Here is a 46,259-nt window from a genome sequence, read left to right on the forward strand (position 1 = left end):
GGGGGGAGGGTTACTTCGCCTTCAAGCCGAACATCCATGCCCAGTCCATCCACTTCCGAATCGATCCGGAAGTTACGCCCCGGGATATCCATGTCGGACCCGGGTACGCGTCACCGGCCGCGAATGAATTCTCGATGGATATGCGCGACCGCCATGGCATGGCCTGGGCCGATTACAACGGCGACGGTCAAACCGATGTCTTCGTCACGCGCGGTGGACAGAGCGGCATGATGTGGATAATGCCGGGGGATTACTGGGACGAATTGCTGATCCGCGGGCGGACGGGTTTCGAGGATCGGGGAAAGTCGCTGGGCCTGGTAAAGCATGGCTGTTCGGGCAGACAGGCGGCATGGGTCGATTTCGACAATGACAACCGCCTGGATCTCTACATTGTCTGTGGGAGGGGCTTTCAGCGTCAGCTCAATCAGCTTTACCGCCAGAAAGAGGATGGCGCCTTTGTCGATGTCGCTCGGGAAACGGGGCTCGACATCGCCGATGACGGCATCTTCGAGTGGGTGGATGCCGACGGCGATGGAGACATGGATCTCGTCTGGGCCAGTCGCGACAAGTTTCTATTGTACGTCAACGACGGGGGCCGGTTCTCGGCGCGTGAAATCGGGGCCAATCCGGCGCGGCGTATTCCCACCGAGTTGGCGCCCTCGGATTTCGACAGTGATGGGGATATCGATATCTTTGCGGCCGCCCGGGGTGGGAATGCGCTCCTGATTAACCAGGGTGGAACGTACGTGGTGACCGATCTGAAGCCGCTGGGTTTGCCGCGGAAAAGCATGGCCGCCAACTGGGTGGATGTCGACAATGACGGGCGTGATGAGCTGCATCTCATGCCGGGCGGACTGTATCGCCGGGTGGATGGGGTGTTCCGCCATGTCGGGGGGCCGGATCTCCGGATCAGGGAGCGCTTGTCGCCGGTCAATCTGACCGATGCCCGCGTTTCATGGTTCGATGCCGATGACGACGGGACCCGCGACGTCATCGTGGCCGTGAATTATGTGGTCAAAAAGCAGAAATGGGCGAATTGGTATGCCGGTGTATCCGGTATTGAGGACCGCCTTGGCGGACTCAAGGATTATTGGGACGTCGGTTATTTCCATGTTGACCCGCCGGCTGCAAATCACTGGCTGCAGGTACGGCTTGTCGGTCCGGCCGGTAACCGCCCGGCCATCGGCGCGAGCGTGACGGTTACGACGTCGCGGTCCACGCAGATGAGGCAGGTCGGTTCCGCGGAAGGGTCGCGGTATTCACAGGGGCATTACCGCCTCTATTTCGGGCTGGGCGACGCGGACCGGGCCGAAAAAGTGGAAGTGCGCTGGCCTGACGGTCGCAGACAGGAAATCCGTGATCCGCGAGTCGATCGCCTCCTGGTGGCCGACTGGGACGCCGCGCGCTAGATTCGCGTGGTTCGCGCGCGAACTCTCAGGATGTGGCGGTTCGGATTCTGACCACCCTGGCGGGATTGCCGACCGCGATGGCCATGGCCGGGATGTCACGTGACACCACGCTTCCGGCGCCCACGATGGCCCCTTCACCGATGGTTACGCCGTCGAGCACGATGGTGCCAACTCCCAGCCAGACATCATCACCGATGACAATACCGCCTTTCGTCTGTACCGGCTGTTGTCTCAGTGGCTGATCAGATGACATCCCGTGGTTATATGGGTAGAACGAACAGTTCGGTGCGATTTCCACCCGGCGGCCGATCCGAATCGAACCCACGTACGCCGACAACTGGCAGCGCGGCTGGATATGGCTTTCATCCCCGATGATGATCTTTCCGTCTGTGCCGGTTTGCAGGAAACAGTCCCGGTGGATATGTACCCCGGCGCCGAGTTCGATCTGTCCTCCGCCGTGATCCTCATAGATGAGCGCCTGTTCACCAATGAAGACCCGTGCATTCAGTCTGAGGTTCGAGTGGTGCAGGGTCGCGCAGGGGGATATGTAGCCATTTTTGCCCATGGCTGCCAGCGGTAGACGGCCGTAGAAAGGAGGCCAGCCGAGTCCCGCAAGCCCGCATGCCGCGCGTCCCAGCGGTCCCTGTCCGGAGAATTTCATCCAGAACCGCGTCCAGCGGTTTCTGATGCGGGTCTTTATCGACATGGATGTGTGTCTTTTATCGGTTCGGATAAACGGAAACCGCATTATATCGCAGTTCAAGCAGGGTGCCCGGTTTCGCGGCTTGACTGGGCTCCTCGGTTGGGCATACTGGCGGGAAAGGCCGGAAGAGCCGAATCAGACGTGCCAGGGAGGCGTGATGGTATCCGCTATCGCGAAGGCGGGCAGGAGAATCCGATCCAGGTTCAGCGGAGGCCGCTTCGGGGCAGTGTCCCTCCGCGCGCAGCCCCCACCGTTCAAAATCCTCGTCGGAACGCATCACAAGACGGGATCGTCCTGGATGCGCGGGATCTTCTCGAAGTTGTGCGAGACTTTCCAGTGGACCTTCTATGCCGGTGAACAGGAATTCCTTCCGCGGCAATTCGAGGTGTTCTTCAATAACCACAGTCGATTCGCGCCGGCGGACATTCACGAACCCTGCAGGGGAGTGCATGTGATCCGTGATCCGCGCGACCGCATCGTTTCGGGTTGTTTTTACCATCAAAAGTCTTCGGAAGGATGGCTGCACGTCAAGCGGCCCGAGTTCGGAGGGCTGACGTACCAGGAAAAGATCAACAGCTATGCAACCCTCGACGAGCAGCTTCTGTTCGAGATGGAGCATGCCGGTCGCAGGGGTATTGAGGAGATGCTGTCCTGGGAATACCATCAGCCGGGGTTCTATGAGGCCAGGTACGAGGATCTCATACAGGACTACGACCTCCGAAAATTCCACGACATCTTCGCCTTTCTGGGTATCCCGGGCGAGATTCTTCCGGAATCCCTCCGGATCGCCTACGACAACAGCCTGTTTTCGGGGAACCACCGACGATCCGTCCATATCAGGTCAGGGCAGCCGGGGCAATGGGTTTCATACTTCAAATCGCGCCACCGGGAGAGATTCCGGGAACTGTTCGGGGACGCGCTGACGATTCTCGGTTATGAGCCCGATCATGCATGGGTGTCCGATGAGCGGGCCGGGGGTATGTCCTGACGTTCAGTGAAATAGCTCCCCCTAGTGGCCAACCCGCAGGGGATGTAGGAATCGATCGGCTTTCTTTATACACTACGTCTATGTGCCGATTGATCGAGATGCGTCAGGTTTATGGAGCCAAGCGGTAGTAAAAAGAAGATACTGGTTATATCTCCCACACCGACCCACCCTCACAGCGCCGGCAACCGGGCGAGAATACATACCCTGATGACCAGCATGCTTTCTTTGGGGCATGAGGTCCACTTCCTGCACATCGAGAAAGAGGCGGGTGATCGTCAAGCAATGCTGGCCTGTTGGGGGGGAAGATTTCATTCCCTGTCTTTCCGTATGCCGGAGAATCGTTTCTCGAGACTGCGACGCAGGGTCCGCAAATGGCTGGGTTTGGAGACACAATATATTTACGGTGTCGATGAATGGTACGATCCGGCCGCGGATGCCTTCATTCGCGATCTGGCCGCGAGGATCGGTTTTGATGCCGTGATCGTGGAATACGTGTTCTTTTCCAGGGCGCTGCGTTGTTTCGGCGGCGACGTATTAAAGCTTGTGGATACACACGATGTTTTTGCGGATCGCCACCGGCGCTATCTGGCCGAGGGAAAAAAACCGCAATGGTTTTCCACCTCCAGGCGTGAAGAGGCGCGTGGCCTGGCGCGCGCGGATGTCGTTATCGCGATCCAGGAGAACGAGGCGCGCTTCTTTCGCGAAACAACGCCCCAACGGGTGATCACCGTTGGTCATATCGTGCCCGTGGATGAGGCGTCCGAAGACGAGGCGCGAACCTCCGGGATGTTGTACGTGGGGTCGGGTAATGAAATCAATGTGCATGCCGCTAAATATTTCATTGACGGCATATTGCCCGCCATCCGGCAACACATCCCCTCGGCGATATTGACAGTGGCCGGTGGTGTCTGCGACAGGCTCGCCGACACCCCGGGCGTCCGCCTGCTGGGGCAGGTCGAGGATCTCGCGCCTTTGTACCGGTCCGCCGCGGTCGTGGTCAATCCGATCCTGTTCGGGACCGGATTGAAGATCAAAACGGTGGAGGCCCTCGGGTTCGGCCGCCCACTGGTGACCACGCCAGCGGGCGCGGAAGGGCTGGAGGAGATGGCGGGCAAGGCGTTTGTGATAGCCGACTCGGAGTCCGCCTTTTCCAGCGCCGTGATCGACCTGCTCTCGGATCACCACGCCAGACAGGCGCTAGGGCAAAATGCCCGCGAGTGCGCCACGGATTGGAATCGGCATTGTCTGTCTGAGCTGGCGGCGGTGCTGAGCGGCCGATTGCCCGGTGCGCGCGATCGAATGGTGTAAGATCGGAACCTACGGCGAAGATAGCGCATGCATCCCCAGTCCTGGCCCCCGGCAACGCGGATCGTCCCGGCCCATGTCAAGGCCATCCCCCCGGCCACGCTGATCACGCTGCGCATGAGCGGTCATGCCGGCGCCTCCGGATATGATCGTCTGCAGGAATTCACGGGTGGGGGACTGATCAGGCTGAATGATCATTGGACGCTGGGCCGGCGCGCCGTGGCCCGCTCGCTGCGCTTCATGATCCGGGGCTCGGGATCGCTCTGGTACCAGCGAGCGAACCTGGTCAGCGAACTGCAGGCGGCCCGGCAGTGGCTGGCGCGAAAAGGACAGGTGTTTCATTATCTGTACGGCGAGAATTCGTATCGTTACCTGGGAGGGATGAAATCAGTGCGTCCCGGCAACGCCATCGTATGCACATATCATACCCCTCCCGACAGATTCAGGCAGGTGGTTACCGATCATAAGCACATCGCCCGTCTGGATGCCGTGATCGTCATGTCGACCGTTCAGTTGGAGCTCTTTACGGATCTGCTGGGCGGTGAGCGGGCATTTTTTATCCCGCACGGCATCGATGTCGATTGCTATGCGCCGGGCGCGGCGCCGCGGACGCGAGGCGGGATATTCCGCTGTCTCTTCGTCGGATCCCACCTGCGCGATATCGATACCCTGGTGGCCACGGCGAGGGCGCTGCGACCGCGCGGAGATATCCGATTCACGGTGGTTACCCGGCCGGCCAATCTGCCGAAGCTTGAAGGCCTCGACAATATCGATATCCGTTCAAATCTCGATGACCGCCAATTATTGTCCCTGTATCAGGAATCGGATCTCTTTGTGATGCCTCTGCTCGACAGCACGGCCAACAACAGCCTGCTGGAAGCCATGGCCTGCGGCATGCCGATGGTCACCACTGATCTTCAGGGGGTCCGGGATTACACTGACCCGGAGTGTGCCGTGCTCACGAAAAAAGGCGATGCGCGCGCAGTATCGGAGGCAATCGAATGGCTGGAGCGGGATGATGCCGCCCGCGAGCGAATGGGCCGGGCGAGCCGCGATCGTGCCCTGGCATTCCGCTGGGAAACGATCGCCGAACATACCCGCGATGTGTACTGCTTCGCGGGATTGAATCTTGCATCGGGATAAGGGGCCATGAACATCATTCTCTATGTGAACAGTTTTCTTCCCACGTTGGGTGGGCGCGAGTTCGTCGTCCACTATCTGGCAGACGCTCTGTGCAAGCTGGGCCATCAGGCGCGGGTCGTGGGGCCGGCTGGCTTCTGGCGGCATCGCCACGAGCGATTCAGTTATCCCGTGCACCGTTGGCCAACCTTGCGGGGGTTGATGAGTGATCAGGTCTCGCTGGCCAAAATCGCGCTGGATACCGCATTGTGGGGCGCTGATGTTATTCATGCCCACAACACCTGGCCGACCGGCTATCATGCGATCCGGTTGCGCAAGCTGCGGCGCTATCCGCTGGTGATCACACCACACGGCGCGGATATCCAGTCCATCCCTGAGATCGGCCACGGTCTGCGCCTTGATCCGGTAGTAAATCAGAAAATCATGTATGCGGTGAAGAACGCCGACATCGTCACCGCGATCAGTGACAACATCAAGTCAGCCCTGCTCGATGCCGGGGCGGTGCCGGAGCGCATCCGCATGATCCCCAACGGGGTCGATCTCATGCGTTATCAGCGACCATCCACGACGGACATACGGAGCTGGCTTGGCGTAGAGCCAGATTCCCGCCTGATCGTTACCATCGGCCGCTACAATCCCCGCAAGGGCCAGGATTATCTCATCCGCGCCATGCCAAAGATTCTGGCGCGCGAGCCGCGGGCGCGGCTGGTTATTGTGGGCAACAAGACTGAAGCGCTGGCTCCGCTGATCATAGAGCTTGGCTTGGAGAAAAAGGTCGTGCTGACTGGTGGCATCAGTCCATCACGCGCCATCCTGGAGGCGGGCAGCGGGCCAACAGTTGAACCAGACTATCTGGCCGAATTGCTGCGTGCTGGCGAGCTGTATGTGTCCGCCGGTATTCAGAACAACGCTGAGGGGTTGTCACTCGCCGTATTGGAGGCGATGGCGTCCGGCCTTCCCATCGTGGCGACGGCCATCTCCGGCAATACCGATGTCGTTGCTCATGGGGTCAACGGTTTCCTGGTCGAACCCGCCAATGAGTCCATCCTGGCGGATGCGATCGTGGATGTGTTGCGGCAGCCCGGAGTTCAGAGCGAGATGCGGGAAAAAGCGCGCGAGACCGCGGCGAAATACGCCTGGGTCAATATCGCCCGCCAGTACCTGGATGTTTACCAGGAGGCGGTCGCGCTGGCGCGCAAATAAAAAAACGGGGACAGATTCAAATCCGTCCCCATGCCCATGTGCAATAAAAAAGGGGACAGATTTTTCAATCTGTCCCCGTGTATGCCAGAAAGAGCTGGCGCGGCTTACTGCGTCACACTGATCCAGTTGATGTTGACGCTGCCGCTCTCGATCTGCAGGCGCAGCACCTGCTGGCCGGCGCTGAGATTCACGGCCTTGCTGATCGTCTGCCAGTTCGTCCAGCCGCCGGTATTCGGCACCGCGACCGCGCCGGAGACGTCGGCGCCGTTCATCAGGACGCGCAGGCGCTTGTTATTAGCCGCGGTGGCGACCCTGAAATTCAGGGTATAAGCGCCCGCTTGCGCCACGTTGACCGTGTACTCCAGCCATTCGCCCGAGGTCGTGGCGCCCACCATGTACGCGCCGTTCACATCCGACGCGCTCCAGATATCCACGTCATCATCGCGGTAGATATTGCCCGCGTTGCCGCTCGTGGCGTCCGCGTAGGCGATGCCGCCGCCGCCGGTGTCGTAATCCTCGGCCTGAATGACGCCGGGCAAGGCCCAGGCGCTGCCGCCGAACGGCGCCTGACCGCTTGGCGGCGGGGTCGAGGTTCCCTGCAGCTCCAGATAGTCGATATTGAAGCTGCCGCTATCGACCTGCAGGCGCAAGACCTGCTGGCCGGCGCTGAGATTCACGGCTTTGCTGATCGTCTGCCAGGTCGTCCAGCCGCCGGTGTTCGGCACCGCGACCGCGCCGGTAAGATCGACTCCGTTCGACAGTACGCGCAGCTGCTTGCCATTGGCCGCGGTGGCGACCCGGAGATTCAGGGTGTAAGCGCCCGCTTGCGCCACGTTGACCGTGTACTCCAGCCATTCGCCGTTGGACATGGCGCCGACCATGTAGTTGCTGTCGCCCGTGATGGACCACATATCCACGTCGTCATTGCGGTAGATGTTGCCCGCATTGCCATTGGTGCTGTCGGAGTAGGCGACGTCGCTCCCGCCCGTGTCGTAATTTTCCGCCTGGATGATGCCGGGCACGGCCCACGGCGTACCGCCAAACGGCGCCTGTCCACCGCTGGGCGGCGGCGTGGAGCTGCTCTGGAATTGCATGTAGTCGATGTTGAAGCTGCCGTTGTCCACCTGCAGGCGCAGAACCTGCGGGCCGGCATTCAGGGTGACCGGCATGCTCACCGTCGTCCAGTTTTCCCAGTTGCCGGTATTGGGTACCGATATCGTGCCGGTGATGTCGGCGCCATTCATCAGAAGGCGGAACTGCTTGCCGTTGGCTGCCGTCACGACGGGCATGGTCAGGGTATACTGGCCCGACTGCGCGACATTGACGCTGTATTCCAGCCATTCCCCCGTCTTGGTCGTGCCGACGTAGAGGGCGCCGTCCGCGGCCCGGGTCCAGATATCCACGTTGTCGCTGCGATAGACGCCGCCGGCGTTGCCGTTGGTGGTGTCGTTGAACGCCACGCCGGATCCGCCCAGATCATAGTTCTCGGCCTCGATCTTGCCCGGGATCTGCCACACCGAGCCACCGTACGGCGACTGCTGAGCCCCGCCACCGCCGGTATCGATCGTAAAGGTCCGGGAAACCACCGAGCTGTCGTTATATCCGTCCAGTTTGGCGATGGCCCTGACCGTGGTGGTCGAGGTCAAAGTGAACGGGCCGCCGTAGGGCGTGGAGCTTCCGGTCGGGGTACTGCCGTTGGTGGTGTAATAGATCGTCGCGCCCGGTGTCGAGCTTGTGAGCTGCACGGTGACGGAATCCTGGTGCGTGCCGCCATTGGGGTTGAAGCTGGGGTCGCTGACCGTAGGGGTCTCGCCGCCGCCCGAACCGGCCCTGGAGTAGACATCGATCTTGTCGAACAGGGGGCCGGCTGTGTATTCCACCGCGCGCAGGCGCACGGTATTGTTGCCGGGGTTCAGGTTTACCAACCAGTCATGGCTGGCCCAGCTCGAAACGCGCCCGGTAGCGGCCGGCTTCACCAGGCCCTGGCTGACCCCGTTTACCAGAAGTTCGACGTTCTTAACGTTACCCTCGTGAGCGTAACGCATGGAGATAACGCGTTGGCCACCGGAAGTTCCGCCGCTGACATTGGTCCACTGGACATAGCCGTTGTTATTCGGCTTGAAGAACCCACTGCCGGTATAGTCGGGTTCATTGGTCTGGATGGCGCCATTTGAAATCGTGCCGTTTTCCGCCTGGTAGGAGGCGAGCAGACTGCCGCGATTGGGGAATTCGCGCAGCGTCAGGGAGGCGTCGTCCCAGTAGCTGACACCGCCTGTTACATCCCACCAGATTCTGAACCCGGCGTCGACCTTCGAGGCCGTGGAGGGCGCCTGGAGGTGGATGGTCGAAGGGAACCAGTCATAGGTTCCATACGGCCCCCACATATACATCTCTTTTGCCAGCGCGGCATTGGAGGCATCCCTCCAGCGCACCACCGCGAGTGGTTTCCCACCCGCGCCATTGCCCGCGACGTTATCGCCTTTGACATATACGGTGTAGACATACTCGGCGCCGGGGGTGATCCCGGGAATGCGCGCCTGAGTGATGTTCGTCTGGGTCTGCGAGGGGTTGCTGTTACCATTGTGGGTCAGCTTTATCGAGCGGTTCCCGCTGTGCGCGACTCCGTTGACCACGGCCCCGTTGGCGGTATTGGAAACCCACGCTGTACCGGTTTCCATTGAAGCATCGGGGATGATGTTGGCCGGGGCCGCGCCATGGGCGGGAAGCGCGATCAGCCCTAGGAGAATAGCGGTGGTCCCCAACCCCATCAGAGGACGGGAGAGATCCTTCCGCAGGCTCCGGATATATTTCAACATGATTGTTATCCTCACTATATTGATAGCAAATAACTTTCCGGATCGTCTGATGGCGCAGAGAAGATATGCTTGTCAGCCGTTTCTTGAGACGGGCAAATGAAGGATTCAGTTCCTCACTTTTTGCACGATTGCGACGAGAAAGCCCGATACTTCCACCTCAGGACCCAAAATTGCCAGCCAAAGATACCATGCGTCGAATTCGTGTGACAACATTCTGACGCCGGATTTTTATGACGATTTTATGGCGATGAATCGGTAAATACGAGGGTTTGCGAGATGGTCTCACGAGTTTTCGGCAACTGAGTGGAGATCGGGGTTGGATATTCCTTATAGATTTATAGAGGGTGGAGAGCATAAGTTATTATGATTACAGGGAAATGCTTGCATCGATCCCGGATTCGGGGAGAATATAATCGGCTCCAGGGCCTTTGAGTTTTCTGGATGCCAGTCTTTACAAGAACAATAAGCAATTAATTATTCAGGGGCTTTTCGAGATGTCCTTTTTCAACAGAATCAAACGGATTCTCAAGCATGGGCTTGAGGGTGTTCGTGGGGAACAACACCCATTTCTTATCGCATCAGAGCCGATAAAGGTATCCAGAGAGGCCATCGAGGTAGCGCGGACCATTCGGGGAGAGCGCCCGCCGGCGCTGATCATCCACGGCGTGATGCCAAGGTCCGGAACGGTATATACCGGCGAGCTACTGCGTCTGCATCCGGATCTGCACGCCTATCCCAATGAATTATGGGAAGTTCCCTTTCTGGAGCTGACCGGCGATATCCTCAGGACCCAAGAGCATTTTTTCCGGGCCTACCGGCAGAACATCAGCCGAATGGGTAACAAGGATTTTCTACCCCTGTTCGGTGCCGCGTTCATTGCCTATCTATACAGCTTCGTCCCCCCCGGCAAGCGCATGCTGCTCAAGATTCCGGATGTGCAGTATTTGAATCATTTCTATACGGTATTTCCCCATGAAACCCCGCTGTTGTTGCTGCGGGATGGGCGGGATCTGGTGGCCTCGACAATAAACTCCTGGCCGGGTAGACGTTTCGATGAGGTATGTCAATTGTGGGCAAACAGCGCCAGGATGATGCTGGCGTTTCAGCGTCAGTATCCGCGGGAGGAATACGAGTACCTGACGATGAAGTACGAAGACGTCGTATTGGCTCCGGAGGCGTTTGTGACCGCCGCTTGCAAAACTTATGGGCTCGATCAGTCGATATATCCCTATGGCCAGATCAAGGATCTACCGGTCAGGGGATCATCCACGGTAAAGGAATTGCAGAGGGGGGGCGTGTCCTGGGATCCGATGGATAAGCCGGATAACTTTAAGTCCGTCGGGCATTGGAGCGAGTGGCCGTCAAGCCGGAAGCGTATCTTCAAGGGGATCTCAGGGCAGGTTCTATTGGAGACGGGTTATTGTAAGGATCTGGACTGGTAATTGATATATAAATGGTGCCGAACAGGCCATGGACAATTTTATCTGCTGGCTAAAGTTGAGCGGTTTGATATTGATCCAATACTCAGAATCTTTCTCTGTTGAGTTTATAACAAAATAACGCCACGCGTGGTTTCATGTGTTCTATTATCGCTTTACAACTAATTGATTCCTTTGGCATGTAGTCGGATGCATTAAAGGTTGCCACTGACTAAACGATAGAGGCGGCGTATATGCTATTTGTCGATTATCCATCCCTCCCAGCACAGCTACATGCTGCGTAACGCATTGGGCTATATAACGTCAGCCTTGTCTTGGGGGGGGGCACTTATGTTATGAAAAATGCTCGATTGATCTGGACACTCTTTGAGGGGAAGGCCACCAGATCATCGGCAAACAGCCAAGTCGTTTTAATGAGTTGAACGCAAGGCATACTTTAAATAGAAGAGTTTTTCTAAAAGCTTGTGACGAAATTTTCGGAATATGAGACGCTCCAATGCCTTCCAGTGCTAGAAAATTAAAGCTCTGCTTCGTTATTCCCAGCCACTGGGCGGGAAGTTACGGTGGCGCCGAGCAGCAGGTGCGTCTATTGATCGACGCGCTTATTCAACAAAAGAGGTTCGAGTTAACCTATATCACCAGAAAGGCCAGCGAGAGCTACAAGCCAGAAGGATACGTCATAGAAAAGGTCAAGTCGGGCTTGCTTGCCGAGAAGCTAGGACTATTTCTCGATGCGCGCGCGCTATTGGCGGCACTGAACAAGATTAGGCCAGATGTAATATATCAGCGCATGGGGTGTTCATATACAGGAATCGCCGCTTTTTATGCTAAAAAGAACAGCTGCCGAATGATTTGGCACATCGCGAACGATGTGAACGTATTGCCATTCCATCTGGATAAAAACAAATCCTATAACATCGTTTCCAGATATCTGGAGAAAAAGATTTTGGAGTATGGCATAAGGAATAGCGGTGGCATCATCGCGCAAACGAATCAGCAGGCTGAGATGCTCAGGACCTATTATGGTTGTACTGCCGAGCAGGTGATCCCGAATTTCCAGCCTATCAGTGTGGCTTCGAGGAAGCGAAATGATTTGATCAAGGTTGTGTGGGTGGCAAATCTCAAGCCTGCAAAACGGCCAGAGCTATTCGTAAATCTTGCCAATGAATTGCATTCTAATTCCGGGATTGAATTCATAATGATTGGCCGCTCAGGCCATTCGGCCTGGCACAAAGATCTGATGGGCAGGATAAAGAGCGCCGCCCATCTCAGGTATCTGGGTGAGCTTCCGCAGGATGAGGTCAATGCCATCTTATCGGAGGCACATATTTTCGTGAATACCAGTGAATACGAAGGCTTCCCCAATACCTTTATTCAGGCATGGATGCGGGAGGTGCCCGTAGTAAGTCTAGAGATAAATCCTGATGGCATTTTTAACGATCGCAGGGTCGGTTTTTTCTCTGGAAACTATAAGCAGATGTGTGCGGATGTTTTAACGATTGCATCTGATGAGAGGCTGAGATCCGATATGGGGTCGCATGCCAGGAGGCATGCCATGAAAAATCATTCTTTGGATAATATTTCCAGAATCATGGAAGTTATCGAGTCTGGATGAATATTATGGTGATGCCAAAAAGTCTACTGATTCGACTCTGCCGGTCCGATATCAAGCCCATTACTGGGAATAATCAGAGCACTTAGGGCAAGCACTTTCTAATCGGTCTAGGAAAATGATCGTGGCGGAGTTATTGAAGTGAAGGCAATCTTAAAAAAGATAATATGGATGGACCCAGATCGGTTTGATTTGAAGCCAAATAAAAGTCCGATGATAGAAATGTCGCGGGCTTTGACGCAGGAGGGATTTGACGTAGTAATCGTGACTGGATACGGAAAGAACCCATATCAGATCAGGGACTCGAGCATTGCTATCGTCAGTCTTTCGTCCATCAATTTATCCTTTCTGTTCAGATATAGTCTCATGATGAACATGCTGATATGGACGGCTTTCAACGCTAAAAGAGACGATATCTTCATTTTGAACCAGACGACTCTACTGCTTTCGCCAGTTTTGCGTCTTCTCGGATTCTCCAATCTTCATCTGGACATTCGCACACTTCCCCTGAGGGCAAATAAATCCTGGAAGAAAAGGATAGATCGATTCTTGTTCTGGACTTTTCCTCTCATGATGTTTGTTCGATTGGTCAGAAGTTATTCATTTATAACCAACCGATTGAGGCTGGCGATCCAGGAAGAGTTTAGCATCACATTTGATGATTACGTTATCTGGCAGTCCGGCGTTAATACGAGGGTTTTCAAGCCGATTGAAAATAATAAGGTACGTGCGGCAGATAACAGATATACGATTTTTTACCATGGAAGCATCTACGGAAATCGTGGCGTGGATAATCTTATTGATGCGATGTCAATTTTAAGGCCTGCATATAAAGATAATGTGCGTCTGGTAATTGTCGGGCCAGTGTTGGATAAGATTGGCTTGGAGGGGCTTATCAATAAGCAAGGATTGAGTGGCACTGTGTTTCTGGAGGGTATGGTTCCGTATGAAGAAATACCAGAAAGAATAGCGCAGGCGGATTGTTGTGTCTGTCCTTTGCCGGATCTAATCGAATGGAATGTCTCAAGTCCGTTGAAGGTTTTTGAATACATGGCGTGCGGCAGGCCCATTATATTGACGCCTATCCCCGCGCATAAGGACGTTGCTGATGGCTTGGACTATATCGTATGGGCAAAGGGATCTCAGGCCGAGGATCTCAGTAATGCAATAGAGTACGCGTTTGATCACAAGGATGAATTGTCGCAGACGGCTATAAAAGCGTACGACCATGTAAAATCAGAATATGACTGGGAAGTTCAGGGTAGAAAGTTATCAGAATATCTGCTGAAGCGGCAGCAATTAGATGATTAACAGGCTAGTTAATTTGATAATTTGCACTGTATTCTTCTCCAGTTTCCTAGCGTCAAATGTACAGAGAGAGCTTACGCTGCTTCCCGAAGTATTATCCTTCCTTATATTTGTGGTGGTGATTGTTAGGTTCGCTGCGCACAAGTCGATGTCGCTGAGCCCGAAGTATGTGATACTTGGCATATTGGTTTTTCTACATGTATTGACGGGATTAGTTGTGAACTCGGTTGCGCCGGGTACCTTGCTAACGGGTCTTCGCCCTTATGTAAAATGGCTGCCAGTGTTTCTTCTGCCAATGGTGTATCCATTTTCAGAAAAGGAAATCAGAAATCAGCTGAGACTAGTGTTAGTTCTGTCGATAATTCAGTGCCCCATTGCTCTTTATCAGAGATTCGTCCAGTACAGGGGGATGGCTACTGGCGACGTGGTCACTGGAACGCTAGGCTTGGGCGCCTCAGGTGTGCTTTCTATTCTTATGCTTTCGGCGATAGCTGTGCTGTTAGCATATTTCATCAGAGAAAAGATACGTGCCGGGGCATTCGTTATTATATTGTGCATCCTGTTCTTGCCAACGATGATCAATGAAACAAAAGCTACGCTGGTACTTTTGCCTATCGTATTGATTATTCCATATCTATATGCATCCAGAAAAAAACTGTCAGCACTGCAGCTAGTAAGTATATCCGCAATATCCTTGTCACTATTGATTGGGTTCGTATATGTCTATGACCAGATTTCGGGTCAATTGGGGCGTGGAGCCAGCATTCTAGAATTTATAACCTCAGATCGCAGCACTTCTTATCTTTATAGTCAAAAAGAACTCTACAAAGAGAAGGACTTGTTGGAGCGTATTCAGATTGGCAGTATGGAACTCCCTAGAGATGTAATAGGTAGCAAAGAAGGTGGTGGTAGGATCGACAAAATACTTCTCCCGATTAATGTATTTTCTGATCGACCGTTAAAATTGTGGCTCGGACTTGGGGTGGGAAATGTATCGACCTCGATCCTAAATGTATTTTCCGGAGAGTATGCCGTACGTCTGGGCGCGGTTAGCGGCGAAATGCTGTTAACATTATTGTTGTGGGAAACAGGTGTTGGTGGCGTAATCCTCTTCGTTTTGTTTCTAATTTTCCTAATCGTTGATGCACATAAATTGTCGAGGTCGGGTGACTCTAGTGCAATTTTGGCATCTGGATGGCTGGGAGTATTGGCAGTTATTCTCATAGCTATGACTTATATCAACATGTTTTATTTTAATACGTTGATATTCATGTTTTCTTATTTTTCTGGTTATGTGGCAGCAAAATCCGCATCCTTGAGATACAATTTTCACAAAGAGAGCAGATGAGCGCGTCATGAAAAAATATGCGTTCATCAAGATCAGGTCGAACCATGCCATTATTGACCAGATCATTAAAATCTTGGCGCATACATTTCCTGACTATCAATTGGATGTTATCGATATAAAAGACATTTTAAGGAATAAAATATTTTATGTATTTATTAATTTATTTCACGTTATAAAAATCTATGGTTTCTCGACAATATTTGAAAGTAAGAGCGTTATTTATAACCGATTCTTTGGTACTCCCTATATGTATCATGTGATCAGTCGCCTGCTGGATTCTCATATAGCGAAGGGTTATGCATTTACTATTCAAGATTGCTCGTTGTTCAACGGGAAGCAGCGTGATATCCCAAATTTCGTATATACAGATCATACGGTTCTAGCCAATAAAAACTACCCTTCCTATGATGAAAAAAGAGATTTGCTGGCGGAATCGTGGATAAACCTTGAGCGTAATATCTACAGCGAAGCAAGTATGGTGTTTACGCGTTCTGAGGCGATCCGTAATTCGGTGATAAATGATTATTCTTGCGACCCTAGTAATGTTGAATGCGTTTATTTTGCGCCATTCATTACAACTAGGAGCGGGGTTGTAAATGCTGAAAAATACAAGAGAAAGAAGATATTATTTGTCGGCATTGAGTGGGAGAGGAAGGGTGGGCCTCAGTTGGTTGAGGCGTTCAAGCAGGTGCTGGAGGTCATTCCTGATGCCAGCCTAGTTGTCGTTGGTTGTGCTCCCACCATTTTGTTACCTAACGTGGAAGTGATTGGTCTTGTCGATAAAGAATACTTACCGCTCTATTATGAAAATGCCTCGGTATTTTGTTTGCCTACCCAACGCGAGCCATTCGGAATAGTCTTTATCGAAGCTATGAGCTACTCATTGCCAGTTATAGGAACCAATATCGGTGCTCTTCCAGAGTTCATCCATGATGGCATCAATGGATATAAGGTCAATACTGGCGATGTAGACAGGTTGTCAGCTCTGCTCATAGAGCTGTTATCTGACCCGATCAAATGCGAACAATTAGGGAAAATGGGCTATGGTATCTACCATGAGAAATTTACGTTGGAAGGAGTTTCATCTCTGCTCAACCACCATATAAGTCGGTTTATTGTATGATTTCTAAGTGTTTAAATAAGTAAATGTGCGTGTCTCTATTATAATGGCTGAACTTTGAAATAAGAATATTTCTAATCCATTGTCGAATCTACTATCAATCAATAATTATTATTACTTCCGCGGCGGTGCGGAAGCGGTATTTCTGAGGCAAAATGCCTTGTTTGAAAGTATGGGTTGGCGCGTGGCGCCATTCTCTATGCGCCATTCGAATAATATTGATTCTCCTTGGTCGGACTACTTTGTCGAGGAAATTGAGTTCGGATCAGAATATTCCCTATGGGGGAAAATTCGGCGTGTTCCGAAGGTGGTTTATTCTCTTGAGGCGCGGAGAAGGGTGCGCAGGCTGCTTGATGTATTTCCTGCTGATATATGCCATGCCCATAATATTTATCACCATATCTCTCCATCGATATTGCATCTGATCAAGCAGCGTGGCATTCCGATCGTCATGACACTTCATGACCTGAAGCTCGCCTGCCCTGCATATAACATGCTTGCCAATGACGGTATTTGCGAGCGCTGTAAGGATGGCCGGATATATAACGTCCTACGTCACAGTTGCATAAAAGGTTCAGTGACTCTGAGCGCGGTAGTCATGGCCGAAACCCTACTCCACCGAGCATTGAAAACATTCGAGCGGCACATAGACAGGTTTATTGTTCCCAGTCATTTTTATATGGCTAAGCTGGCTGAATGGGGTTGGGATAAGTCACGGTTTTTGTACATTCCCAACGCACTCGATGTGGAGACATTCAGCGTTGATTATGTTCCAGGAAAATCATTTGTATATTTTGGAAGGCTAAGTCGGGAAAAGGGTATTTCGACCTTAATCAAGGCCGCCTCTATTGCTGGCGTGTCTTTGACGATTGTAGGGACTGGCCCTGACGAACACCTACTACGGAAACTCTCTAAAGATGAAGGGGCAGATGTTACGTTTCTGGGCTACCTGAAGGGGCAGAAGTTGCATGATGTTGTCCGTTCTGCCCGTGCGGTTGTGCTACCCTCGGAGTGGTATGAGAATGCGCCATTGTCTGTTATGGAAGCCTATGCATTAGGCAAGCCAGTTATTGGTGCCACGATAGGTGGCATCCCAGAATTGATACAGAATGGGATAACAGGCGCCACGTTTGAATCGGGTTCTATCAGAGAACTAGCGGAAATATTGGCCCGATTTTCCTGTCTTCCGGACTCGGATATGTCCAACATGGGGCATGCTGGACGTTCTTGGATAGAAAGGGAATTCAACATGGACCAGTATGGATCTAGGATGCTGAGTTTGTATCGGGAGCTTGGAGTTCAATGAATATAGTTCTAATAGCAGAAGCTCGCAACGGTGAAAAGGGTTTCAGTAATTGATGCGCATAATGGTGCTAGGCCTTCGTGGGTTCCCTAATGTCCAGGGAGGCGTGGAGCAACATGCTGAGCAATTGTATCCTTTGCTAGCTAAGTTGGGTTGCCACATCGATGTAATTGCACGTTCACCCTATGTGCCGCGCGAGCTTCGGATGTGGAATGGCATTACTTTTCACCGATTATGGGCGCCAAGGATCAGGGGGCTGGAAGCGCTGATACATTCCTTGATCGGGGTATTCTATGCCGGCATCAAGAGGCCTGATATCTTGCACATTCATGCTGTTGGCCCTGCGATCATTGCGCCACTCGGTAGAGCGCTAGGACTTAGGGTTGTGGTCACGCATCATGGTCCGGATTATGATCGCGAAAAATGGGGAAGGTCAGCGCGTTGGTTACTTCGGCTAGGTGAGAAGTGGGGTATGCTCTGTGCGAATCAGAGGATTGTCATCTCCAAAGTGATTAGAAAGCTGGTGTTCGATAAATATCGTCTCGATTCAGTTGTTATCCCAAATGGTGTCACTCTCCCAAAAATTCCTGAGACCAAGGAAACGCTGGGGCGATTTTCGCTGGTTGCTAAGAGATATATTTTGTTGGTTAGCCGCTTTGTGCCAGAAAAGAGGCATCTCGACTTAATTGAAGCCTTTGCCATGTCCAGACTTTTGGATTGGAAGCTGGTGTTGGTTGGAGAGGTGGATCGCCGCGACAGGTATTGCATGAAGGTGCTATCTTCCGCCGAGCAGATCCCGGGTGTGGTAATCACAGACTTTCAATTTGGCCAAGCACTACAGGAGTTATATTCGTATGCTGGTCTCTTTGTATTGCCATCATCGCATGAAGGGCTTCCGATTGCTTTGCTTGAGGCATTAAGCTACGGATTACCCGTGCTGGCAAGTGATATACCCGCCAATCTGGAAGTCGGCCTTCCGGAAACTAATTACTTTCCCCTTGGGAATGTCGCCATACTCGCCGGGGTATTGTGCGAGCGGGCTGTTGAGCAGTCAGATGGCGCACAGCGGGAGAGGTTACGTGCATGGGTTAGTGAGCGTTATTGCTGGACAGAGGTGGCGCAACGTACATTGGATACTTATAAAAAAGTATTAAGAAGGTCTAAGATATATTGGTAGTTGCCTAGATCCAAAGCTTAAGAATAAGCTCTGGTCTGCGCGGTTATTCTGATGTGGTCAATCTCTAAGAGGAGCTATGTGAGGAACACCAAGGGGGTGTTATGGGCCTTGTTTATCGATTTCAGAATAATAAAAAATTTTTTATAGAAAAAGGGCAGTCAGAAAAAAACCATATAAAAGTATTTTTAGGAAATAAACTATCTTCTGAGCATGATCCAACCGCAGATGGAATATGGGCGGAATGGGAGTGGGATGGGATTGAATTTAGATTTTCCAATGATAGGCTTGGATTTTACCCGATCTATTATTACAGTTATGAAGGAAAGTTTGGTATCTCCACGTCTATAATTGATCTTGTTGAGAAAGGGGACGTCCCTCTGGATCTCGACGATCAAGCAGTGGCATTCTTTATAAGAATGGGATTTTTTCTCGCTGATGACACCCCATTTAAATACATTCATAGTGCGCCACCAGCCTGTAGTATTAAATGGAAAGATGGGAGAGTGGAGGTATTTACAAAAGGGTGTATATCATCACAGATAGCAGTCGGGTTATCTAGAGGGGCGGCGATCAAAGAGTATGGAGAGAGATTTCAGAATGCTATTAATAATACAACTCCTGATAAGAACGAAAAGGTTGGTGTCCCGTTAAGTGGTGGAAGGGACTCGAGGCATATTGCCTTGGCATTATATGAGGGTGGGGTAAATATACATTCGTTTTTGACTGTTAATAAGGGCCAGGATTTGACAGTCTCTCGCCAAGTAGCGCGTGAGTTGGGAATAGCTCAGTCAGTTATATATCAAAAGGGGTCTAGATTCGGGCAAGAAATTCGTAAGAATTATCTTACCAGTTTTTGTGCTGATGAGCATGCATGGGCTTTAGGCTTGGCCAATTCTATTGAAGAAAATCGATACACGGTTATTTATGATGGGATTGGTGGTGATGTTTTATCTGCGAGCGCGTTCCTCAATGAAAGGAGATTAGATTTATATAGAAAGGAAAAGTTAGAGCAACTGGCAGAGCATCTAATGATAGACGAAGGTTATATACGATATTCTCTGCCAGAGGATTTTTATCAACGATTTAGCCGTGAACGAGCGGTCAATAAATTAACGGAGGAGTTAAGGAAGCATGTAAACACGCCAAATCCTGTTTCGCAATTCTTTTTTTGGAATAGAACGAGGAGAGAAATAGCATTATTGCCATGGGGTCTCTATAGGCGGGATATCAAAATTATGGCTCCTTATTTAATGAAAGGTATCTATGACTTTCTAACAGGATTGCCTGCCGAGTATATGCTCAACCGTCAATTCCATGAGCAAGCTATAAATAATCAATATGCTAAACACAGTCATATCCCTTATGAGGATAAGTCGGTATCTACACAAAGATTGTGTAAGCAATTTATTAAGACATTCAGAGAGGCGAGATTAATTAAAAACTATATTAATTATATTTCTATCTCTGGCGTCAAGAAATTTGATATCGGACTCGGGGCGCATTTCATAAAGCTGATTGGCATGTACTCAATGGCCCGCTCAAATGATCAATTCTTAAATTCCTTGAGAAGGATCATTTGGTTGGTACAGCTGTTGAGCCTACAGAAAATAAAGTAGCTTGACGATTTCTATTTGTGAGGCGGCTGGATTTGGCTGCTGCGAGCATAACGCAAATAGCCGAGGCTTCGCGCGAAAGAATTCTTCAGCCAGCGCGCCTGAACCTCGGGTGCCCGCATTTTTATATTTGGCCCTTCATCAGAGATGAGGTCGTTTCGCACATCGTGGAGTGTGAGCATTTTCATGATGCCCTGCAAATAGCCTGACTTTTTAATACGAAGAGCTACCAGTTCCTCCAATTGCGGATCATTGATCTGCTTATAGTAAATAGTACGTAATTCTTGTGTGACAGCAGTCCGGTTGTTATTGGTTCTTTCTTCAAAATTGGCAGCAGAACTCTGATCTTGAAGGTGTACTCGCGCCGACTCGTTTCCAAACAGAAGATGGTGTTTCTTGTGCCAGAACTTCTCTTTTCCCTCGAAATAAGGTATGCCTAAGTAGCAACAAATATTCTCAAGCACTGCTGGGTCTCGTGTATAGTCGGAGTAGGGTACGGAGCGCCAGTCAGCTATCTTGGTTGTATATAGACGAAAATAGTTTATCCACGAACTCTCCCATTTGTCGTAACCTTTGCCCCGCTTTTTTAATGAATGCGCGTATTCTAGAGGGGTTTTCCATATAACAATATGCTTGGTTTCAATGCCGGACTTTCTAAGAAGCTTCGACTGATAGTTAATCCAAAAGGGATCCTTGCTGGAATCAATGATAAACCTTACCTCAGGTTTAAGTTCGAAGATCTTGTTATAGAGATTCTGCTTCCCCGCGGCGCGCACTTGTGACCAGAAGTTACAATTTATTTCTCCGCATCCACATATTGGATCTATATGGTGTGCGCGATAGGGGTGAATCAGTGCATTGACTTCCCCGGTTGAGAACCCAGCAGGATCATTTCCCAGCGTCATGTCAAAAAAGGTAGAACCACTAAATGCGGTTCCCCCAACAAAGATCAGTTTTCTTTCTGTCATTTGAGTTATTACCATCAATGGGGATGTTCTTTGGAGGGATATTTTTTAGATAAATCAGCCAGATTTTCCGGAGGCGCTGCCATGGTTGTACTTTTCTGGTTTAAAGTATTTTTCTATTAGTTTCGGCTGATTTATATGCACTGCATTTATGAGTTGGCGGAAATTGGTTATATAGATTTTTATGCATTTGTGAGGCATATGATTATGTTACAGTTTGCTCGATTGGGTTCTATATTTTCTGTGTGGCATATGCGAGTGACTTGTGGTGCTCGATGAAACACAGCTTTGCTCTTGAAAAATTTTCCGCGATGTTCCTGTAGAGAAATTCGTTATAGATGGGTGGCAAATAATCTCGATAAGGCAGAGCATTGGCGATAACGATCAGAATATCTGTTATTTGAATCGGAAGGAAACTTCATCTGGCCAATATAGCGTACAGGAAGGATAAACGCCCCTTTTCGTATCCGTCAACCAGTTATTCACGGGGGGAGTGTTTAGATAGTTCATTGTTGTTACATCCAAGAAACGGCAACGGGAGCCGAATGTGAGGTGATGACGTACTTGCTTCAATGATGAGTCTGGGGCAGGGTCGGATAGTATTCGTATGCAGCCCGAGCCAGTTCAAGGAGCTAGTTGTGCTTGTATTATGAAATACCCTTTGAAGCTCCAACAGACTCAGGGTTCATATCCTGGGGGCAGATATGGGAAAGCAAATGTTCCTGGTGGCCCGAATGTATCAAGTGCCTGGTGAACCTCTTCAAGAGTCGGCGGGTTATTGTGCCAAGGGGTGTCCCATGATACAGCAAGATTATGGACGGGCATTATGCCGGGTGGGTCTTCGCCGGCCCGGCCTAGCCCAGAATTCCTCTTTGCCGGATCTGTCGCTTTTGGCGAGCCCGAGAGCGCCCATACAATATGGGAAAATGTCTGTGGCACAGTTACATTGCTGTAATTCCATGGATTGGGAATGCCAGCTGCAAAGAAAGTGGTTTCTCTCTGTCCGTTACTTTCAGTCGCCTGCGACAGAAATCTAATATCCTTCTGATAAACGCCATTCAGGTCATTAAACCTGGTCGCGCTAGTGAAATTATCTGTTCCCACCATTTTCATGTCAGGGAAGTTCGCACCCATGTGTGGGTTGTTCATATATTGCCAGCGTATATCAAGCCCCCCCCCTACCAGGGTCGACTGTGTTACATAGATGCCAGATGCCGCATAAATCTCTGCAATCTTTCTGTTAAGCAGGCTCATGCCATGATAATAGTCTGTTGAGTTGTAATCGCTGGGGAGATTACCTGACGGCTCCGCTTCTGGACAGCGTATAAACATGACCTTGTTTATATTGCCAGTTGCAACTAAATGGTCATACATTGCTTTGACAAAGATTAAAATCTCATCGATTACATATGGCGCAGTGCCTCTGTTTCTTAGTCCTCTAGCATCAGGCCCAGAATATCGATAGAACTTGGGAACCCAATGTGACGTTCCATCAGTGCTCCAAACGGCATCATACGGAGCTGCATTTAACCACGCCGGAGTGCTGGGACTGTTTCCCCACGAAACTACTCCTAGATTAAGTACCAGGAGCGCCCCTTCGTTTTGTACTGCATTGATTTTAAATGCTGCATCAAGAAGGCTCCAATCATATCCCGGGTCAGTGTGATTTGCCGGATTAGAGGGTCTGATATTCTGGTTGGTGTAATATCTCCACATGCGTAAGGGAAATACTATCCCACCATATACCCCGGGTGGCCGATATGAGGCTTTGCGATTCGGGCTGGTGGTAAATAAGGCCTGCCACTTAGATTCCATGAGGGAAGGGGAAGGATTTTCTTCCGATGTATCCACCACGATGCCGGGGCGGAATTTCAAATTTGTTCCGGGGAATACTCCGGATTGGCTACTTGATACATTTGCAGCAGAGGAATTGCTGGAAGCGGCACATTGAATCCCCTCCGAGTGTTCGATGCATATGTCCGTCGGCGTCGTCGGAGGAGCTGCTGGGGCCGCTCCAATCGAGCTTGCCAGTAGGAAGATCAGAAGATAGAGGGATTGTTTCAACATGATAGGTTTTGTGCTCGTATCTGGATAAACGAAGGGGTGTGCGTCGCGGCGCATGGATATGCTCATGTTCTTGTCATGCATTGGCAGGTTGTTCTCAGTCTCAGATGGTCAGGGGGACCATGGTGCATGCGGGCATAGACCAGTCTGAGATACCATCGGCATTATAAGCGCGAAGCTTAAAGCAGATATTATCCCCGGGTTTCATGCCTAAATCATACCAGGAGTCATACTGTATAGCCGGATTCACGGGGTCAAAGCTCCCGGCGAATGCCTGAATATTCGTGGTTTCGGTGGTGACCGCATTTTCGCTGGGGCCGAAATAGACGATATAGCCCTGTATGGAATCAGAATTGGGTGACCAGGTGAGCGTTAATGTGGTGTTTGTAACATCAGCCTGATCATCTATGTTGCCAGACAGGATCTCGATCGAGTTGAGATTGAAGCTACCATTGTCCACCTGCATGCGCAGCACGTGCAGGCCGGCGCTGAGATTGACGGATTTCCTGACGGTCTGCCAGGTTTGCCAGCCGCCGGTGTTGGGGATGGCAATCGCGCCGGTAAGATCGCTGCCATCCACCAGGATGCGAGCCAGTTTTCCACTGTCGGCGGTGGCCACACGCAGGTTTATGGTATAGGTTCCGGTAGTGGTCACGTTGACGGTATATTCCAGCCACTCCCCGGCCTGGGTAGTGCCCACCATGTAGCCTCCGCCAATGTCGGTGGAGACCCAGATGTCCACATTGTCGCTGCGCAGATAACCGCCAGAGTTGCCGTTGGTAGTGTCGGAGTAGGCAACCCCGTCACCGCCTTCGTCGTAATACTCGGCCTCGATCAGGCCCGGAACCGTCCAGGGCGTCCCGCCATGAGGTTTTTGTAGGGGGTCAATGACTACCACCGGCGTCGTTTGCGTCCCATTGGTCTGTCCGCTGGAGCTGTCAGCCGTGATCTTGATCGAATTGAGGTTGAAGCTGCCGTTGTCGACCTGCACACGCAGGACATGCAGGCCGGATCCAAGATTGACGGATTTTCCTACGGTCTGCCAGGTTTGCCAGCCGCCAGTGTTGGGGACCGCAATCGACCCGGTAAGGTCGCTGCCGTCCAGCAGGACGCGGGCCAGTTTACCGTCTTCGGCGGAGGCCACACGCAGGTTGATGACGTAGGCACCGGTGTTGACCACGTTGACGGTATATTCCAGCCATTCCCCGGTCTTTGTCGTACCCACCATGTAGCCACCGCCTGTATCGGTGGAGACCCAGATGTCCACATTGTCGCTGCGCAGATAGCCGCCGGCATTGCCGAGGGTGGTGTCGGAGTAGGCGACCCCGTCACCGCCTTCGTCGTAAAACTCGGCCTCGATCAGGCCCGGAACCGTCCAGGGTGTCCCGCCATAGGCTCGTTGCGCGGAGTCGGTGGCGGGTCCCACGGGGATACTGCTTATTACCTGTTCCACAACCGCGGTTTCCTCGGTATTGGCCGGATTGAGGATTTCCGACATGGCATCGTCGAGCAAGCTGGTGTTGTTTGCCGCGGCCAGATTGATGGCGATTTCCTGCGCTGTGCTGCCGACTTCAATAGTGGTGATGCTGGTCTGAATATCTGCGAGCCCCGCACTGGGGGCAATGACAGCAGCTACAGCGAGAGCGGTCTGTACGTTCTGCAAAATTTCCATGTTAACTGGAAGTTCCCCCGTTGTCTCGGTCGCGGTGGGCATAATCGCCTTGATCGAGTCATCCAGTTGACTGGTGGCCGGAGCATTATTCACTTGCAGGTTATTGCTAAGGGCTTCAATTAGTACTTGCCCGGAAGCAACTGTTGCAGTTGCAGAAACTGTGGTGTCAGCCCCTGAGGCTCCCTTGCCATCGAGCACGCCATCCGTCATATCGGCGGCGAGGCTCTCAATCAAGGTGTTTTGAGTAACCTCACTATTGACGCTGGAAAGGGCGGAATAGTTCCTTCGAATTATCTCCGCGAGCACCTCGCTCGATTTGACGACGGTCGCGACATTCTGCTCGGTTACGGGTGTCGTGATTGGATTCGGCATCTTCTTGGTATCCAGGCCGGCATTGAAGCCCGCAAGGATGTTCCGATTGGCCGTGACCAGATTCGCGGGGGTCAGGCCCGAGGGCATTTTCTGCGCCGTCTTCACGATCAGTGTGGAGAATGGGTTGATGTTCGCCGTGGTCTCCTGCGTGCTCATCACGGTGCTGACCATATTGAAGGTCGGCTCGGCATTGGTGACCAGGTCGGTGCCGCCGCTGGAAGAGATCGTCACCGGGAATGCCGTGCCGGCGGGAATGTTGGCGGAGTAGCGGGCCTGGTAGTCGCTGTAGACCTTCGCCAGTTCCTGCCCTCCGGCGTCCCTGATGGTGATGGCGGCCCCGATCACGGGGCCATCGACGATGCTCCCGCTGATGGTGATCTGGGAATCGCTGCGCGATACTCCCTGGATCGTGGCGGTTCCGGTTTGTCCGTTGCTGTCGTTTTCACCATTGGTGGAACCCAGGATGACACCGGTCTCATGGTTTTCGCCCGATGCTGAATCATCCCCGCCTCCGCAGGCCGTCAGTGTGCCGACTAGAAATAATATGGAGGAGAGCGAGATCAGCCTGATCTTTGCGGGACGAAACATTCAGTCTTACCTTTGGGTTCGCGGCCATGTTCAGGACCTGTTACCTAGCAGCCGTATGTTGCCCGGGTTCGTCGCAGGCTTCCGTGAGGGGGTTCATCGGGGAGCTGTGAGATCAGTCACAGATCGGGAATCCCATGTGGAAAAGGCCGGGTTTCCAGGGGTGGAACTGCTTGTTCGCACGATGATATGACCGCAAACCCTCCCGTCACGGGAAGGCGGGGTCATGCTGTGTTAGCGTGTTGAGACCGGAACTGGCGCACACTTTCGCATGGTGTGCGGGAAACCCGGATCGCGTTCAGAGCTGTTTCAGCCGGCGGGTGTGGAAATGCTGAACTGGCGCGATCGAACGGTATGGCGCCGTTCGTGGAGGAATATCAGGGAATCAGGTGTAGGTGAAGCACACGGCGTCGGAGAAATCGGAAGTGCCTTCGGCGTTGTAGGCCTTGATCCGGAAGCAGGAGGCGTCGCCGGTATTCAATCCGAGATCCAGCGTGGGGTCGTAATGAACCGTGGTCTCCAGCGTGATGGCCAGCAAGGCCGTGGCACTCTCCGGCGTGGGTCCGTGAAAGATCATGTAGCCGTCGATGAAGCCGGTGCTCGGGCGCCAGGATAGAGTGAGGGTGTACGGTGATTCCTGTTGCTCGGCATCCGAATCCAGATCGGAGTAGTCGTCCAGATCGTAGTCCGAAGAATCGTTCTGGGCCACGTCGTCCGGATCCTCACGGGTATCCTGGCCGCCGGGCAGCATGACGACACCTGTGCTTCTTGTGCCGGATGTGTTCGGGCTGTTATTGTCGTAGCAACCGGTAAGCAGTGCGAAAGCGACGAGGATCAGAAGGCCCTGAACGTATGTGGTGAGAGGGTGGTGTGATGACATGCTCAACAATTTTTCATCTTTGACGATTTGTTAAAGTGGGTATCGGCAGGATTGAGAAATCAGCTTAATTCATACAAATCCGTTTGTTCGTAATCCCTGTGTGTCGAGTCGAGGGAATTGCCTGTCGGTGCGCTGGTCTAACTGGTTGATTTTTGGTGATGTAATTCTATTGGATGTCAGAACCGCTATATATAGTGGTTTAGAAATTGACCACATACTATATACATGGTTACAGGATGTCTAGCCTTGATCGCCACTTCAATTTTCTTGGTAATCGTAACTGACCGTGAATCAAAGCATCTTTAATTTGGCCCTCGATTTTTTCCGGTCGCCGTCGGAGCATGATGCCTTGGTCGATCCGGCCGCCCCCTTGCCGCCGGACGTCAGCTCTCTCCTTGACGCAATCGCCAGTGAGAAGGATCCCTCCACCGGTGACGCCGTGGTCATTTCCGAGGAAATGCGCGCCGCGATCTCGTTTCTGATCCAGCAGTCGTTTTTTATCCCCGGCGCCGATTATTACCGTGTGCTGGGTTTGAATCGCGGCGCGTCTTCCGACCAGATCCGAAGGCATTACAAGCAGCTGATGCATATTTTCCTGCAGGAGGGGGGAGCGGTCGCCTGGGACATGAATCACGCCATGCTGATCAATCGCGCCTACAGCGTGCTTCGCGATCCGGAACAGCGGCGCATATACGATCAGGGGTTGCAGCGTCAGATGATGGGCAAGGCCAGGCCCACCTCGCCGGCAGGATCCGGGGCGAATGTGTCGGAGAAGATTTCATACTTCCCCGGGCAGGGTGAACAGGAAGGTCCCGCATCATCGGAGCGACTGACGGCGCAGAAATCCTCACCGCGGTCTTCCTATCTCGCGCACAGCGTGGACCGCGTATCGAGTGTTCCGGTCCCGTCCCCGGAAATGCAGGAATCCGGGGGCGCACTCGAAGCGCGCGAACCCGGTTTCATCAAGGAACCCGCAGCGGAGCTGTTTCCGGTCGATTCAGGGGACGTGGGGGGGGGAGGGGAATCATTTCCCAGGGCGGTACCCATGGCGGAGCCCGGCCGGCATCAACATTCGCCGGTAAAGTCCTTTTTCAAGAGCGCGCTGACCGTAGCGGCGCTTGCCGCGATATTCATTGCGGTTGCCGTCTTCATTCTGGGGACGCCTCCGGCACTGGAGGAGGACGCCGCGGAAGATTCTTTGGCCACCGATGCTGTCGATATTCAGGCCGGCAGCGTCGGGCGGAATACCGCCTTATCGGATGCTCGAGGCTCCGTTGCGGATGAAAATTCACTCGAGCGGGTTCCCGACCTGTCCTCGTCCGGAGAGAAAACGGAGAGTCTGCGGGATGGGCTCGCGCGTGAGCCCGGAGGCTTGCCGGTTTCCGGAGAAGTGTCGTCGCTTGCTGACGGCGGGGCAGGGTCCGATCCGGCTTCGCGTGGTGTGGCCGGCAGTCCCGATGAGCGCGCTTCAGGTGAGATTTCCGCTCTGGCCGTCGTGGCGGGCGAGAATGCGCAACAGAAGTCGGCGGAGACCCCGGTAGCCAAGGTCCGTAAGCCCGCCGATGACACGCAGAGCCCGGCGCAGAAGCTCGAATCGATGCGTCCCCCTGAAGCCGTGAAGAAGCCGGCATCGACCAAAGTGGAAAGCAAGGCCCCTGAAGTCAAGCAAAGCGTTTCGGCGAATACGCCGCGGGTGGTCGAAAGCGGAGCTGCCGTCAAGCTGGAGCAGAAGCCAGCCAGTTCCGGGGTGAAGCAGGAAAGCCCCGTTGCGGAGGTGTCCGGAATAAAGACCATGCCTGAACCCCGGGTTGAACCGGTTTCCCCGGTGCCTCAGGTTCCGATGGTCTCTTCGCCACCTCCACCACCTCCGGCGCCCGTGATCACCGATGCGCTGCGTTTCGAGCTCGATGCCGTTACGGCCTCGTTCAGTCGCGCCTATGAAGCCGGGGATCTTGCCCGTCTGATGAGCCTGTTCGCGGAGAATGCCAGCACCAATGATCAGAGCAGCAGGCAGGGAATAGAGAAGGACTATCGGGATTTGTTCGAGCAGACCGATCGGCGCGCATTCGTGTTCGAGCGCGTAAACTGGAGCGCGGATCAGAACGGCGGTTACATCGGCGAGAGTGTTTTTCACGTCTACGTCAATCTGAAGGGGCAGTCCGGCTCGAATGCCCTCGACGGTCGAGTGACGTTCCATCTGCAGAAACGACCGCAGGGTTTTGTCATCACCCGGATGATTCATGGCTACGATTGACGCCTGATTCGCCAGGCGGGCGGTTTATTGCAGGGCGGGATCGGCGGGATTGATTTCGGCCAGGATTTTCAGGAATGCGGCGGCCCTGGACGAATGTTCGGATTTCGCGTGCAGCGCCGCCAGCAGCAGTAGTACGGAGCGGTTGCCGTGCGCGCGCGGGAACGCCTCCTCCAGTATTTCAATCGCCTTCCGGGTTTGCCCGGAATCATCCAGTGCCAGGGCATACAGATAGGAAAGCTCCGTGTCGCCGGTGGCCTTGAGACTTTGTCCGAGCAGCGCGAGCGCCTCGGATTTGCGCTGTTGTCTGACCAGCGAGAGTGCAAGTGACCGGCAAATTGCCGGGTTGTTCGGGTAGGAGGCCAGGCCTCCACGCAGAATTTTCTCCGCCTCGGACTCCCGGCCGGTGGCGCGGTAGAAGTCGGCGAAGTTGACAATGGCCGCAACAGACGCATGCCCGACATCGAGGGCCGAGCGATAGTACGCCTCGGCCTTGTCGAATTCACCCCGTTCGAAATACAGATTTCCAAAGTTGATACGCCCCTCCGGTCGATCCAGATTCACGCGGTAGCTGGACTCGAGTTCTTCGATTGCGGCATCGAGTTTGCGTCGGCTGGCGGCGTCCAGCAGCTCGGCGGGCGCCGCTGCGAGCAGGCGCGCCGCTTCCAGGCGTACGGCGAGCACGGGGTCGGTTAACAGGGGGCTCAACAGTTGAGCACGCGGTTCCGGTGCCGTACTCTGCAGGCCGCCTGCCGCGGCTCGTCGTACGAGCGGGTCGGGGTCTCGTAATCCCGCGCTGATCAGCCGCTGGGAAATTTCGCCGGGATAACGGCCGAGCAGCTCCAGTGCGCTGGCGCGAACGATGGCGGGATAGCCCGGATTTCCCGCCACATCGGCGAGGAGTTTCACCGCGCCCAATTTCCCGTCGCGCCCGGCGGCCAGCGCCTCGCCGTAATGCGGTTCGGGGCGGTATTCCGGGTGGGTGTTTCGGATGACCTCCACGGCCCAGGAGGGGGTTCTGTCCGGATGGCAACCATTGCACGCATTGGGTGTACCGATTTTTTCGGTGAGATCGGGGCGGGGTATGCGGAAGCTGTGATCCGCGCGCGGGTCGATCACCATGTATGTGGTCTTCGGCGCGTGGCAGTCGATGCACCGGCTGCCGGGGGTGCCGGGCGCGTGAAAGTGATGTTCCCGCCCGTCATAATTCTTTTTCTTCAATCCGCCGGCCTCGATCCCGGGGCGGGTCTTGGGGGTGGAATCGTTGTGACATTTCACGCACAAGGCGTTGCCTTCGGCTTGCAGCGTGGCTGTATGCGGGTTGTGGCAATCACTGCAGCGTAGTCCCTTCGCCGCCATTTTCGACTGAAGAAACGATCCATAGACGTAGACCTCGTCTTCGATCTGGCCGTCCGCGTAGTAAAGGGAGTCTTCGAGCAGCGCTGGCAGATGCGTGTCCATCAGTCGCTTGCCGTACTGATAGTCCGGGGCGATCACACTGCGGCGTGAATGACAGCGCGCGCAGGCCTCGATTTGAATCCGGCTATCGCTCGCCTTGAGATCCACCTGGAATCCTGTCTCCGCCGGATTCGCGGACCTGTTGCCCGTTGAGCCGGAACCGCCGCTCGCCCAGGCGACATGGGTCGAGGCCGGGCCATGACAGCCTTGGCAACCGATATTGACCTGAAAATAACTTGTTTCGTAGCGATCATGCGTATAGTCATAGTTTTTCTTCACGCCGGTGGAATGGCATTCGGCGCACATGAAGTTCCAGTTATGTGCGGGCTGGGTCCAGTGCAGTTCGTCCTGATGGTCTATTTTTTCGTCCGGGTATAGATGAAACCAGCGGCGGTTGACCGTATCCCACGCGACCGGCAGTGCCTGCAGGCGTCCGCCGGTGAACTCGACCAGATATTGCTGCAGCGGTGTAACTCCGAACGCGTATCGAACGCGGAAATCCCGGGGTTTCCCGTCCTCTCCCTCGGTGTTGACCAGGTAGGCTCCGTCACGGCGGAAGAGCCGCGTCGTCACGCCGCGCATGCGATAGCTGGCATCATTGAAATCACCGAGGACATTTCCTTCCTTGGCGTCCTGCATGGCGAGCGCATGTTGCGAGTTGCGCCATTCATCGTATTGCTGTTGATGGCAGGTCGCGCAGCCTGTCTCGCTGATGAATACCGGTGCTACCTGTGCCTTCGGGGTTACCGGCTCTGCAGGGAGTGCGGTAAGCGGCACGGGAATGGTGGTATCCGGACGCGGGATGTAGTACAGCGCGATCGCGGCCGCCACGAGCACCGCGGCCGCGATGTATATCCATAAGGCGTTCCGCTTGGGCTGGCGGGGGTTGTCCCCGTGCGTGGGGGATTGGATCGGTGAAGCGGTTTTTGCGCGCTGCGCGCGTTTCGATCGCCTAGCCATGGTGAGGCGGGTGGCGACGTTGCGAAGGTGAACGTGGTTTAACGCGGCCGCCCCGCGACGAGAAGGCATCTCGTGCCGGGGCTGGGTGGTGTCGGTGGCCCACACGGGGTGTGTGTCTGTTCATGAAGCGTTCGCTGTCCCCGGTTTGCCGGAATGAGGCTCGCTGGATGCTGATCGCGTATACCGGTACAAGGCGGAGATTCTACACGATAGGGATACCCCCGACTAATCCGCGCCCGCTCCGTCGGCGCGGGTGTTTGTTTGACGGCGTATGGCTCAGGTCCTAGAATTGGCCGATAAACGACGGTCTTGTCGGATAATCAAATTAACGCGGCGGTGGGGCCGTCCATTCCTTGGGGCGTGATATGAGACTTTCGGCAACTTGGCGATACGGCTGGTTTTGCATGGCACTGGCGCTACCGTTCGGCGGTTTCGCCGCGGAGGCTGATCAGGCACGGGGTTTCGCGCCGACGGAGGCCGGCCTCAATGGGACGGCGCGTCCGGTCCAACTCGCCGCGGCGATCGGTATCGTGAAGCCGGAATCTTCCGAGCCCGCCGTGCCGCCGGCTGAACCGCCCGCCGCAACTCCGCCGGCTCCCGCACCCCGGATCGAATCTGCCGCGGCGGAAGAGCCCGCGGAAGAAGCCGATGCCTCGGGGTCTTCCCGATCCAAGACCATTCTCATTGGTGCCGGAGTCGCTGCCCTCCTGGGGGCGCTTGCCGGTGGGGGTGGCGGAGGTGGCGGATCGAGTACGCCTGGACATTGACTCCCTCGGAAAGACCGCGTTCCTTTCATTGAATCTCGCCGTTTCCATCCATGTCCGGCGCATGGTGTGGGTGTTTTGCGCGTCGGGCAGCCTCTCATTGCCTAGCCATGGAAATCTCCAGTGGAGCAGGTCCAGGTGATAGAGAGGTTTCCGGCCCGGAAGCCCGGAGGCGAGAGTCCGCGGCGCTCGTGTGTGGCCGTGGCCGTTTTTCTGTTATCCGCCGTGACGGTCCGGGCGGAGCCGACACTGATCGGTCAGACCGGGCTGATTCAGATGCCCAGTGCGAGAATCGAGGATGACGGGATACTGCGCATGGGTGTCAGTACCTCGGATCCCTATTCCGCCATTTGGGCCAGCGTCAGTGTGTTGCCGATACTGGAAGTATCCGGCCGATACACGACGATAGACGCTGTCCCCGCGTTCGCGGGTCAGACGGATTCCGCGGACTACCGTGACAAGGCCTTCGACGCGAAGATGTTGCTGTTTCGCGAGTCGCGCCATGTGCCGGAACTGGCCATCGGGATACAGGACTATCTGGGCACTGAACTGTTTTCCGCGCGCTATCTCGTGATGAGCAAATCCCTGGGGGATGTCGATCTTACGCTCGGCTACGGCAATGAGCGGATTGACGGCTGGTTCGGGGGGCTGCGTTATCGTCCGGCCTGGGCCGGAGGTTTTGGGTTCGTGGCGGAATACGACGCCTACGATTACGCGCGCGATTTCTCTGCCGATCTCTCGGGCGCGGATGAGCGGGCGGGGGGAATGGCCTACGGACTGGAATATCGATATGGCTGGCTCGGGGGCCAGTTGTCCGCTCAGGACGGCGATGTTTCGGTCAATGCCTATGTGTCGGTTCCGCTGATGGCGCCGGAATTCGTGCCCAAGGTGGACGAGCCCGCTCCCTTTAGCGCTACGCGCGGGCAGGTCACGGCGGAGGAGTGGAGCAAGGATCCTACCCATCGGGCCGTGCTGCGGGACGATTTGCATCACGAGGGATTCGAGAACATACGTCTGAGTCTGTCCGGCCGCGCGCTGGAGGTGTGGCTGACACACGACCGGATTTCCGATCCGGGTCGCGCCATAGCGGTTGCTGCCCGGGTTATTTCTCTGGCCGGGCCGCGTGATGTGAGCTCGATCCGGATTGTCTACACCATCAATGACCTCCCGGGACTGACGTACGTTTACACGGATGCCGGGGTACTGCGGGACTATTTCAAGGGCGAGGTATCGGAATCCCGCCTGAAGGAATCGATCAGGATTTCCCGTTCCGGAACGCAGCCCGCGCTTGATCCTTCCGTCGGAGAACCGGGAATCGAGGAAGCCGGCGATACCTCACGCAGTCGGTTTTATTTTTCTCCGTTCAATTTGCGTTTTCTTCTCAATATCACGCGCGAGGATCCCGGTCAGCCGCTGCATTATGACGCTTACGCCTTTTTTGGCTGGCAATATCGCCTGAGTGACGGGTTTTTTATCGACTCTTCTGCCCGGTTGACTCTGTTCGAGGACATCAGCGAGGTTTCCGGGCTATCGAATAGCGTGCTGCCGCATGTGCGTAGCGATATTGCGGAGTATCGCGATGGGGGGCGTTTTACCCTGAATTCACTGATGTTGAACCGATATGTTTCTCTCCGCGAACGTTTGCATGGAAGGCTTTCCCTTGGTTATTACGAAGAGATGTTCGCGGGAACGGGCGGCCAGGTACTGTATTTCCCCGGGCGTGGTAACTGGGCGGTCGATTTGACCGCCGACTGGTTGCGGCAGCGCGAGCCGGGCGAAAGTTTCGGATTCTCGGATTATTCGGTGATGACGGTGCTGGGCGCGGGGCATGTCCGCTGGCCGAAATATGGATTGACGGCGACTGTGAGGGTGGGGCGATTTCTGGCCATGGATGATGGCGTTCGCTATGAAATCACGCGACGATTCCGGTCCGGCGTGGAGATCGGGGCATGGTATACCGTTACGAACGGGCACGATATCACCTCTCCCGGCAGTCCTGATGATCCTTATCGCGATAAGGGGGTGTTCGTTTCGATTCCGCTCAGTTCGATGCTGACGCAGGATACGCGTGAGCGCGCCTCGCTGGCGCTTGCCCCATGGACCCGGGATGTCGGACAGATGGTGGTGTCGCCCGGTGATCTGTACAGGCAATTCGAGGATTCCACCCTGGCATATACGAGAGACCGCAAGGGCGCATCGTATTGACGAGGCCTGAGCCTGGCGGTTGTGGTTTACCTGCCTCTGCGTCCCAACAGGGGTTTCAGCAGAAACTTTCCGAGTATCCAGAGCGGTCTGGAAAAATAGTAAATCGCGGCGGACATCGGTTTCTGTCTCAGGCGCGCCCGGTTTTCCTCGTTCGGCTCCATGGCCACGCTATAGCGGAATTTCAGGCGGTCGAAAATTCCGTCGATCAATGCCTCGTGGTATCTGACGGGTGAATCGAAGTAATAGAGACGGTGCCCGCTCTTGTTTATGACGATGCCGTCCTCGATATCCTGTTCGAACAGTTGCCTCAGCAGTTCCCGTTCGGCCTTCTCGCAATCCGGTTCGCGGCGTAACTCCCGTTTTATCCGCGCGGGCAACGGGATTTCGTACAGTGTTTCGACGACTGCCAGCGCCACCGTGACGGCGCGCCGGCATTTCAGTTCACGCGCGCGATCGAGCAGGGATTGCCAGTCCAGCGGGATGCCGCCGCTCAGGAATTCGGCGATATCGCGATAGGGATATAGCAGTTGGTTCCAGAATTCCTTGATGGCGTTGGTGCACAGGATGATGAAGACGTCTTCCATGGCGAAAGACGGAATATTCACGCCGCCGACCGCGACGTTCGTGATCCGTTCCATGATCTTGTCGGCCCTGATGTCCAGTTCCAGCGGCGGGATGCCCCAGTGCAGATCGATCTGCAGATGGCGTTCCTCGTGCCACAATCCGGACTGCAGACACAACAGTTCCACCTTGTCGCTCAGCGTCTGGTGAAAACCCTGCGAGAGAAACAGATCCTTCGCGCGGGGATAGTCCCGTTCCCTCACCAGCAGGTCGACGTCTCCACTCTTGCGGATGGCGAGATTTCGGTAGGCGAGCTGGTTGACCAGCAATCCCTTGAAGACGGCGCAGTCGATGCCGTGAGATTTCAATTCTCGCACCGTTGACAGCAGTTCCCGCAGCAGGCCGAGATTGGATTGGGTGGTCGCGATTGAAAGTTGTTTAAGTCGATCGAGGATCTCGCCGGGTACCTCATGAGTGAAATGTTGTTTCAGGTTCGGATAGATGAGGCTGCCTACGCCATGCTCCCGGGCGAGTCGTTCGACCTCGTGCCAGTCCACACCCGCGGCGAGATCCCGCGCCCGGGCGATTTCGTCCGGAGCCATCGCCGAGCGAGCGCAGACGAGTAGCAGCCCTTCTTCCGCGGGCAGTTGCTTTACATAGGGGCTGAGGCTTGACTTGGACATGGTCCAGTTTGTGTGCGGGTATAAAAAATATAGTTAAATTATTTAGTTAGGTGGATTTCAGGTGTGCCGGCGGTCGGCCGGGCGATGTTTTCGTGCGTGCTGGGACGGCGCTGTACTGGCCCTGGGTCTCCGGTCGCCGATTGTTGTTTTCCCCCTGCTTTAGTAGACTGAAAGCGGTTTTCTCGGGGGAGAGGATGCAGTACAGCAAACGTGAAAACTTAACGGTTCAATCGGTTGATGAAGAAACTCTGATTCTGGATCTGGATAGCAATCATATACACCAGCTAAATCCCACGGCAAGTTTCATCTGGGAGTTGTGCGACGGGAGCATGTCGGTTGATAGATTGGCGGAGCTGTTTGCCGAGAACTATGGAATCGACGGAGAATCGGCGCGAATGGATGTGGAGAATGTTATCAGGCAGTTGCTCGAGCTAGGGTTGATCAAGACAGGTTGAGGTAAGTGGTCAGGGAAAACGGTGTGCAGGACGCGGTAAAGGCAATTTCGGAGGATTTGAAAATGAGTGATGTGCAAAACAGTTCCCGGCGTGATTTTCTGAAGAAGTCCGCCTATGTGGTTCCGGTCATCATGACGATGTCGGCTACGCCCGCGCTGGCTGGCCAGGGATCGCACCACAAGGATTACGACAAGAAGAAGCGCAAGAAGAAAGACAAGTATCACAGCAAGAAGAGCCACAAGAAGAGCAAGAGACACTAAGAGCCCTTCTTTTCGCTTGGTGTCTCGCCTGACTCGGACGAACCCGCTCTGATTTCTTGAAGATACTGAGCCTGCGCGTTTTGGACGTCGGAATAAGGGTCCGCTGTGCGGACCCTTATTCTTATGGTTTGTTGTTGAAGGGTTACAGCGCCTTTGTCTCCGGGTCGATACCCGATCCCGCTCTCGAATACACCGTTCATCCCCTGGAGCCCTCCGGTTTCGATCTCCTTTTCGCCGGCGAACTCGCGCAGACGGCGGAGGACGAGTACGATCTGCTCTACTATTTCGAGAAGCACATGACCATGGAGGTCCAGAAGCTGCGGCAGGACCTCCTGTTCATGCACGCGGCGGCGCTGGAATACGACGGCCGCGTACTGTTGCTGGTCGCGCCCTCCGGCAGCGGCAAATCGACCACCACCTGGGCGCTGATCAACAGCGGATTCCGCTACCTGAGCGATGAGCTCGCCCCGATTCATACCGAAACCCTGCGGGTGCATCCCTATCCCCACGCGCTGTGCCTGAAGGCGGAGCCTCCCGAACCCTTCGGGCTGCCCGGCGAGACCCTGCGCACCTCTTACACCCTGCATGTGCCGGTGGAGAGCTTCTCGGGCGACTGCGGCCGGGAGCCCGCCCCGCTCGCGGCGATATTCTTCCTGCGCTACGACCCGGAGATCGGCGAGCCGCAGGTGAGGCCGATCTCCAAGGGTGAAGCCGGCGCCCGGATCTACAGCAATGCCCTGAACCTGCTGGCCCATGCCCGCTACGGACTGGATGCGGCGGTGAAAGTGGCGGGCCACAGCCTGTGCCTGGAGCTCGTCACCAGCGATCTGCGCAAGACCTGCGACTTGATAAAATCCACGCTGCGGAACTGACGCGGTCCCGCCGCGGGGACCGTGGTCTCTTGCCCGACGTCCGGATCTGGTATTGTGGCGCGGTAGCCCGGAAGTGTCCGCCCGCGCGCGCCGTCCGATTGAGCGCAGGGATGATGCTGCGCGAGATCGGGAACGGCGCCATGAGCGATGCCATGAGGATGAAATGATCGATCGACGGTTGTGCGCGCGCCTGCTGGCCGCCATCGTGCTGTGCCTGTCCGCCGCACTGGCGCCGGCGGCCGGCTCGCTGCCGGGTGCGGACCAGCTGAGGCAGCAGTTCGAACAGCTCTCGCCCGAGCAGCGCCAGGCGGCGGCGCGCGCCCTCGGGGTGTCGTCCGCGCCGGTGGCCGTATCGCCGCCGCCGGTGGAGGAGGCCCGGCCGGCGGCCGTGACGTCATCCGATGCCGCCCCGCCCCCGCGCGCCGCCGATGCGCCCCGGTCCCTGCGCGCGGGGGATACCCTCCTGCTCACGCTGCGCCATCCGCTCGCGGCGGAGGCGGGGCTCGCCGCCGAGAAGAAACTCTACCGGCTGGATCAGGCGGGGGCCATCGTGCTGCCGGATACCGGCCGCCTCGTTCTCGCGGGCCTGAGTGAGCGGGAGGCGGTCGAGCGGCTGTCGGTCGAGCCCGGGCTCGCGGGGCGCGTGATCGCGGTGCAACTGCTGCCGATCGATCCCGAGCTGAGGCTGTTCGGGCTGGATCTGTTCAGCGGCGTGCCGACCACCTTTTCTCCGGCGGTCAATATCCCGGTTTCCGCCGACTACCTGATCGGGCCGGGCGACAGCGTGATCGTTCAGCTGTTCGGCAAGGAGAACAACCAGTATGAGTTGACCGTGACCCGGGATGGCACGCTGCTGTTTCCCGGCATCGGCCCGTTGTCGGTCGCCGGGCTCACCTTTTCGCGCCTGCAGGACGAGATCCAGACCCGCGTGCAGCGTCAGCTCAGCGGGGTGACCGCGTCGGTCACCCTGGGCCGTATCCGCTCCATCCGTGTCTTCGTGCTGGGCGACGCGCGGACGCCCGGCTCGTACGTGGTCAGCGGGATGTCCACCCTGACCAACGCCCTGCTCGTGAGCGGCGGCGTCACCCCGGTCGGCAGCCTGCGCGAGATCCAGCTCAAGCGGGAGGGAAGGCCCGTCTCCCGGCTGGATCTATATGATCTGCTGCTGCGCGGTGACACCCGCGGCGACGCGCGCCTGCTGCCGGGCGATGTGATCTTCGTGCCGCCGAGCGGCAGGCAGGTCGGCATCGCGGGACAGGTGCGCCGTCCGGCCATCTATGAGCTCAAGGACGAGAAGACCGTCGAGGACCTGATCGGGCTCGCGGGCGGGCTGCTGCCGGAGGCCTTCCCGCGCAAGGCCCGGATCGAGCGCATCGGGGACGACCACGAGCGCGTCCTGCTCGACATCGACCTGACGCGTGCGGAGCAAAGGCGGACCGAGCTGCGTGACGGGGACGTGGTCCGGGTCGATTCCGTGCTGGAGCGGCTCACCGGCGCCGTCACGCTGTCGGGTCACGTCAACCGGGCGGGCGATTACCAGTGGTCCTCCGGCATGCGCCTGACGGACCTCATCCCGGCGCTGACCGACCTGCCGCCCAGGGCGGATGCGCGCTATCTCCTGATCACGCGCCATGACCCGGTCAGCCGGGACACCGAGTTCCTCGACGCCGATCTCGCCGCGGCCCTGAGCGGCGCGGAGGCGGCGCGAAATCCCGAATTGCAGCGGGGGACGAGATCCGCGTCTTTGCCCTCGACGAGGACCGCGCCGCCACGATCCGGCCGCTGCTGGCGCTGAGCGAGGCGCAGTCCTCGCCCGGCCGTCCGTTGCACATGGTCGGCATCGACGGCACGGTGCATCACCCGGGGCAGTATCCCCTCTCGCCCGGCATGCGGGTGAGCGATCTGCTGCGCGCGGCGGGCGGGCTCACGGATCGCGCCTACACGCTCGCGCTGGAGCTGACCCGGCACGATGTCGTCGCGGGTGACCGCCGCGAGATGTCGCGCCACGACATCGATCTCGCCGCGGTGCTGGGGGGATCGGCCGCCGCCGACATGACGCTGGCGGCCTACGATCAGGTGATCGTGCGGCGCATCCCGCGCTGGGACGAGGCCGGCAGCATCGAGCTCAGGGGGGAGGTGCGCTTCCCGGGCAACTATCCGGTGGCGCGCGGCGACAAGCTGTCCGAGGTCATCCGCCGCGCGGGCGGGCTGACGGCGGAGGCGTATCCGCACGCCGCGGTCTTTCTGCGCGAATCGGTGCGCCAGCGCGAGCAGGATTCCCTCGACCAGCTCGCGCTCCGTCTCGAACACGAGCTGGCCAACATGAAGCCGGACGAGGGCGAGGTGGCGGTCGTCGAGGGCGGGCTGTTGCTCAAGCAACTCCACGCCGCGCACGCGACCGGGCGCGTGGTGATTGATCTCGAGCAGTTGTTGCGGAAAGAGGATTACGACATCACCGTCAACGTCGGCGATCGGCTGTACATCCCGCAGAAGCCCGAGGAAGTCACCGTGATCGGCGAAGTGTACAACCCGACGTCGCATCTTTATAATTCAAAGCTCGGTCGTGACGACTATGTCCGTCTCAGCGGAAACGTGACCGAAAGCGGGAATGAAAAGGCGATCTACGTCATCCACGCGGATGGGTCGGTGAGCCCGGATCCCGGCTGGTTCGACGGCAAGATCGTCATGGGGCCGGGTGATACGGTCGTGGTGCCCATGAAGCTCGAGCGGCTCAGCAAGCTCAAGCTGATCACAAGCGTCAGTCAGATCCTGTATCAGCTCGCTCTCACTGCGGCCAGCCTCGACGTCGTCGGCGTGTTCTGAGCCTCTGACCGTCTCTACGCTGGCATCATGGGTCGGCGGTACTTTCTGGACGCGGCTTGATGGACGACAAAACCCGCCAGCGCTATCCGGCGCCGAATTTCTACCGCGAGGAAGACGAGGAGGTCGACCTCGTCGATGTCTGGCGCACGCTCGTTGCCGGACGCACCCTGATCGCTGTCCTGACCTTTCTCTCCGTCGCGGCGGTGGCGGCCTTCGCCTTCCTGGCGACGCCGGTCTACCGCGCCGAAACCCTGCTCGTTCCGGTCGAGAACTCGGACAAGACGACCAGCCCCCTGCTGCAACTCGGCGCGCTGGAGAGCCTCGCCGGGATCGGCACCGCCGGCGCCTCGGCCGAGGCGCTGGCGGCGCTGAGCTCGCGCGTATTCACCGACGCCTTCATCCGCGAAGAGAAGCTGATGCCCGTGCTCTTCTCCGAACGCTGGGACGGCGCGCGCGGGACCTGGAAGACGGACGCGGAGATCCGACGGCGGGACGCCTATCAGACGTTCAACCGCAAGGTGCGTTTCGTCAGCAAGGACGTCAAGACCGGACTGGTGACCTGACGATCGAGTGGCGTGATCCGGACCTGGCGGCGCAATGGGCCAACCGCCTGGTGCAGAGGATCAACGCCGAGCGGCGCGCGGAGGCGATCCGGGAGGCGGAGACCAGCATCACCTACCTGAAGGAGCAACTCGCCGAGACCAGCCTGGTCGAGATGCAGCAGGCGATCTATCAGTTGATCGAGGCGAAGATCAAGAAGATCATGGTGGCGAAATCGCTCGATGAATACGCCTTCAAGGTAATCGATCCGGCCGTGCCCCCGCAGGAGATCTCCTCTCCCCGGCGCGCCCCGCTCATCCTCCTCGGGCTCCTGTTCGGCCTGATTGTGTCGGCGCTGGTGGTGCTCGTACGCGCTAGGATCTCCGCCCGGGCCCCGGCATGAAGTGCCCGACCGCAAGCTACTGACCCGGAATATGTTTGGCCCTGGCGACCGCGTATGCCCCGGGCCTCCGGCGCGCGCCGGGCGGCGGTCGCGTGTCCGGTCCGACAATGACTTTTCATGGGAAATGATTGTGTTATCCTTGTAAGCTCTCGGAGGGTCCTATTCTCGTCAAGGGCTATGCCAGAAGTGTCCCGACAGAGGATACCGGTCCAATAATCTATAAAAACAGGCGGGTAAAATTATGGAATTGGATTTCATGGCCAAGATGCGCGTTGTGTTCAGCGGGGTATTAGCGGGTGCGGTGATGTCGATCGGCTCTGGAAACGCGTTCGCCGCGTTCGAGGGCGGGGATGCCGCCGCGGGTGAGGCCAAGGCCGCACTCTGTGCGGGTTGCCACGGGGGTGACGGCAACAGCCCCGCCGCCGACTTCCCGCGTCTGGCGGGGCAGTATGAGGGCTATATCGTCAAACAGGTCCGGGATTTCCAGAGCGGCCTGCGCGCGAATAACGACACCATGGCCGGCATGGCGGCGACGGTGGCCAGCGTGGAAGATGCCAAGGATATCGCCGCTTTCTTCGCCAGCAAGAAGATGGCGAAGGACCCCCTGATGCCGGTCAATGCCGACCTGATGAAGAAGGGAGAGAAGCTGTTCAACGAGGGCAATATGCAATCCGGCGTCTATGGCTGCGTCCACTGTCACGGTGAGCGCGGCAAGGGCAAGGCCGCCAACATCACGCAGTTTCCGCGCATCGGCGGTCAGCATCGCGATTACATCACCAAGCAGCTGAACGATTTCCGCGCCGGCACCCGCAAGAACGATCCCGGCGGCATGATGGCGGACATCGCCAAGAAGCTCTCCGACGACGAAGTGAAGGCGGTGTCGGAGTACCTCTCCGCGCAGCTGCCCTGAAGGTTTGATATGCCCCGGGCCGGCATCGCGCCGGCCCGGGAATGTTCCGGTCGATTCCCGGATTCCACTGCGCCATATCCGGGCTACCACGCGTTCTCGTAGGTTGGGCTGAACGCAGTGAAGCCCAACGAATAACGAGCCGATTTCCGACGATGTCGGGCTTCGCTTTTGCTCAACCCAACCTACGTCCCCCGATCAGCCTTGCCGTCCCGCCGTCACTCGGCGGCGAACGCGACCACGTGTTCGGCGCACACCCGCAGCCGTACCTGTTCACCGACCGCGTGGTCGCGGTGACTGGGAAACAGTGACAGCACGTTGATCCCGGTGGCCAGCTTCAGGGTGTAGAGTATCTCCGCCCCCTTGAACGCCTTCTGGACGATCTCGGCCCGCAGTTCGCCCTCGGGGTCGGGGACGATGTCGTCCGGACGCAGCAGGACGTCGACCGCGGTGCCCACGGGCCAGGGGTAGGCCTGCCGTCCCCGCAGCGCTCGAAGCCGGTCTGGACGGCGTTCGCCGCCGTCAGCATGCCCTTCACGAAGACGCCATTGCCGATGAATCCCGCGACGAAGCGGTTCGCCGGCTGATGATAAAGATTGAACGGCGTGTCCCACTGATGAGGCGCCCATCCTTCGCGATGCCGACCCGGTCGCCGAGCGCGAGCCCTCCTGCTGGTGTTGCGTCACCAGCAGGGCCGTTTGTGGCGGGACCTGAGCAGCTCGCCGACCTCCTTTCCGAGCCGTTCGCGCAGCTCGACGGTCGAGGTTGGAGAACGGTTCGTCCAGCAGGATCAGATCCGGGGACGGCGCGCCCGCGCCAGCGCGACGCGTTGCTGTTGCCCGCCAGAGTTCGTGCGGGTAGCGCCGTTCAACACCGGACAGGCCGATGACCTCAGCAGCTCGCCGGCGATCCTGCGCTGTTCCGCCTTGCTCCGGCCGCGCAGGCCGAAGATCACATTGTCGTGGACGTTGAGGTGCGGGGAACAGGGCGCAGTCCGGAACACCATGCCGAGTCGCCGCTTCTCCGGGGCCGTCAGGCGTCCCGGGCGGGAGACGACGGCGCCCTTCAGGGGTGATCTCGCCGCGCTGGACCGGCCTGAAGCCGGCGATGGCGCGGAAGCACGGTCGTCTTGCCGCAGCCGCTAGGGCCGAGCAGGCAGGCGATGTCGCCGCGTTCGATGGCTAGGGTCAGCCCGTCGATGACGGCATGATCGCCGTAGCGGCACGCAGGTCCGTGATTTCCAGTTGCCGCGGCATCGGTTCAGGATAATCCGGTTGCGGATGGAATCCGGGGCATGGAAATGAGCGGTCATGTTGTGGGAGAATCCGCCTGCAGCTTCTCGTGTTGGGCTTCACGTTGTCAGCCCAACCTGCATAACTGTGCTTCGGTGATCAATCCGTAGGGTGGGCACGGTATTTTTTGTGCCCACCGAATGCATGACCTGTTTCCGCGTGGGCGCAGACACCGTGCCGCCCTACGTGAATCAGCACGGCTCCACCACCAGTCTAGTGACCGGCGTATCGGGCTTCATTGTCGTAGCCCGGATGAAGCGCAGCGGAATCCGGGGATAATCTGCTCCCGGATTCCGGCGCTGTGCGCCTCCATCCGGGCTACGAGAACACGGCACCGTGCCCAACCACGCGTGATTCAGACCGGCTTGCCAGCAGAAATTCGAGCAGTGCCTTCTGGGCATGCAGGCGGTTTTCCGCCTCGTCCCAGGCCACGCTCCGGGGTCCGTCCATGACCTCGGCGCTGACCTCCTCGCCGCGGTGCGCCGGCAGGCAGTGCATGAACAGCGCGTCGGGGCGCGCGCGCCGCATCACGGCGGCGTTCACTTTGGAAGGACGCGAAGGCCTGCTCGCTGTTGGGCCTCTTCTTCCTGGCCCATGCTGGCCCAGACGTCGGTGACGACGAGATCGGCGCCGTCCGCCGCCGCCACGGTCCGTCCGTGGCCGGACGATGGCCGCGTTGTCGCGGTCGTCCAGGATGGTCGGGTCGTAGCCTTCCGGGCGGCGATGCGCAGCTGGAAACCGAAAGCGGCGCGCGGCATGGATGTAGTAGGCACATATTGTTGCCGTCCCGATCCAGGCCACGGACTTGCTGCGGATGTCGCCGCAGCTCGAAGAAGGTCTGCATGCCGCCAGCATTGGCGGGGGGGATGCAGACCTGACAGGCCTTGATGACCGGGACGCGCAAATGCGCGGCAGAGCGCTGCTGCATCTCCTGGGTATTGGTGCGCAACGCCAGGTGGCATCCACCATTTGCGTGACAGCACGCGCGCCGTGTCCTCTCCACCGGTTCGCCGCGTCCGAGCTGGGTGTCCGCAGGGACAGGAAGATGGCGCCGCCCGCCGGGAACATGGATCATCGCGGTCTCGAAAAGAGACCGGGACGCGCGCGTCGAGGATTTCGCGAACGCCATGCCGAGCACGCGATTCTTGAGCGGTTCGTAGATCGCCGCGGTACTGCATCGCCCTGAGTTCGCGCGCGTCGCCGGATCAGGCCAGCAGTTGCGCAGGTCAGGTCGAAACGGCGTGAGGAAATGACGGGGCAGGGTCATGCGCGTGTGGACGCGATCCAGGCGGCGCGCGCCGCGTCTTCCCGGACAGACGCCGATACGGAGACGATCTCGTCCGCCTCACAGCAATGCCTGATGATGAGCGGCGGCGGCAGGCAGATCACCTTCTCCGGCACGCTGAACAGGATGCCGCGCTCAGGCCGATCGCCGGCAGGTGGGGTCGACGGCGCGTGAGTTCGATGCCAGACATCCAGTCGCAGCCGCGGACGTCCGCGACGAAGTTCGCAGCGGCCAGTGTCGCGCAGACCGTCGAGCAGGCGTTGCCCGGGGCTCGCCGCGCGTTGGTGTTCCGGCGCTCGGTGCGCATGGTCGGGGAACACCGCCACCCGGGCGCTGCAGGCGAGCGGGTTGCCGCCGAAGGTGGAGCCATGATTCCCCGGCTGGTAGACGTCGGCCGCGGCGCCGCGCGCCAGGCAGGCCCCGATCGGCACGCCGTTGGCGAGGCCCTTTGCCACCGCGATGACGTCCGGGTACAGAGCGTGGTGCTGGTAGGCGAACCAGCGTCCCGTGCGCCCCATGCCGGTCTGGATCTCGTCGAGCATCGTAAGCCGTGCCGGGTGCTTTACAGCTCGCCGGATGTGTTACGCGAGTTAATCGTCAGCGGGGTCGTGATGCCGCCCTCGCCCTGGATCGGCTCGACCAGCACGGCGACCGCCTGCAGCGCGTTGCGCTACCACCGCGTACGGGGCCTCGACGATCGTTGCTTTAGGGCACGCGGATGAAGCCCTGCACCCGCGGCGGCGTAATCCGGCCTGCACCTTGCGGTTTTCCAGTGGCGGAGAGGGTAGCCATGATTGCGCCCGTGGAAGCTCTTTCACCGACGATGATCGCCGGGCTGCGCAATCTGGCGGCGATGACCGTAGAGGCGGGCCAGCTTGATGGCAGCCTCACGACGGTTTCCGCGCCGGAATTGCAGAAAGAAAGACGCGATCCCGTGCCGGCGACCTGCGGTCAGCGCGTCGGCCAGCCATTCCTGTAGTGCCACGCCGTACGGGTTGGAGGTGTGGATCAGGCGGCCCGCCTGCTCGCCCAGCGCCGCGCTCACGGCGAGGTGCGCATGACCAGGAAGCCGCACGGCGATGCCGCTCGGCGCGTCAGATACTTGTTGCCCCGGGTATCCCACAACCAGGCCCCTTCGCCGCGTTTCGAAGGTGACCGGGAGTCGGGTAAGGTACTCATCAGATGATCCACCTGGATGCGCCCGTGCCTGGTTCGTTGATCGAAAGCCGCGCGTGGGTCGCGGCCCGGCGTGGCCGCTGCGCGCGCGAGGAAACCGCCAATTATGCCGATTTTCCCCGCGCGCAAACCGCGCAGTTAAGCATTCAGGCGCGCGCCCGCGCGCTGATCTTCGCCACCATGCGCCCGATCGACGGTCCGCCGCCCAGGGCGGCGATCTCATCGAAGGCCGAACCAAGCGCACCGCGTTCGGCTCCGGGAGACCTCGGGGCTGCGCCGGCCTCGGCCTCGAGCGGGAAGCGCACGTCAGGATGCGGGTGGGCAGCCTCCGCGCCGCGCGCC

General features: G+C 56.7%; 32 protein-coding genes and 3 pseudogenes (1 of these 35 running past the window's edge). 23 read left to right on the forward strand and 12 right to left on the reverse strand.

The window, feature by feature from the left end; translation table 11 throughout:
* Positions 1–1,409, forward strand: the 3' portion of a protein-coding gene (locus IPM20_14030; GenBank protein ID MBK9132731.1) for a CRTAC1 family protein. It extends 649 nt beyond the left edge of the window; 1,409 of the gene's 2,058 nt are visible here — the last part of the coding sequence; its start codon lies off the left edge, out of view; it ends in the stop codon at positions 1,407–1,409.
* A 25-nt stretch (positions 1,410–1,434) separates the two neighbouring features.
* On the opposite strand, the gene IPM20_14035 is transcribed toward IPM20_14030, so the two are convergent.
* Positions 1,435–2,070, reverse strand: coding sequence for an acyltransferase (locus tag IPM20_14035; protein ID MBK9132732.1), 636 nt, complete (start codon positions 2,068–2,070; stop codon positions 1,435–1,437).
* 340 nt (positions 2,071–2,410) lie between these two features.
* Here IPM20_14035 and IPM20_14040 point away from each other — a divergent pair, with 340 nt between their 5' ends.
* From IPM20_14040 to IPM20_14055, 4 genes are all read left to right on the forward strand, one after another.
* Complete coding sequence (locus IPM20_14040) at positions 2,411–3,100, forward strand: sulfotransferase domain-containing protein (GenBank protein ID MBK9132733.1); 690 nt, start codon at positions 2,411–2,413, stop codon at positions 3,098–3,100.
* Between the two features lie 207 nt (positions 3,101–3,307).
* On the forward strand, positions 3,308–4,408 hold the full coding sequence (locus IPM20_14045) for a glycosyltransferase (protein ID MBK9132734.1): 1,101 nt from the start codon (positions 3,308–3,310) through the stop codon (positions 4,406–4,408).
* 216 nt (positions 4,409–4,624) lie between these two features.
* The gene (locus IPM20_14050) at positions 4,625–5,548 is read left to right on the forward strand and encodes a glycosyltransferase family 4 protein (GenBank protein ID MBK9132735.1); all 924 of its coding nucleotides are present in this window, start codon (positions 4,625–4,627) and stop codon (positions 5,546–5,548) included.
* A 6-nt stretch (positions 5,549–5,554) separates the two neighbouring features.
* Positions 5,555–6,748, forward strand: coding sequence for a glycosyltransferase family 4 protein (locus tag IPM20_14055; protein ID MBK9132736.1), 1,194 nt, complete (start codon positions 5,555–5,557; stop codon positions 6,746–6,748).
* 104 nt (positions 6,749–6,852) lie between these two features.
* Here the strand turns inward: IPM20_14055 and IPM20_14060 are convergent, their stop codons facing one another.
* Positions 6,853–9,564, reverse strand: a complete 2,712-nt coding sequence (locus IPM20_14060) for a carbohydrate-binding protein (GenBank protein ID MBK9132737.1) — start codon at positions 9,562–9,564, stop codon at positions 6,853–6,855.
* 428 nt (positions 9,565–9,992) lie between these two features.
* Here IPM20_14060 and IPM20_14065 point away from each other — a divergent pair, with 428 nt between their 5' ends.
* The 8 genes from IPM20_14065 (at position 9,993) to IPM20_14100 (ending at position 20,487) form a co-directional block, all read left to right on the forward strand.
* Positions 9,993–11,006: a sulfotransferase gene (locus tag IPM20_14065; GenBank protein ID MBK9132738.1), complete on the forward strand. Its 1,014-nt coding sequence runs from the start codon at positions 9,993–9,995 to the stop codon at positions 11,004–11,006.
* Between the two features lie 493 nt (positions 11,007–11,499).
* Positions 11,500–12,618, forward strand: coding sequence for a glycosyltransferase family 4 protein (locus IPM20_14070; GenBank protein ID MBK9132739.1), 1,119 nt, complete (start codon positions 11,500–11,502; stop codon positions 12,616–12,618).
* Positions 12,619–12,756: 138 nt separating this feature from the next.
* Positions 12,757–13,926 carry a glycosyltransferase gene (locus IPM20_14075; GenBank protein ID MBK9132740.1) on the forward strand — a complete coding sequence of 390 codons (1,170 nt, stop codon included), beginning with the start codon at positions 12,757–12,759 and terminating at the stop codon, positions 13,924–13,926.
* Positions 13,927–14,332: 406 nt separating this feature from the next.
* On the forward strand, positions 14,333–15,271 hold the full coding sequence (locus tag IPM20_14080; GenBank protein MBK9132741.1) for a hypothetical protein: 939 nt from the start codon (positions 14,333–14,335) through the stop codon (positions 15,269–15,271).
* A 7-nt stretch (positions 15,272–15,278) separates the two neighbouring features.
* Complete coding sequence (locus IPM20_14085) at positions 15,279–16,394, forward strand: glycosyltransferase family 4 protein (protein ID MBK9132742.1); 1,116 nt, start codon at positions 15,279–15,281, stop codon at positions 16,392–16,394.
* 169 nt (positions 16,395–16,563) lie between these two features.
* On the forward strand, positions 16,564–17,697 hold the full coding sequence (locus IPM20_14090) for a glycosyltransferase family 4 protein (GenBank protein MBK9132743.1): 1,134 nt from the start codon (positions 16,564–16,566) through the stop codon (positions 17,695–17,697).
* A 52-nt stretch (positions 17,698–17,749) separates the two neighbouring features.
* Positions 17,750–18,871, forward strand: a complete 1,122-nt coding sequence (locus IPM20_14095) for a glycosyltransferase family 4 protein (protein ID MBK9132744.1) — start codon at positions 17,750–17,752, stop codon at positions 18,869–18,871.
* A gap of 101 nt (positions 18,872–18,972) precedes the next feature.
* The gene (locus IPM20_14100; GenBank protein MBK9132745.1) at positions 18,973–20,487 is read left to right on the forward strand and encodes a hypothetical protein; all 1,515 of its coding nucleotides are present in this window, start codon (positions 18,973–18,975) and stop codon (positions 20,485–20,487) included.
* A gap of 11 nt (positions 20,488–20,498) precedes the next feature.
* On the opposite strand, the gene IPM20_14105 is transcribed toward IPM20_14100, so the two are convergent.
* The 4 genes from IPM20_14105 to IPM20_14120 form a co-directional block, all read right to left on the reverse strand.
* On the reverse strand, positions 20,499–21,452 hold the full coding sequence (locus IPM20_14105; GenBank protein ID MBK9132746.1) for a hypothetical protein: 954 nt from the start codon (positions 21,450–21,452) through the stop codon (positions 20,499–20,501).
* Positions 21,453–22,127: 675 nt separating this feature from the next.
* Positions 22,128–23,597 (reverse strand): hypothetical protein, encoded by a 1,470-nt coding sequence (locus IPM20_14110; protein MBK9132747.1) that lies wholly within the window; start codon positions 23,595–23,597, stop codon positions 22,128–22,130.
* 19 nt (positions 23,598–23,616) lie between these two features.
* Positions 23,617–26,145, reverse strand: a complete 2,529-nt coding sequence (locus IPM20_14115) for a carbohydrate-binding protein (protein MBK9132748.1) — start codon at positions 26,143–26,145, stop codon at positions 23,617–23,619.
* A 382-nt stretch (positions 26,146–26,527) separates the two neighbouring features.
* Entirely contained in the window at positions 26,528–26,893 is a 366-nt protein-coding gene (locus tag IPM20_14120; GenBank protein MBK9132749.1) for a fibronectin type III domain-containing protein, read from the reverse strand.
* 415 nt (positions 26,894–27,308) lie between these two features.
* Between IPM20_14120 and IPM20_14125 the strand changes: the two genes are divergently transcribed.
* Positions 27,309–29,276 carry a DnaJ domain-containing protein gene (locus tag IPM20_14125; protein MBK9132750.1) on the forward strand — a complete coding sequence of 656 codons (1,968 nt, stop codon included), beginning with the start codon at positions 27,309–27,311 and terminating at the stop codon, positions 29,274–29,276.
* A 24-nt stretch (positions 29,277–29,300) separates the two neighbouring features.
* Here the strand turns inward: IPM20_14125 and IPM20_14130 are convergent, their stop codons facing one another.
* On the reverse strand, positions 29,301–31,691 hold the full coding sequence (locus IPM20_14130; GenBank protein ID MBK9132751.1) for a tetratricopeptide repeat protein: 2,391 nt from the start codon (positions 31,689–31,691) through the stop codon (positions 29,301–29,303).
* Between the two features lie 887 nt (positions 31,692–32,578).
* On the opposite strand from IPM20_14130, the gene IPM20_14135 reads away from it, so the two are divergent.
* Positions 32,579–34,660, forward strand: coding sequence for a YjbH domain-containing protein (locus IPM20_14135; GenBank protein ID MBK9132752.1), 2,082 nt, complete (start codon positions 32,579–32,581; stop codon positions 34,658–34,660).
* Positions 34,661–34,686: 26 nt separating this feature from the next.
* On the opposite strand, the gene IPM20_14140 is transcribed toward IPM20_14135, so the two are convergent.
* The gene (locus tag IPM20_14140) at positions 34,687–35,904 is read right to left on the reverse strand and encodes a nucleotidyltransferase family protein (GenBank protein ID MBK9132753.1); all 1,218 of its coding nucleotides are present in this window, start codon (positions 35,902–35,904) and stop codon (positions 34,687–34,689) included.
* 194 nt (positions 35,905–36,098) lie between these two features.
* Here IPM20_14140 and IPM20_14145 point away from each other — a divergent pair, with 194 nt between their 5' ends.
* From IPM20_14145 to IPM20_14180, 8 genes are all read left to right on the forward strand, one after another.
* Positions 36,099–36,359 carry a PqqD family protein gene (locus tag IPM20_14145; GenBank protein ID MBK9132754.1) on the forward strand — a complete coding sequence of 87 codons (261 nt, stop codon included), beginning with the start codon at positions 36,099–36,101 and terminating at the stop codon, positions 36,357–36,359.
* A 62-nt stretch (positions 36,360–36,421) separates the two neighbouring features.
* Positions 36,422–36,619, forward strand: a complete 198-nt coding sequence (locus IPM20_14150; protein ID MBK9132755.1) for a hypothetical protein — start codon at positions 36,422–36,424, stop codon at positions 36,617–36,619.
* 134 nt (positions 36,620–36,753) lie between these two features.
* A complete protein-coding gene (locus IPM20_14155; GenBank protein MBK9132756.1) occupies positions 36,754–37,491 on the forward strand; it encodes a hypothetical protein in 738 nt (245 codons plus the stop codon).
* Positions 37,492–37,654: 163 nt separating this feature from the next.
* The gene (locus IPM20_14160) at positions 37,655–39,286 is read left to right on the forward strand and encodes an SLBB domain-containing protein (GenBank protein ID MBK9132757.1); all 1,632 of its coding nucleotides are present in this window, start codon (positions 37,655–37,657) and stop codon (positions 39,284–39,286) included.
* Between the two features lie 35 nt (positions 39,287–39,321).
* A complete protein-coding gene (locus tag IPM20_14165; protein MBK9132758.1) occupies positions 39,322–40,314 on the forward strand; it encodes an SLBB domain-containing protein in 993 nt (330 codons plus the stop codon).
* 59 nt (positions 40,315–40,373) lie between these two features.
* Complete coding sequence (locus IPM20_14170; GenBank protein ID MBK9132759.1) at positions 40,374–40,877, forward strand: hypothetical protein; 504 nt, start codon at positions 40,374–40,376, stop codon at positions 40,875–40,877.
* Between the two features lie 50 nt (positions 40,878–40,927).
* Entirely contained in the window at positions 40,928–41,257 is a 330-nt protein-coding gene (locus IPM20_14175) for a hypothetical protein (protein MBK9132760.1), read from the forward strand.
* A 304-nt stretch (positions 41,258–41,561) separates the two neighbouring features.
* A complete protein-coding gene (locus tag IPM20_14180; protein MBK9132761.1) occupies positions 41,562–42,167 on the forward strand; it encodes a c-type cytochrome in 606 nt (201 codons plus the stop codon).
* A 215-nt stretch (positions 42,168–42,382) separates the two neighbouring features.
* Here IPM20_14180 and IPM20_14185 read toward each other — a convergent pair.
* The 4 genes and pseudogenes from IPM20_14185 to IPM20_14200 all read right to left on the reverse strand — a co-directional run bounded on the left by IPM20_14185 (position 42,383) and on the right by IPM20_14200 (position 46,222).
* A pseudogene (locus IPM20_14185) lies at positions 42,383–43,364 on the reverse strand (ABC transporter ATP-binding protein).
* A gap of 410 nt (positions 43,365–43,774) precedes the next feature.
* Positions 43,775–44,634, reverse strand: a pseudogene (locus IPM20_14190) (ornithine carbamoyltransferase).
* A gap of 85 nt (positions 44,635–44,719) precedes the next feature.
* Positions 44,720–45,920, reverse strand: a pseudogene (locus IPM20_14195) (aminotransferase class III-fold pyridoxal phosphate-dependent enzyme).
* A 143-nt stretch (positions 45,921–46,063) separates the two neighbouring features.
* Positions 46,064–46,222: a hypothetical protein gene (locus IPM20_14200; protein ID MBK9132762.1), complete on the reverse strand. Its 159-nt coding sequence runs from the start codon at positions 46,220–46,222 to the stop codon at positions 46,064–46,066.
* Positions 46,223–46,259: the final 37 nt, after the last annotated feature.

The organism is Gammaproteobacteria bacterium (assembly GCA_016716465.1).
Classification (GTDB): Bacteria; Pseudomonadota; Gammaproteobacteria; order SZUA-140; family SZUA-140; genus JADJWH01.

Coding starts and splice junctions, on each gene's coding strand:
- IPM20_14035 (MBK9132732.1), bottom strand. CDS start 2,070: ATGAAATTCTCCGGACAGGGACCGCTGGGACGCGCGGCATGCGGGCTT.
- IPM20_14040 (MBK9132733.1), top strand. CDS start 2,411: ATGCGCGGGATCTTCTCGAAGTTGTGCGAGACTTTCCAGTGGACCTTC.
- IPM20_14045 (MBK9132734.1), top strand. CDS start 3,308: ATGACCAGCATGCTTTCTTTGGGGCATGAGGTCCACTTCCTGCACATC.
- IPM20_14055 (MBK9132736.1), top strand. CDS start 5,555: ATGAACATCATTCTCTATGTGAACAGTTTTCTTCCCACGTTGGGTGGG.
- IPM20_14060 (MBK9132737.1), bottom strand. CDS start 9,564: ATGTTGAAATATATCCGGAGCCTGCGGAAGGATCTCTCCCGTCCTCTG.
- IPM20_14070 (MBK9132739.1), top strand. CDS start 11,500: ATGCCTTCCAGTGCTAGAAAATTAAAGCTCTGCTTCGTTATTCCCAGC.
- IPM20_14080 (MBK9132741.1), top strand. CDS start 14,333: ATGGCTACTGGCGACGTGGTCACTGGAACGCTAGGCTTGGGCGCCTCA.
- IPM20_14085 (MBK9132742.1), top strand. CDS start 15,279: ATGAAAAAATATGCGTTCATCAAGATCAGGTCGAACCATGCCATTATT.
- IPM20_14090 (MBK9132743.1), top strand. CDS start 16,564: ATGGGTTGGCGCGTGGCGCCATTCTCTATGCGCCATTCGAATAATATT.
- IPM20_14095 (MBK9132744.1), top strand. CDS start 17,750: ATGCGCATAATGGTGCTAGGCCTTCGTGGGTTCCCTAATGTCCAGGGA.
- IPM20_14100 (MBK9132745.1), top strand. CDS start 18,973: ATGGGCCTTGTTTATCGATTTCAGAATAATAAAAAATTTTTTATAGAA.
- IPM20_14105 (MBK9132746.1), bottom strand. CDS start 21,452: ATGACAGAAAGAAAACTGATCTTTGTTGGGGGAACCGCATTTAGTGGT.
- IPM20_14110 (MBK9132747.1), bottom strand. CDS start 23,597: ATGCATGACAAGAACATGAGCATATCCATGCGCCGCGACGCACACCCC.
- IPM20_14115 (MBK9132748.1), bottom strand. CDS start 26,145: ATGTTTCGTCCCGCAAAGATCAGGCTGATCTCGCTCTCCTCCATATTA.
- IPM20_14120 (MBK9132749.1), bottom strand. CDS start 26,893: ATGCTGCCCGGCGGCCAGGATACCCGTGAGGATCCGGACGACGTGGCC.
- IPM20_14130 (MBK9132751.1), bottom strand. CDS start 31,691: ATGGCTAGGCGATCGAAACGCGCGCAGCGCGCAAAAACCGCTTCACCG.
- IPM20_14140 (MBK9132753.1), bottom strand. CDS start 35,904: ATGTCCAAGTCAAGCCTCAGCCCCTATGTAAAGCAACTGCCCGCGGAA.
- IPM20_14145 (MBK9132754.1), top strand. CDS start 36,099: ATGCAGTACAGCAAACGTGAAAACTTAACGGTTCAATCGGTTGATGAA.
- IPM20_14150 (MBK9132755.1), top strand. CDS start 36,422: ATGAGTGATGTGCAAAACAGTTCCCGGCGTGATTTTCTGAAGAAGTCC.
- IPM20_14160 (MBK9132757.1), top strand. CDS start 37,655: ATGATCGATCGACGGTTGTGCGCGCGCCTGCTGGCCGCCATCGTGCTG.
- IPM20_14165 (MBK9132758.1), top strand. CDS start 39,322: ATGGTCGGCATCGACGGCACGGTGCATCACCCGGGGCAGTATCCCCTC.
- IPM20_14170 (MBK9132759.1), top strand. CDS start 40,374: ATGGACGACAAAACCCGCCAGCGCTATCCGGCGCCGAATTTCTACCGC.
- IPM20_14180 (MBK9132761.1), top strand. CDS start 41,562: ATGTCGATCGGCTCTGGAAACGCGTTCGCCGCGTTCGAGGGCGGGGAT.